We start from the raw sequence: 57,671 nt of genomic DNA, 5'->3' as shown, positions 1-57,671 counted from the left end.
CCGCCATCGTTATACCAAACAGCGATCAGTGCTGGTGGCAGCATAGTGATTGAAAATAAACCAATCAGCAGGCCTATGATTCTAATTATGGTTTTATATTGCATTACGCGAGTTCAATTATTCCATTGGCTGTAAAGGTATTTTCAGCATTTGGGCTATTTTGGCATAATTTACGCAGGCATCACAGCTCAAACTCGGGCCTCAAACTTCCTTGACTCAGTGTCGCCAGTGACTCACAAAGCCATGCCTGTTGCTCTCGCCCTATCTCAAACACAATATCGACCGCTGTGGCAAATTGCTTATCGATGATCACGGCATCCACTTGCTGTAATAGATGCTCGACATCGCGCAGCTGCGCATAATCACAATGCAACTTGGCGGGATACCGTAACTGTTTGAGTCGCGTCGGTAATTGAATCAAGCCTTGCCTTAAGCCCGACGTATAAGCCCGAACGAGTCCACCTACGCCTAGCTTAGTACCGCCATAGTAACGCACGACAACAGCGCCCACTTCTCCAATATGTGCCCCTTGCAACACAGCTAACATAGGGCGGCCTGCACTGCCAGCGGGCTCACCGTCATCACTCGAACCAATCAAGACGCTATCATCCGGTGCGCCAGCAACAAAAGCTGAGCAATAGTGGCTTGCGCTGGGATAGTCACGCTTTATGTCAGTAAGTACTAACTTTAATTTATCGACACTATCGCAATGAAAGAGAAAAGAGATAAAGCGACTATGCTTTATCTCTTCTTCAATGACGATTTCATCACAGGGAACGTTATAACTTTCGAGCACAAATTCGCCCTAATCTATTTTCAAACATCAATCGGCTAAGCCGAGCTCACGGGTCATGTTCTCGTTTCTGTCTTGATGCACTATGACGTTATCTTCGATACGAATACCGCCAAAAGGCCTTAACTCATCAACCGTTTGCCAGTTGATCTGTTGGCCACGACTATCTTGTTTAAGCTCATTGAGCAAAGTATCTATGATGTATAACCCAGGTTCCATAGTCAGCACTTGGTTTGGCGCTAAAATGCGGGTGCAGCGCAAAAATGGGTGGGCCTCGGAGGCCGCGATATGTGTACCGCGCTCATCGTGGGAGAAGCCACCCACATCATGCACTTGTAAACCTAACATGTGGCCTAAACCATGGGGGAAGAAAGCACTGGTAATGCCTTGATCAACCAAACCTTGGGCATCACCCGTGGCTAAATCAAAATCCAATAGCATTTGCGCTACTTTAGCGTGAGTCGCTAAGTGTAAATCAGGATAACGAACGCCGGGGCGCATCATGTCGATAAGCTCCAGCTGCGCCTTATTCATCGCAGCGATCAACTCATCGAAACGATTCTTCTCAAATGCATAGGTTCTAGTGATATCAGACGCATAGCCAAAGTAACTCGCGCCCGCATCAATAAGAAAAGACAAACGTTTCGCAGGGCTTTGATGCTCGAGCGCGGTGTAATGCAAAATCGCCGCATTTTGATTAAGAGCGATAATATTGCCGTAGGGCACTTCATTTTCGCTCTGGCCCACGGCAGATAAATAATGCTGTTGGATCTCGAACTCACTCGCACCGTTATAAAACGCATTTTTAGCCGCCAAATGTCCCTGCACCGCAATTTGGTTGGCGCGGCGCATACATTCCAGCTCATATTCAGTTTTAGTGGTTCTGTGGTAATGCAAATAGCTCATCACAGCATCAGGATTGCGACTGGTAAAACCCAGCACTTCGGCTACATCTAAATGCTCGCCCAAATAAGCCCAATTAACAGTGTCTTTGGGCAACAGTTCAGCGACCTTATCGGCCTTAGTTAACAGCTTAATATCAAAATGCTCGGTCCAGAACATATCCGGCACATCGGATACTTTGTGCCAAAAATCTACTGGACGATAAAAAATCAGCTGCGGTTTATCGCGACCATTGACGACTAACCAGCAATTAGGATTATCCAACACTGGCAACCATGCCTTGAAGTGCGGGTTTGCTTTAAAGGGATAATTGATATCATCCAAAAACATCCGATGCGGCTGACCCGAATGGATCACTAAACCAGACAAGGCTTCTCGAGACAAAATCTCTGCGACTCGGCGGTTTAACTCGGCAATATGGGCACGATAGTGATGAGCCAACTGATCCATTTGTCATCTCCTGCAATGAATAAAAGTTAATATTATGAGCCAAATTTGCCCACATAATCTTAATCTGATCATGAACAACAGATTCAATCAAAACGTTAAACTGTCACTCAATCTAAAATACATGGCTGCTGAATAAAGAACATTAAAGCGATAACATCATGATTATTTTTAATAATTCTATTCAACCCTAGCATGGCTACAGCGTTTAAACGTCTAAGAAAAACAGCCACAAAGACCTATTTATCCGCAAAGTGATTTAACGCATTCTAGGTGTTCTACACTCTGTGCAGTGTATCACAAAGGTGAAAAATCACTCTAGCCGACAAGAAATTAAACAGTCGTTTAAATTGGGTGTTGTAATTTATCGAATTTCGAAGCACACTGGCACACAACTGGTCAAATGATGGCCGAAGCTGCTGTGAGATAGAGAGTCGTACTAGCACCAACACATAATGGTGGGTATCACTTTTAAGCCAAAAGGAAGCAAGCAATGATCTACCAAAGTCCTACAATTCAAGTTGAGTTACTCGAGGATAATATTGCCAAGCTGTGCTTTAACGCACCCGGTTCGGTGAACAAATTCGACAGAGAAACCCTCGCTTCGCTCGATGCCGCATTAGACAGCATCAAGCAAAATTCCAATATCAAAGCGTTAGTGCTGACCTCCAGTAAAGATACCTTTATTGTGGGTGCCGACATTACCGAATTTTTAGGCCTATTTGCACAAGATGACGCCGTACTGCTCTCTTGGGTTGAACAAGCCAACGCTGTCTTCAACAAACTCGAAGACTTACCTTTCCCAACCGCATCTGCAATCAAAGGCTTTGCCTTAGGTGGCGGCTGTGAAACCATTCTGGCAACGGATTTTCGTATCGCAGATACCACAGCCAAAATCGGTTTACCTGAAACTAAACTAGGCATCATCCCAGGCTTTGGCGGCACAGTTCGTCTGCCACGTGTGATTGGTGCAGATAACGCACTTGAATGGATCACCACAGGTAACGACCAACGCGCTGAAGATGCACTGAAAGTCGGTGCTGTGGATGCTGTGGTTGCGCCAGAAGCATTAGAAGCGGCTGCGATTCAAATGCTCAAAGATGCTGTTGCTGAAAAGTTGGATTGGCAAGCGCGTCGTAACCGCAAGCTGTCTGCACTAACACTGCCAAAACTTGAAGCTATGATGTCATTCACCACAGCTAAAGGCATGGTGTTTGCTGTTGCGGGTAAACACTACCCTGCACCAATGGCCGCAGTAAGCGTGATTGAGCAAGCATCGACTAAAGGCCGCACCGAAGCACTCCAAATCGAGCATCAAGCCTTTATCAAACTGGCTAAAACTGACGTAGCTAAAGCGCTTATCGGTATCTTCCTTAATGATCAATTCGTTAAAGGCAAAGCGAAAAAAGCGGGTAAGTTAGCCAAAGAAGTGAAAAACGCTGCCGTATTAGGTGCTGGCATTATGGGCGGCGGTATCGCCTACCAAAGCGCCAGTAAAGGCACACCGATTGTCATGAAAGACATTGCCCAGCCAGCATTAGATTTAGGCCTCAATGAAGCCGCCAAACTGCTGTCTGCCCAAGTTGCTCGTGGCCGTTCAACGCCAGAAAAAATGGCCAAAGTGCTGAACAACATCACGCCTTCATTAGATTATGCCGCGCTCAAACACAGTGATGTCGTCGTTGAAGCCGTTGTTGAACATCCAAAAATTAAAGCACAGGTTTTAGCCGAAGTTGAAGGCTATGTGAGTGAAGATGCGATTATCGCCTCAAACACTTCAACCATTTCAATCAACCTACTCGCTAAGAGCATGAAAAAGCCAGAGCGTTTCTGCGGGATGCATTTCTTCAACCCAGTGCACAAAATGCCGTTGGTCGAAGTTATCCGTGGCGAGCACAGTTCTGAAGAAACCATCGCCTCTGTTGTGGCTTATGCCAGCAAAATGGGCAAGACCCCAATCGTGGTTAATGATTGCCCTGGCTTCTTCGTAAACCGCGTACTCTTCCCTTACTTTGCCGGCTTTAACGGCTTACTTGCCGAAGGTGGCGACTTTGCCGCAATCGACAAAGTGATGGAAAAACAATTCGGTTGGCCAATGGGTCCAGCTTACCTGCTCGACGTTGTCGGTTTAGACACAGGTCATCACGCCCAAGCCGTTATGGCTGATGGTTTCCCTGATCGCATGGGTAAATCAGGTACCGACGCGATTGATGTGATGTTTGAGAACAAACGTCTTGGCCAGAAAAATGGCAAAGGTTTCTATGCCTATTCAGTCGATAACCGTGGCAAACCGAAGAAAGATATCGATCCAACCAGCTACGGCCTGTTGAAAGATGCCTTTGGCGAGTTAAAAGCCTTTGAAGCCGATGACATTATTGCCCGTACTATGATCCCTATGATCATCGAAACCGTGCGCTGTTTAGAAGAAGGTATTGTCGCATCTCCTGCCGAAGCGGATATGGGCCTGGTTTATGGCTTAGGTTTCCCACCATTCAGAGGCGGCGTGTTCCGTTACTTGGATACTATGGGTGTCGCGAACTTTGTCGCCTTAGCAGACAAGTACGCTCACTTGGGCGGTCTGTATCAAGTGACCGATGCGATGCGAGCACTCGCAGCCAATAACGGTAGCTACTACCAAGCCTAATTAGCGGGAAAGGAATTTAATCATGAAACAAGCTGTTATCGTAGACTGCATCCGTACTCCGATGGGCCGCTCAAAGGCTGGCGTATTTCGTTATGTGCGTGCAGAAACTCTGTCTGCCGAATTAATGAAAGGTCTGTTGCTGCGTAACCCGCAACTCGACCCAAACCTAATTGAAGACGTGATTTGGGGTTGTGTGCAACAAACCCTAGAGCAAGGCTTCAATATTGCCCGTAACGCTTCGCTATTAGCGGGCATTCCAAAGACCGCTGGCGCTGTGACGGTTAACCGCCTATGTGGTTCATCAATGGATGCTATCCATCAAGCGGCGCGTGCAATCATGACTGGCATGGGCGACACCTTTATTATTGGTGGCGTAGAACACATGGGCCATGTGCCTATGAGCCATGGTGTCGACTTCCACCCAGGTCTTGCTAATAACGTGGCAAAAGCCTCTGGCATGATGGGATTAACGGCTGAAATGCTAGGTAAACTGCACGGCATTACCCGTGAACAGCAAGATGCTTTTGCGGTACGTTCACACCAACGTGCTTATGCTGCGACGATTGAAGGCCGTTTTGCCAAGGAAATCTATGGCATTGAAGGTCACGATGCTAACGGTGCCTTAATTAAAGTACTGCAAGACGAAGTCATTCGCCCAGAAACAACAATGGAATCTCTAGCAGCACTGCGTCCGGTATTTGATCCAGTCAACGGTACTGTCACTGCGGGTACTTCTTCTGCACTGTCTGATGGCGCTTCAGCCATGTTGATCATGGAAGAATCTAAAGCGCGCGCACTTGGCTTACCAATTCGTGCACGTATTCGCTCTATGGCGGTTGCGGGTTGTGATGCGGCTATCATGGGTTACGGCCCAGTGCCAGCCACGCAAAAAGCGCTGGCTCGTGCCGGTATCACAGTTGCCGATTTAGATGTGATTGAACTGAACGAAGCGTTTGCAGCTCAGTCTTTACCTTGTGTGAAAGATTTAGGCTTAGCGGATGTGGTTGACGACAAAATCAACCTCAACGGTGGCGCAATTGCATTAGGTCACCCACTGGGTTGTTCAGGTGCGCGTATCTCTACGACGCTGATCAACTTGATGGAAGACAAAGACGCGACCTTAGGTTTAGCGACCATGTGTATTGGTTTAGGCCAAGGTATCGCAACCGTGTTCGAACGCGTTTAATTCGTTAATCAAATAATCATCAAAGCCGGAACTTGTTCCGGCTTTTTTATGCCAAAATCTTCTGCCATCGTAAATATTAATATTTCTCATTTCTTCTGCTGTTCATTTGAAAATCAGTCCGTTATCGACTTAACTACAAGGGCATTACTGGCTATTGTGGACGACAACAGGCAAGCAATCATCAGCCAAATCTAGGCAGTGTAGTGCAAGGATGCAATTCGTTGTTTTACCAGAGGAATGCCAGATGCTACAAACGGAACAGACCCTTTTCGAACAAATGCGGATCACTGAGCTGGAGATCGAGTCTCGTAAGGCACTCTTCTCTTTTACTGGGGCGGACGTAAAGGCCCTGCAATCCTTTAAGCCCATCATTGAAGAAAACATAGATAAAATCGTCGACGACTTTTACGGCTTACAAACCAGTGTGTCAGAAATTGCGCTCCTGATTGGAGACTCAGACACCCTTGCCCGCCTACGTACCGCACAGAGAAGATATGTGCTTGATTTATTTAATGGTGTTTATGATCTTGAGTACGTAAACAATCGCCTGCGGATTGGGTTAGTCCATAAACGCATTGGTGTTGAGCCCAAACTTTACCTGTCTGCGGTGCACACACTCAAGGAGTTGATCTATGCCGTGATCAACAGCTCAGTACAAGATGTACGTCAAGCCGAACGTATTCGAGCCGCAATTGATAAACTGGTGCTGTTTGATGTCACACTAGTATTTGATACATATATTCGCAGCTTAGTCTCCGAGATTGAGAACGCTAAGGATAAAGCCGAGAAATATGCCCAAAGCATGGAAAGCAAAGTCAAAGAGCGGACCCAGCAGTTAGAAGAACTCTCGCAGACCGATCCCTTAACAGGTTTACTCAATGTAAGGCACTTGCAAGAAACAGCAACTCGCATACTCAGAGCTGCCCAAAGACGCGCCGAGCCCGTATGTGTCATCTACTTAGATGTAGATGATTTTAAATTATTTAATGACACTCAAGGCCATAGATCAGGTGATGAAGTACTTTGTGCTGTCGCAAAAGCGATTAAAGAAACCACTCGTGCTGAAGATCATTGTTTTCGATATGGTGGAGATGAGTTCTGTATCATCATGCCTAACTGTCGTGAGGAACAAGCTCGAGAGAATTTCATAACTCGGTTTAATCAAAAAATAAAACTCAGTCTAAACAATATTTCCTTAAGCTTTGGCATTACAGATACTGGCCCCTATGAATATGAAGAAGCCAATAGCTTAATTCATAAAGCCGATCAAAAAATGTATAGCTACAAACGGGCGTCCAAATTGCAGCAACAAACTATGGCGGCAGCAAATGATTTAGCACCAGAGAATAGTACAGCTGTCATCCATCCAATCTCTCAATCTCAAAGCGCTGCTGATAAAGCCGTTGAGTAATGTTAATTACTATCAGCCATAAGTTTGTTCCACGTGGAACATTTTATCCCTAGCTTTGGTAACGACAAAAAGCACACCAATCAAACCACATCACAAATTGAGACCACCAACTTGGTTTATCATGGGGGCTGGAGTAACATTAGCTAATTCTGCTTAACCGTTCAGTAGAGGTAATATGAACGACGCTTTCTCAACCGCACAGCATAGGCTCGATGCACTTGGCTTACGTTGCCCAGAACCTGTAATGATGGTGCGTAAAACGGTAAGACAAATGGCTGCTGGCGAGACACTGCTGATCATTGCCGATGACCCTGCAACGACACGCGATATTCCAAGCTTCTGTGAGTTTATGGATCACACGCTTATCGCCAGCGAAACGGCTCAGACGCCATACCAATATTTGATCAAAAAAGGACTTTAAGTCGTATCGTTTTAGCGACTTAATCATTAAAAAAAGGATGTGAGGAACTATGCCAAAACTGCTGGCAATTGCCTATAAAACTGTAAAGCGCGGCCCAATGAATGAGGTTCTCTGTGCCAATGTCACCCAGTTAAATGGTGTAGAGAAAGATGTATTTGGTCGTCCTGGCAAACGCCAAGTCACTGTGCTTTCCAAACTACAATGGCAACAAGCCTGTCGTGCTATTGAGGCAGAATTGCCTTGGACGACTCGCAGAGCAAATCTGCTCGTTGATGGTCTGGTATTTAGCAGTGCAGATGTTGGTAAACATTTACAAATTGGTGAGTTACTACTTGAAATTACAGGTGAGACCGATCCCTGTAAAAAAATGGAAATTGCACATGTCGGTTTAGAAGCCGCACTCACCCCAGATTGGCGAGGAGGTGTTACATGCAGGGTATTAAATGATGCCATGATCCACCTAGGTGATGAGATAGCAATTTTCTTTCCTAGCTAATCCAATCAGCCTATCTCAGCTAGTTCTCCATACTCCTCTATAAATAGAACCAAATAACTTGGTTCTATTTCTGTTGTCCCAATCCTTAATATAAATATCAGCTTTCTAGCTCGAACATCAATTGAAACAGTATTTACGTTTTCCTTCCTATCTATTTATGCGATAACTACACCAAGTATTAACAAAACTTTATCTTGTGATTAATACCGCTCATGTAGCCCATAAGAACGATAACAGGAAGTGACATGTTGAACTCTAAACTGACCCCGCTTTATATTGCCCTCACTCTTGGGATGAATACCCTCGCAGTTAACGCCACAGAAACGAAAGAATCGACTTGGAATGTTAACGCTCCAGCGAATGATCCCTTAGTGCAAGTCAAAGTTGATGTTAATGAAGGCACTTGGATGAACTTGAGCGTCAGTCCAGATGGTAAGCATATCGTCTTCGACTTACTCGGTGATATCTATCAAATTCCAGTAACAGGCGGTGAAGCTAAGCCATTGGCCCAAGGCATAGCTTGGCAGATGCAGCCCGTCTATAGCCCAGATGGCAAGCACATCGCTTTTACGTCCGATGGCGACGGTGGTGATAACATTTGGATTATGGATGCCGATGGTAAAAACCCAAGAACCGTCACCCAAGAAAACTTCAGACTGCTAAACAGTCCAGCTTGGAGCCCAGACTCCCAGTATCTGGTTGCCCGTAAGCATTTTACCGCCAGCCGCAGTTTAGGTGCGGGCGAAGTGTGGCTATACCACGTTGCGGGTGGTGAAGGCGTCAAACTAACCGAACGTCCTAATGATGAGAAAGATTTAGGTGAACCCGCGTATTCTCCCGATGGTCGCTATATCTACTTTAGTCAGGATGACACGCCGGGTAAAACCTTCCATTACTCAAAGGATTCGGTCAACGGTATCTATAAAATCAAACGCTACGATACTCAAACTGGTGAGATTGAAGTTTTAATCGAAGGCACTGGTGGTGCGATTCGGCCAACGCCGAGCCCAGACGGCACTAAGCTCGCCTATATTAAGCGCGATGATTTTCAGTCATCACTCTACCTACTCGACCTTAAGTCGGGCGAGACGACTAAGCTGTTTGGCGAACTTGACCGTGATATGCAAGAGACTTGGGCCATTCATGGTGTCTACCCAACAATGGCATGGACTCAAGATAACAAGGATATTTTCTTCTGGGCCAAAGGAAAGATTAACCGCCTGAATGTTGCCAATAAAATGCTCACCGACATTCCTTTTAGTGTAAAAACCGAGTTAGCAGTACAACCCTCAGTGCACTTTAAGCAAGATATCGATAAAGATGTTTTCGATGTCAAAATGCTACGTATGGCGCAAGTCTCACCGGATGGTAGCAAAGTCGCCTTCGAAGCACTGGGGAAAATTTGGTTAAAATCCTTACCCGATGGCAGAATGTCACGCTTGACTGAGCTAGACAAAAATATTGCAGAACTTTATCCCCAATGGTCGCGCGATGGTAAAAATATTGTTTTCACCACTTGGAATGACCAAGACCAAGGCACAGTGCAAGTAATTAGCGCCAAAGGTGGCAAACCTAAGCAGCTAACATCTGAGCCAGGAAAGTATGTCGAACCCACCTTTTCACCCAATGGTGAACTCGTAGTGTATCGTAAAACTCAAGGCGGTAACCTCACACCAAGAACTTGGTCGCAGGAACCTGGGCTATATAAAGTCGATATAAAAGGTAAACAAAATAGCAAGATCAGTGCCGATGGCTATCAAGCTCAATTCGGTGCTAATGCCGATCGCGTCTTTTTTATGAATAGCAGCGAAGATGAAACGCCGCAGTTATCATCCATCAACTTAGACGGCTTCGATAAACGGGTTCATTACAGCAGCAAACATGCAACTGAATTTAGGGTTTCACCCGATGGTGAGCAACTCGCCTTTGCTGAACGCTTTAAAGTTTGGGTAACACCTTTTGCAAAACACGGTGAGACAGTTGAGATTGGCCCCAATGCCAGCAATCTACCCGTAAGCCAATTGAGTGCACGTGCGGGCGAAAGTATCAGTTGGAACAGTAAAAGCGACCAACTATATTGGACTCTTGGCCCCGAGTTGTACCAAGCCAAGGTTGACACTCAATATCGCGACAAAAAAGATGAAAAGGCACAACCAAGCATTATCGATTTAGGCTTTACCGAAAAGGCCGATGTTCCACGTGGAACAATCGCCTTCGTCGGTGGCAAAGTGATTACGATGGAAAATGACCAAGTGATTTATAATGGTGTGGTCATAGTAAAAGACAATCATATTGTCGCCGTAGGCGATGCCAATGTTGCGATTCCTAAGGATGCGCAGATCATCGACATCAAAGGCAAATCCATTATGCCAGGACTATTCGATGCCCACGCCCATGGACCGCAAGCAGATGATGAAATTGTGCCACAACAGAACTGGGCGCTGTATTCAGGCTTATCCTTGGGTGTCACCACGATTCACGATCCCTCGAATGACACCACAGAAATCTTTGCCGCATCTGAGCAACAAAAAGCAGGCAATATTGTTGGCCCACGAATATTCTCCACCGGCACCATACTTTATGGTGCCAATGCGCCTGGCTACACATCGCACATAGACTCACTGGATGATGCTAAATTCCATCTTGAACGCCTGAAAAAAGTTGGAGCCTTTAGCGTAAAAAGCTATAACCAACCTCGCCGCAATCAGAGACAGCAAGTCATAGCCGCAGCGCGTGAACTTGAAATGATGGTCGTGCCTGAAGGTGGCAGTTTGCTGCAACATAATTTAAGCATGGTCGCCGATGGACATACTACGATTGAGCACTCGCTCCCCGTTAGTTCAATCTATAACGATATCAAACAGTTTTGGAGCCAGACTCAAGTTGGTTACACCCCAACCTTAGTAGTCGCCTATGGTGGTATTTCTGGTGAAAACTACTGGTATGATAAAACCGATGTGTGGGTCCATCCACGCCTATCCATGTATGTGCCAGCCGATATTTTGCAAGCAAGATCAATGCGACGCCCCCATGCTCCAGAGAGCCACTACAATCATTTCAATGTTGCTAAGGTTGCTAACGAGCTCAATAAGTTAGGGGTTCACCCAAATATTGGCGCCCACGGTCAGCGTGAAGGTTTGGCGGCACATTGGGAAATGTGGATGTTTGCCCAAGGCGGCATGAGCAATATGGAAGTGTTGAAAACGGCCACCATTAATCCAGCGATGACCTTTGGCATGGAACAGCAACTTGGTTCTATCAAAGAAGGTAAGCTCGCAGACTTGATCGTTATTGATGGTGATCCATTAGCCGACATTCGAGTCACCGACAAAGTCACTCATACTATGGTCAATGGTAAGTTATTTGATGCAGAGACTATGAATGAACTTAATGGAGATAAAGAACAGCGTAAGCCGTTTTTCTTTGAGAAACTCTAAGGGCTACTTTTAAGTCTAAGGAGAATAGCTTTCCTGTTGAGACCGTTTAAGTTTAACAAGATGAGTTCCAGCGAAGCTCAAAAAGCATGTTCCACGTGGAACATGCTTTTTTGTATTTGGATACTCTACAAGAGTTTTCTTTAATATCAGTCAGCTCTGCGATTAATGTTACTCGTGGTTATGCAGTCCGGCACAAGAATCGACACAGGCCTGATAAGCAATACACTCGACAAGATGATCGTTCACCATACCCACCGCCTGCATAAAGGCATAACAAATGGTTGGACCGACAAAATTGAATCCGAGTTTCTTCAACGCTTTTGACATGGCTTCAGATTCTGGTGTTTGTGCAGGAACCTGCGACATTGCCGTAATCTGATTAACTATGGGTTTACCGCCCACAAAACTCCATAAAAATGCAGAGAAATCCTTCCCATCGGCAGTATAGGCTAAATAACCTTTGGCATTCTTGATGATAGAGTTCACCTTCAAGCGGTTGCGCACTATACCTGGATTCAACATGAGCTCCTCAACTTTCGCCTCATCAAAAGTCGCAATAATCTCAGGTTCAAAATTAGCAAAGGCCTGTTCATAGTTTTGTTGCTTCTTCAGGATAGTTATCCAAGATAATCCGGCCTGTTGACCATCTAAACACAACTTAGCAAACAGCTCCTTTGGATCATAAACAGGTCGCCCCCACACTTTGTCGTGATACTCACGATACAAGGGATCATCACTTACCCAGCCACAGCGGATCTCTTCCATGGTATATAACCTTATTGTTTTAATTAAGAAGGTAAAAAATAACCTACATAAGCAGATATCTACAAGGTATAATCGAACCCATTTTCTATTCAGGCTGACGGCAGTAGACAAGTAGACATGACGACAAAACACGACGTAAAAACATTTCAGGGTTTCATTCTCACCCTGCAGGAATATTGGGCACAGCAAGGCTGTGCAATTGTTCAACCTCTAGATATGGAAGTCGGCGCTGGTACATTCCACCCACAAACTTTCCTACGTTCTTTAGGACCTGAACCTATGAGCAGTGCCTATGTGCAGCCATCGCGCCGCCCTACGGATGGTCGTTACGGTGAAAACCCTAACCGCCTGCAGCACTACTACCAGTTCCAAGTCGTGTTAAAACCTTCGCCTGACAATATTCAGGAGCTGTATTTAGGCTCACTGCAAGCACTGGGTATTGATACTCAAATCCACGACATCCGCTTTGTGGAAGATAACTGGGAATCACCAACACTAGGTGCTTGGGGCTTAGGCTGGGAAGTTTGGCTTAATGGTATGGAAGTGACTCAGTTTACTTACTTCCAACAGGTCGGCGGCATCGAATGCAGCCCTGTCACAGGTGAAATCACCTATGGCCTAGAGCGTCTGGCCATGTATATCCAAGGCGTAGATAGTGTTTATGATCTCGTATGGACCGATGGTCCACTAGGCCTAATCACCTATGGCGATGTGTTCCATCAAAACGAAGTCGAGCAATCGACCTATAACTTCGAACACGCCGATGTGGACTTTATGTTCACCCTGTTCGATCAATGCGAAAAAATGTGTCAGCATTTATTGTCGCTAGAAAAACCTTTACCTCTGCCCGCATACGAGCAAGTGATGAAAGCCTCACACGCCTTCAACCTGCTCGATGCCCGCCATGCCATTTCAGTTACCGAGCGCCAGCGCTACATCTTACGTGTTCGTACTATGGCGAAAGCGGTCGCTGAATCTTATTATCAGGCACGCGAAGCGCTTGGCTTCCCAATGTGTAAGTAGAGGTAAAAACATGAATTTTGAAAACTTACTCATAGAGTTAGGCACGGAAGAATTACCACCTAAGTCACTGCGTAAACTGGCTGAATCCTTTTTAGCTAACTTTACTGAAGAACTCACCAAAGCCGATTTAGCGTTCAGCTCAGCCGTTTGGTACGCAGCGCCACGTCGTCTGGCAATTAACGTCACTGAACTTGCCCTTGCGCAAGCTGACAAAGTGGTTGAGAAACGTGGCCCCGCCGTGAGTTCAGCATTCGATGCTGAAGGCAAACCGACTAAAGCCGCTGAAGGTTGGGCACGTGGTAATGGCATTACCGTTGAGCAAGCCGAACGTTTAGTCACAGATAAAGGCGAATGGTTAGTCCATAACGCCAAAGTTGAGGGCGTCGAAACCAAAAGTTTGATCGCCGCTATGGCTCAACGTGCACTCGATAAATTGCCCATTCCTAAGCCAATGCGTTGGGGCAATAATAAAACCCAATTTATTCGCCCCGTTCATACAGCCACTATCTTGTTAGGCAGTGAGTTGATTGAAGGTGAATTGCTGGGTATCAAATCGGCACGCACTGTTCGCGGTCACCGCTTTATGGGGCTCAAGCAGTTTGAATTAGCACACGCTGATCACTACCTTGCCGACCTAAAAGAAAAAGGTAAAGTCATCGCCGATTACGAAAGCCGTAAAGCATTAATCAAAGCCGATGCCGAAAAAGCCGCAGCTAAGATTGGTGGCACAGCGGATATCGAAGATAGCCTGCTTGAAGAGGTCACCTCTTTGGTTGAATGGCCTGTGGTATTGACCGCTAGCTTCGAAGAAAAATTCTTAAGTGTACCGTCTGAAGCTTTGGTCTATACCATGAAGGGCGATCAAAAATACTTCCCTGTCTTTGATGATGCAGGCAAGTTACTGCCAAACTTTATCTTTGTGGCCAATATCGAATCTAAAGATCCCGCGCAAATTATCTCAGGTAACGAGAAAGTCGTTCGCCCACGTCTTGCCGACGCCGAGTTCTTTTTTAATACCGATAAAAAACACACGCTGGAATCGCGGTTACCTAGCCTAGAAACCGTCCTGTTCCAACAGCAGCTCGGTACCTTAAAAGACAAAGTGAATCGTATTTCTGCCCTAGCCGCCTTTATTGCCGGACAAACTGGCGCGAATGCGGTTGATGCAGCCCGTGCAGGTTTGTTATCTAAAACCGATTTGATGACCAATATGGTGATGGAGTTTACCGACACTCAAGGCACTATGGGCATGCACTACGCCCGCCTCGATGGTGAAACCGAAGCCGTTGCGGTTGCAATGGAAGAGCAATACAAGCCTAAGTTCTCTGGCGATACAGTGCCTAGTGCCGGTGTATCTTGCGCTGTCGCATTAGCAGACAAGCTCGATACTTTAGTCGGCATCTTTGGTATTGGCCAAGCACCAAAAGGCGCAGCCGATCCCTTTGCCCTACGCCGTGCCGCCATCGGTGTGCTGCGTATTATCGTTGAGAACAAACTGCCACTGGACTTAGTAACACTGATTGCTAAAGCTCAGGAGCTCCACGGCACTCACTTAAGCAACGCCAATGCAAGCGATGAAGTGTTAGAGTTCTTAATGGCTCGCTTCCGCGCTTGGTATCAAGATAAAGGCATTGGTGTTGATGTGATCTTAGCCGTGCTAGCACGTCGCCCAACACGCCCAGCTGATTTTGATAGTCGTATCAATGCGGTATCACACTTTAGAAGCCTAGAAGCTTCTGGCGCACTTGCAGCAGCGAATAAACGTGTATCTAACATTCTGGCTAAGGTTGAAGGCGCTTTACCGACAACGATCAATGCAAGTTTGTTGACCGAAGCGGCAGAGCAAGCATTGGCGGCCAAATTGAACGAACTACAACCACAGTTGGCACCTTTGTTTGCCAATGCTGATTACCAACAGGCCTTAACTTTGTTAGCTGGCCTGCGTGAAAGCGTGGATCAGTTCTTCGAAGATGTAATGGTTATGGCGGATGATGAAGCCTTGAAAAACAATCGTTTAGCATTGTTGAATAATCTACGCGAGCAGTTCCTGCACGTCGCGGATATATCACTACTGCAATAACGATACTAACGTTTTTTAAATTATCGCTTTATAAAAAACGCGCTCAATAGCGCGTTTTTTATTGTCCTGATTTCTCATACCAAACGTATTAAATTGCCCAATCAGAACTGCAGCAGTTTTTGATGTAAGCCATCAAATTGAGTTTGATCTAAGTTAACTTGCTGCAGTAAATTCGTCAGTATCTCAGGGGATAATTGCCCTGCTTGATGCAGCATAGAAATCTCGCTAATCACATTCGCCCGCCATACCACTGCGGCGAGCCCCGCTTGCGGGCGCGAGTTCACACTGGCAAGCTTGTCTAATTCTGTTTCAAAGGTATTGGGTAACTGCCAATGCTTAGCAAGCAATGAACTCAAGGTTAACGATTTCGTCGTCATCACTTGTCTAAATAATCCAGAATTAGGCTGTTCTCCCGGCTCTGCCTGTACAAATGCATCGAGGAGCATTTTAAAAATGGCCAACTTGCCGACATCGTGTAATAGGCCCAATAAAAAAGCCGTATCTTGATCTTCATCGCTTAACTCACTGGCGAGAAAAGCAACCTGCATCGAATGGCGCCAAATTTCTGCCCCAAAACGACGGAAATAGATTGGTTTGATATCCAACATTTCACGCACTAAACAAGTGGTGACAAATTTTCTCAACTGTTCGCGGCCAAGCTGTACCAAAGCCTGCTGTAAACTGGTGATATCCCTATCGCTACGTTTAAACGCGGGAGAATTACACAGCTTAAGCACCTCAATACTCAATAAAGGATCTCGCTCGATAAGCGCTAATAGATCCTTAATATCAAATTGTGGGTCGGCCAATTTACGATCTAACTCCAATACCTTTGACGGCAGCTTTAACACTTTTTCGGCGATGACTTGTGGCGATGCCAAGGCTTGCTCTATCTCAGCCATTACCCGACGTTCAAGATTATTCGCTACACCGCCAGTGTCCTTAACCCGTGTCGGAAATAACAAACTATAAAAGAGTGCAGATAAATCCACAGATACCACGCTAATGTCTTCGAGAGGTTTAGCTAGCTTTCGCGCAGGTTCAAGCGACTTACCTAAGTCTGTCGTTGAAAAACTTTTGGGTCTCTCAACGGTCGCCGTATCACGAATATTAAAGAGTTTGTTAAAAAGTGATTTAATCAAGAAGCATCAACCTGTCATTATAAATAATTGTTAAAAAGTCAGTTAAATATTGCCCATCATAAATCCATTTTGATCAGCTCAAGCCATGTATTAAGGCATTGTAGAGAGGCTAATACTTAGCTTAAGTGTAACATATTCAATTCATTTCGGACTTCTTCTATCCCACCATTACTGCTTTTACAAAGACAATCTTGGTTACAAGTTGAAACCTCAAAAAACTTACATTTCAGCATCATTTAACTGACAATATGCCTACCATTCATAAAGGGATACGTATTTTGTCTCCCTTTAAGTGATTAACAATCTACTCGCGAGCTAACAACGGACAATTTGATGATCGAGGTAATAAAAGCGGGTGCACTAACCACAGTTCAAGATATCGGACGCATGGGATATCGACATTTAGGCGTAACCCAAGCTGGTGCCTTAGATAGACCTGCACTCTGTTTAGCAAACCGCCTACTCTCAAACCCAGACAATACACCCGTACTGGAATTGACCTTCGGACAATCGATTTTTTTGTTTAAACGTGATGCTTGGATTGCCTTAACGGGTGCCGATTTTGATGCCCGCATAGACAATAAACCCATAGTTTGCGGCTGGCGTTACTCCATTAAGACAGGACAAAAACTCAGTCTTAGAGGGGGAAATAAAGGCATGCGTGCCTATGTTGCGATTGATGGCGGCGTTAAAGTGCCGTTAGTGATGGATTCTGCTGCAACTGATTTAACCTCAGGTATCGGTGGATTTCATGGTCGCGCATTAGAAGCTGGCGATAGCCTGACCTTAGGTTCAGCTCATCCACTAAGAAGGCAAGTTGGCGCAATTCAAAAAAGTTGGAATGGGCATATTCGCGCACTCGCAACAAAACACACCCAAGCCTTCTCGTTGAAGTCTCAGCAAACATTCTGGCAAACACAGTGGCAACTTTCGGCAGAAAGCAATCGGGCAAGTGCAATACTCAACGGGGAAATATTGACCTTAGCAAAACCATTTCCCGTTCAATCCCATACAGTCAAGCCCGGAGTCATTCAAGTGTCAGCTTCGGGGCAACCTTTAGTGTTACTTGCCGATGCTAAGACCACCAGCAATCATCCTCAAATAGCCGTGATTATTGAAGCCGATCTGTGGAAACTCGCGCAAACTCGCCCAGGGCAGACAGTTAAATTCGAATTGGTTGACGATGAACAAGCGGCAACGGCGCAAGCGGAATGGCATGATTACTTCTACCGACTACAACGTAGCCTAGGTTAACGAACCACTGCATAATCAAATCTACAAAATATCACCCCGTATCCCAACTAAAGCCCATATCGGTTTAATTCAAATAACACACTATATACTCGCGCTAATTCGCACTTAGCTTCGGTGTAACTTGCTGGCTATAAAACAGCGCCACATCTTGTAATTGCTCAGAACTTAACGCGCTGACTTGTGATTGCATCAAAGGATCGAGTCGTAAACCGGTTTTAAAATCGACGAGCTGTTTATTAAGATAAGCTAATTTTTGTCCCTTTAAGTTTGGGAATTGCTTGGCCATAGCGATCACCGCATTGCCATGGCATGACTCACACTGTGCTGTAGCCAATGCCTGACCTCGCTCTATATCTGCTTGATAAACCTCTCCATTAACCTCTGTGGATAAGCCACATAGCGCAATCAAACTTATGATAATCGCTTTCATTTTGGTTCCTTAGGGAAAGGGTTAACTAGCACAGGCTGCAGGTTCGATTCTAAAGGTAGACGTCTGAAGATCGTCATATCCATTTCAGCCTGCCCATAATGAGTGCTTAGATAACTCAAGGTGGGCTCCCAAGTATCCGACAAGTCCCATAAACCCTGAGTGTCTATCATCCACTGCAAAGTCTCTTTCCAAAAGGCTTTATCGCCGTGGTTTTGCACGACTATCATACTGGTATGGCAGGCATTACATTGATAATTCACTAACTCCCAACCAGGAGCCATGATCAAACCCGATTTAGGGTCCACTGGATACTCAGCGGCTAGCGAAATACTGGATGCTACTAGCCCAAGCAATATCAGTTTATTGATATGCGACTTCATCACACCACCCTAACGGCAATACGGTGGCAGCCGTTAAACATATATCCCTTAGGATTCCATTGCGGTTGTACGACAGGCTGACTATCACCTTCACTATCGGTCGCTTTGGCCCAGATTTCATAATAGCCCTGCGACGGTAATTGCAATTCAATCTTCCATTGCTGCCATGCTGTTATGTTTTTAGGTTTTTCTAATTCAGCGGCAAACCAACGGGTGCCATAATCGTAACTGACTTCCACCTTAACCACTTCCCGCAATCCCGCCCAAGCATGACCTGCGATAGCCATCTTTTGACCTACAGCTAATTCGGTTCCAGATTGGGGGTGAGTGATCAATGACTTCACTATCATTTCTTCAATGATTTTATAGTCTTTATCATCAACAGACTCACCTGGCGCTATGGGATATTTAGGGAGTTGATACGCTGGCGCTTCCATTTTATGCCCATCATGGACTTTATTACGCACACTGATCCCCGTCGCCGCTTTTTGCGAAACGGATCCTGGCCGTCCACCAAACACAATACGTAAGGGATATCCATGTAGATAAGGAATGTCCTCACCGTTCATCGACCATGCAATAAGCCCAAGCTCTTCGAGCGCCGCCTTTATTGGTACGCCGCGTGAAATAGCCTCACCTTTGCCGCTCAAATGCCGATCAACACCGTGATGGCCTGTGTAAACAGCATCAGCTTTAATACCGCAATCCTTAAGCACATCACTCACTAAGACACCTGTCCACTCGGAGCAAAATACGCCGGCATTATTCCACTGATTGCCTTTAGTACTAGGAAAAAAGCCAGAGCGACTATTACCGCCACATTCAATCAGCAACTGCAATGTGTAATGCTTAAAGCGACGCTTAAGTTCATTAATTGTGTAGGTTTTTGGGGTGATAACAGACTCACCATCCACTTGAAAAGTCCAAGTTTTAGCATCTAACGCCTTAAAGTCAGGCACTATGCCATTCCAACGGATAAACGAGGCATCGGCAGGCGTCACAGCAGGAGCGAGCTTATGCTCCGGCGGAAACGCATTCAGTGGATGAGTGTTTAACACTTTGAAATAATTCGGCAAGTCCTCAGCCTTAGCCCAAGTTAATGCTGATATATCCAGAGGAATAACCTCTGCGGGAAGCTGATTGGCAAATACCCACTTAACGGGTAAGGCAGATAAAACAGAAGTCGCTACCGCACCTTTAATAAAAACCCGACGATTAAGATCCATGTTATTTATCCTTTCCGAGGTAAAAGTAATCCGCCATCAGCTGCATATCAGCCTCAGTCAAGAGTTGGGCGACTTTAGTCATAGTGGGATCTTGGCGATCCCCCGCCTTAAAGGCTCGCAGTTGCTTCAATAGGTATTCTGAGTTTTGCCATTCAATGTTAGGAATATGCTCAAAACGACTCACTCCGGACTCGCCATGACAGGCCTTACACATATTCAATAACTTATTTGCCTCATCGGCGTTTGCCACCGCCGATAGCATAAAAATCAGTGCACTTACGGGGTAAATCACTCGCTGCCACATCCATTTATCTCGCCAATTAGCCTTCATCTCGACAGAATCCATCGAACAAAGTAATTAAGATATGGTTAAATTATCTCAATGCTGTGAGTCGTTTAAATTCAATAAAAGTGACTCGTAAGCTCAAGAGAAATGACGCGTATTAGCGGATGTAGAAAGGGTAAAATATTCATTAGTCATAGGTGAAATGAGTCCATATAGTAGCTTTGCAGAAACACTCGGCATTTCACTCAAGGACAAACAATGGATCTTTATATTGGCAATAAGAACTACTCTAGCTGGTCACTGCGGGCTTGGTTTATGGCCGCAAAATCTGGCGTGCAGTTCAACGAAATATTACTGCAACTCGATACCGACAGCTTCTATCAGCAACTCAAAGCCATTTCGCCGACTTTAAAAGTACCGACATTAGTCGATGGTAACATTAGGGTATGGGATTCACTATCAATTTGTGAATACCTCAACGACACCTATCTTGCAGGTAGCGCATGGCCGCAAGATCCTAAACAAAAAGCCAAGGCCAGATCGATTGCCAGTGAAATGCATTCAGGCTTTAATGCCGTGCGTAACGCTCTACCAATGAACATACGCGCGAGGCGCTATGTTGAACTCACAGATGCGGTCCGCAAAGACATTGAGCGCATCGATGCGATTTGGTCTGCACAGATGGCCGAGTTTGCCCCATCAAATTCCGAAGGTACTTGGTTATTTGGCCAATGGTCGATTGCCGACATGATGTTTGCCCCTGTGGTTATGCGTTTTCTTACCTACGATATTGAAGTCTCGCAGGCAAGCCGTGCCTATATGCAGCATGTGATCAGCTGTCCGGAAATGCAGGCGTGGATTAATGCGGCTAAAGCAGAGACTGAAATTGTTGCGGCGGATGAAGCGGGTATTGATCGATAAAGAGATAAATCATAGAGATAAAAAAGGGAAAGCCTTGGCTTTCCCTTAATCATTCAAGTACTAACGCGTGTCACTTAACACGCATTACACGTCTAATATTATACATCTAGCATTAAACGTCTAAGTTAGCCACGTTCAATGCGTTCGCTTCGATGAACTCACGACGAGGTTCAACTTGATCACCCATCAAACAAGTGAACAACTGATCGGCACCCACAGCATCATCAATCGTGACTTGCAACATACGGCGTGATTCAGGATCCATTGTAGTTTCCCACAATTGCTCAGGGTTCATCTCACCCAATCCTTTATAACGTTGAATGTATAAGCCGCGTTTGGCTTCAGAAATCGTCCAATCTAGCGCTTCGAGGAAGCTGCCGACTTCTTTAACACGATCGCCGCGTTGTACATAGCCGCCTTCTTCAATCATGCCATCTAACGCCGCACCTAACTTACCGATACGTTGATAATCGCTTGATTGGAAGAAGTCATAAGTAAACAGATAGTTAGTATCGATACCGTGTTTACGAATGGTGATCTTAGGCAGATACACTTTACGCTCAGGATCGAGAATCGGCTCAGCAGAATACAGTACACCGCTGTTTTCCATTTCCACCAGCTCATGGATAAAGGCATCGATCCACTCTTTCATCTTGCCTTCATCGGCCAACATCTCGTTGGTGATCATTGGGTGGTAAAGCATACGGTTAGTAATGTGCGTTGGATAGCGCTGCTCTAAACGAGCCACAATGGCTTCCACTTCACGATACTGAGTCACTAAACGCTCTAACGGCTCACCTGACATACCAATCGCACCTTGCGTTGGATACACAACAGTGCCATCCAATGCTTGAGTCGTGAGGTATTGAGTCAATGCTGGCTCATCTTTCAAATACTGTTCTTGCTTGCCCTTTTTCACTTTAAATAAAGGCGGTTGAGCAATATACACATAACCACGCTCAATCAATTCAGGCATTTGACGGAAGAAGAAGGTCAACAGCAAAGTACGAATGTGCGAGCCGTCGACGTCAGCATCCGTCATGATGATGATGTTGTGATAACGGGTTTTATCTGGGTTATATTCGTCGCGACCAATACCACAGCCAAGTGCCGTGATCAGTGTGGCCACTTCTTGAGAAGACAACATCTTATCGAAGCGGGCCTTCTCAACGTTTAGAATTTTACCTTTCAGTGGCAAAATCGCTTGGTTCTTACGGTTACGTCCCTGCTTAGCACTACCGCCAGCAGAGTCACCTTCCACTATGTAAATTTCTGAAAGACCAGGATCTTTTTCTTGGCAATCGGCCAGCTTACCTGGCAAACCACCTAAATCGAGTGCGCCTTTACGACGGGTCATTTCACGAGCTTTACGCGCCGCTTCACGGGCACGGGCAGCATCGACAATCTTACCGACGATCAACTTCGCATCAGCTGGGTTTTCCAGCAGATAATCGTTCAGCTTCTCACCCATGGTTTGTTCAACCGCGGTTTTCACTTCACTAGAAACCAGTTTGTCTTTGGTTTGCGAGCTGAACTTAGGATCTGGCACTTTAACAGAGATAACAGCTGTCAAACCTTCACGGGCATCGTCGCCAGTCGCGCTGGTTTTGCCTTTCTTGTTATAGCCTTCGTTTTCCATGTAGCTGTTGAGGTTACGTGTCAACGCACTACGGAAACCGACTAAGTGAGTACCACCATCACGCTGTGGGATGTTGTTGGTAAAACAGAAAATATTTTCCTGATAACCGTCATTCCACTGCATAGCCACTTCAACGGTAATGCCATCTTCACGCTCTTGCATAAAGTGGAATACGTCTTTGTTGACGGGTGTTTTATTACGGTTCAGGTAATCGACGAATGCGCTAATACCGCCTTCGTATTTGAAAAATTCATTTTTATTGTCGCGTTCATCAACCAGACGAATACCCACGCCTGAGTTAAGGAAAGACAGTTCACGCACACGCTTTGCCAGAATTTCAAAGTGAAACTCAACATCGCTGAAGGTATCTTCACTTGGCCAAAAACGGATTTCGGTACCGGTTTTGGTTGCATCACCAATCTCTTTGATCGGCGCATCAGGCACACCGTGAGTATAAAACTGCTCATATACTTTGCCAGCACGACGAATGGTCATTTGCAGCTTTTTAGATAAAGCGTTTACAACCGATACACCCACGCCGTGGAGACCGCCAGACACTTTATAGGAGTTATCGTCGAACTTACCGCCGGCATGCAATACCGTCATAATAACTTCTGCCGCCGATACGCCTTCTTCCTCATGGATAGAGACCGGAATACCACGGCCGTCATCCTTAACAGAAACCGAACCATCTACATGGATAGTAATCGTAATATCGCTACAGTGGCCGGCTAAGGCTTCATCGATAGAGTTATCGACTACTTCGAACACCATATGATGTAGACCCGTACCGTCGTCGGTGTCACCAATATACATCCCAGGTCTCTTACGTACTGCATCAAGGCCCTTAAGGACCTTAATACTCGAAGAATCGTAACTATTCTCTGACATATTATTCTCTCAATGGTTATTCAATTACCGTTACACGTCCCTGTTCCACATGAAACATCCTACTGGGAGGCGTGTGTAACGAATCGACTATTGCAGCAGGATCAATGGCGGTCACAAAAACTTGTGCTCCGGTATCCGTTAACTGCTTAAGCAATAGCTGCCTATGCTGTGCATCCAACTCGGACGGAAGATCATCCACAAGATAAATACTGTTTTTATCTATTTGTTGTTTGAGCAACTTTCCCTGTGCAATACGCAGTGCACAGACTAATAATTTCAATTGACCACGGGACAGGGCATCCTGCGCCGGCAAAGTGCCTACACGAAGTCTAAGGTCAGCTTTATGGGGACCGCTGACGGTATGACCTGTGGCCAAATCTCTGGAATATTGGTTTTCGAGTAGTTCTGCAAAATCCGTTTTACTATCCCAGCCGCGCGTAAATGAAACCTTCACATCTACACTCGGTAAAAACTCCCCGATTATACCCTTAAGTAGCTCATTTAACGAGTCTACATAATGGTTTCGTATTTCGGTGACCTGCTCGGCATAGCGCACAAACTCTTGGTCCCAAAATTGAATATGACTGTAAGCCGAACCGTTTCTAAGCAATTGATTTCTTTGTTTAAGAACGCGACGAACATTCGTCCAAGCGCCATAAAACTGTGGGTCAGCATGAAATGCGCCCCAATCGATAAATTGTCGACGGGATTTTGGGCCTTCAAACAGTAAAGAAAAGCTTTCAGGTGTGATCACTTGAATAGGTAAAGCTTCGGCTAATGTCGACAGACGTTTAACTTTTTCGCCGTCGATTTTCACTTCCGTCTCACCATTGCGAAATCGGCGTAAACCAATTTTACTGTCACCGCGCGCTAAATTTAAAGTCGCAAATAGCGTTAATTTATCGTCATCGTGATTAATCACTCGTTGGGATAAATGGCTGCGAAATGAGCGTCCCATACCGAGGAAATAAATGGCTTCTAAAATACTGGTTTTTCCGCTGCCATTTTGACCATAAATCACGTTAATCCCAGGTGCGGGGATTAACTGTGCGGACTGAATGTTGCGAAACGCTTCGATATTGAGACGGGTCAGGCTCATGCATTACTCATTAAGCCGCGTAAACGGCGTAGGTAAGGATTCATAGCACTTAACGAGCAACTCAATCGCTGCCACAGGCTAAGACTATCGGTAAATGAGTGAAGGAATGGCCAATGCTGTGCATTAAACACTGTGCCGCCGTTAAGCGGCATAGACATCAAAGACAGAGGTACAGACACGGGTAACGTAAAAATCGATGGTTTATAAGCGCATCGGCATAACCACATACATGGAATCTTCTTCCAAATGGTTTTCGATTAGGGCGCTGGAGTTACCATCAATGAGCGTGATACGCACATCATCGGACTTAAGGTTGTTGAGCACATCCAGTAAGTAACTGACGTTAAAACCAATTTCTAGGGCCTGATTGTTGTATTCCACATCGATGATTTCTTCCGCTTCTTCCTGTTCAGGGTTATTAGCGGTGATCTTGAGCAGACCATTTTCGAGTTGAATACGCACACCACGGAATTTTTCATTGGATAAAATAGAAGCCCGCGTCAGCGCTTGCTTCAGGTGATTACGACTCGCAATCACAATTTTATCACCGCCCTTTGGCAATACACGGCGATAATCAGGGAAGCGACCATCGACTAATTTACTGGTAAATACTGTGTTAGCCGTAGTAGCACGAATAGCATTATCACCAATAGCAATGGTGATATCGAGATCGTCAGACTCCAATAAGCGCGCCATTTCAATTACGCCTTTACGGGGCACAATGACTTGTTTTTCCGGTAATTGTGCTTCAATCGTACGATGACTTAAGGCTAAACGATGACCGTCGGTCGCTATCGCACGCAAAACATTACCTTCTGTTTCAAACAATAATCCGTTGAGGTAATAGCGTACATCTTGGTTAGCCATCGAAAACTGCGTCGAGTCGATAATTGACTTCAACACGCCCTGCTTCAAGCTAAATTCAATCTCAGCTTGGAAGGCTTCAACATTGGGGTATTCTTCTGCGGGCAACGTCGCTAAGGAAAAACGGCTACGGCCTGAACGCAGCAACCATTTATTATCTTGTTGTTCGACTTTCAGTTCGCTTTGTTCTGGCAAAGACTTAACAATATCGAGCAGTTTCTTCGCCGGAACCGTAGTACGACCTTCTTCGATATCACCGTGAACCACAGCTTGGCCCACGAGTTCGACCTCTAAATCTGTACCAGTCAGCTTAAGTGAGTGACCACTTACTTCTACAAGGAGGTTAGACAAAATGGGCAAGTTATGGCGTCTTTCTACCGCACCACACACCAATTGCAACGGCTTTAATAGGGCATCCCTATCAATTGAGAATTTCATCGTGTCCAAATTCCTTGTTTTAAGAAGATAAGGTTCTAATCAAATTAGCATAATCTTCTTTAATGTCGTGGCTCTCTTCCCGTAGCTGAGCAATCTTACGACAGGCATGCAACACTGTGGTGTGATCTCGACCACCAAAAGCATCACCAATTTCCGGCAAGCTTTGGTTAGTTAATTCTTTGGATAACGCCATTGCCACTTGCCTTGGGCGCGCGACACTGCGTGAACGACGCTTAGACAACATATCAGCCATCTTGATCTTGTAGTATTCAGCTACGGTTTTCTGAATATTGTCTATAGTGACTAATTTTTCTTGAAGTGCCAAGAGGTCACGTAAGGCTTCACGAACAAAATCAATAGTAATTGGCCGACCCGTGAAGTTAGCGTTGGCGATAACGCGGTTTAATGCCCCTTCTAGCTCGCGTACGTTTGAACGTAAACGCTTAGCAATAAAGAAAGCCACTTCATCGGGTAAATTAATGCCGCTCTCTTGAGCTTTACGCATCAAGATCGCTACGCGGGTTTCTAACTCTGGTGGCTCAATAGCCACAGTTAAACCCCAACCGAAACGCGATTTCAATCTGTCTTCAACACCGTCGATCTCTTTTGGATAACGATCTGAAGTCAAAATAATTTGGTGATTCCCTTCAAGCAGCGCATTGAAGGTATGGAAGAATTCTTCTTGGGATCTGTCTTTATTGGCAAAGAATTGAATGTCATCGATAAACAAGGCATCAACACTACGGTAGTAACGTTTAAATTCTTCGATCGCATTGTTTTGTAGCGCTTTAACCATGTCCTGAACAAAACGCTCGGAATGCATGTAAACCACTTTGGCATTCGGATTATTTTTAATGATCCCGTTACCGACAGCGTGCAACAAGTGAGTCTTACCTAGACCTGTTCCGCCATATAAAAATAGTGGGTTATAAGCACCACCCGGATTTTCAGCCACTTGTAACGCCGCAGCCTTACCTAATTGGTTCGACTTACCTTCTACGAAGTTATCAAACTGGTAGCTCGGATTAATGTTACTGCGGTGATTCGCGTTCGCCATAGGCTCGGCTTGGACATTAAACGTCGTGCCCACAGTCGCTTTCGTTTGAGTATTGGGTGCTCGAGTTGGCGCAATCGGTGCCGGTACACTTGGCTTTTTCGCCGAAGGACGACTACCTATATCGAAACGCAATTTAGGCGCGTCACTACCCATTTGCTCAGTAAAGAACTGATTAATGATATTGATGTACTTATCTCTGACCCAATCAAGCACGAAGCGGTTGGGCGCATAAAGCACCAGAGTATCTCCATCCATTTCGGCTTGTAACGGTCTGATCCACATACTGAACTGCTGAGCAGAAAGCTCATCTTGCAGTCGTCCGATACATTGTTGCCAAAGTGAAACAGCCACTTAGTTATCCCCAAAAGATCATCAAAAAAGAGGTGTATTCTATAGCGAGATCTCAAGGATCGCTATCCTTAAAAAATATTTATCCCCAGCGAGATCATTCTATGTGGATATCCTCGATCATCAAAGATCCAAAACGATCCTTTTATTCAGCACTAACCGCAAATCCTGCTTTATTAAGCGATCCACATTGATCTATAATGGCGCCCCTTCGATCGGCTCGAAGATCCCCTGCACTACTACATGTAGTGTCCGTACACAGAGTTATCCACATCTTATGGTGTATTCTGGGGGTTGATCTAAGGATACGCTGGCAGAAATAAAGCACTTACTTACTTTCGTTGTTGACGTGACTAAGTATTGTGATTACAATTCGGCCTCTTTTTTGCCCTTACCTCTATCCTAGAGATAAGGATATGTTCACTAATAACAAAGACGGATTGCCATCATGAGTAAACGTACTTTTCAACCTAGCAACCTGAAGCGCAAGCGTTCTCACGGCTTCCGCGCTCGTATGGCTACTGTAGGCGGCCGTAAGGTGCTTGCACGTCGTCGTGCGAAAGGTCGCGCTCGTTTATCTGCTTAATAAGTGGGTAACTAGTTGACTAGCTATACCTTTTCGCGGGAGTTACGTTTGTTAACTCCCGCGCAATTTAAATCTGTATTTTCCAATCCCATCAAAGCATCTTCTGCTGAAATTACCTTGCTCGCTATTCCTAACACGGAACAACATCCGCGTATGGGCCTTACTGTTGCTAAACGCTATGTAAAACGCGCCAATCAACGTAACCGTATTAAGCGCGTGATCAGAGATAGTTTTCGCTTAAATCAACACGACATTCCTCATCTTGATATTGTTGTGCTTGTCAGAAATGGCGTGATGGAAATGGAAAACGCTGAAATCAACAAATTGATAGAAAAGCTATGGCGCAAACTCAGTCGCCGCTACAATGGCTAGCGACCACGTTAATTCGTGGCTATCAAGTATTCATAAGCCCTATACTGGGCCCTCGATGCCGTTTCAATCCCACCTGCTCTCACTACGCTATTGAAGCAATAAAAGTGCATGGAACCGCGAAAGGTTGTTGGTTTGCATTGAAACGCATATTAAAATGTCACCCTTTACATCCCGGCGGTAGTGATCCCGTCCCCCCTAAAAATGATAGGTGTAATAAATAGGCTATGGAATCTCAACGCAATATATTGCTCATAGGACTACTGTTTGTCAGCTTTTTGCTGTGGCAACAGTGGCAAGCAGACAAAGCTCCTAAACCCGTTGCAACCGAATCGTCCTTAGTGGCGAACGCGGCAAGCTCGCACAGTGCCGATGTTCCAGAAGCTGATACAGGTGTTCCTGCTGCAGCAGTTACTGCAAACAGCAAACTGATTACGGTAAAAACAGATCAGTTAGACATTCAGATCAATCCAGTGGGTGGTGACATCGTTTTTGCTGCGTTAGTTTCGCACAAAAAAGAACTAGAGAAAGATCAACCATTCGTATTGCTTGAGCAAACGAATGATTTCACTTATATCGCTCAAAGTGGCCTAATTGGTCGCGATGGTATCGATAGCAGCGCAAAAGGCCGTGCCGCATTTAGCACAACGGCAACTGAATATACCTTAGCCGAAGGCCAAGATACCTTAGAAGTACCGTTAACTTATATCGCTGACAATGGTGTGACTTACACTAAAGTGTTCGTATTCCATCGCGGTAAGTTCAACATAGATGTTGACTATAAAATCAACAACACTTCAGCAGCACCGCTGCAAGTTCAGATGTACGGTCAGATTAAACAAACGATCAAGCCATCTGAAAGCAGCATGATGATGCCTACCTATCGTGGTGGTGCGTTCTCAACGAATGATGTGCGCTATGAAAAATACAACTTTGACGACATGGCCAAAAGTAACCTGAACCAAGCCACTTTAGGCGGTTGGGCAGCCATGTTACAACACTATTTCGTTTCAGCTTGGGTACCACCCGCAACTGACAGCAACACCATTTTTTCTAGTGTCAGTGCTGGCGGTTTAGCTAATATTGGTTTCCGCGGCGCGGTATACGATATTGCACCTGGTGCCAGCCAAGAAATTAGCTCACAGTTCTATGTTGGTCCTAAGGATCAAGCGGCACTGTCAGCGATTTCTGAAACCTTAAACCTAGTGGTCGATTACGGTTTCTTATGGTGGTTAGCGGTTCCTATTCACTGGCTATTGATGTTCTATCAATCATTCGTCGGTAACTGGGGTGTGGCAATTATTCTAATCACGTTAACCGTTCGTGGTTTACTGTTCCCGCTGACAAAAGCACAGTACACCTCAATGGCGAAGATGCGTAATCTGCAACCTAAGCTGACAGATTTAAAAGAACGCTTTGGTGATGACCGTCAAAAGATGGGTCAAGCCATGATGGAACTGTATAAGAAAGAAAAAGTTAACCCTATGGGTGGCTGTTTACCTATTATTTTACAGATGCCAATCTTCATTGCTTTATACTGGGTATTGCTAGAAAGCTTCGAATTACGTCATGCACCATTTATGCTGTGGATCCACGATTTATCGGTACAAGATCCTTACTACATACTGCCGCTGCTGATGGGCGTCTCTATGTTTGTAATGCAGAAGATGCAACCAATTGCGCCGACAATGGATCCAATGCAAGTGAAAATGATGCAATGGATGCCAGTAATCTTTACCGTATTCTTCCTGTGGTTCCCATCAGGTCTAGTACTGTACTGGTTAGTAGGTAACATAGTTGCCATCACGCAGCAGAAGATTATTTATGCAGGTCTTGAGAAAAAAGGCTTAAAATAAGCCCTACCTTTAGCAAAGCATAAAGTGAAAATAATACTAAAGGCGGCTTAATTAGCCGCCTTTTCCTTTACATGATTTGGTAGATATTAGTTTGGTGGGTATTTCCGTGACAACTGACACTATCGTGGCTCAAGCCACCGCGCCCGGACGTGGCGGCGTTGGCATCATCCGAATTTCAGGCAACAAGGCCTGTGATGTCGCTATGGCCGTATTGGGTCATCTTCCTAAAACAAGATATGCCGATTATTGCGACTTTAAAAGTGCAACAGGCCAAGTAATCGACCAGGGCATAGCGCTGTTTTTTAAAGGCCCCAATTCCTTTACTGGCGAAGATGTATTGGAACTTCAAGGCCACGGCGGCCAAATCGTTCTAGACATGCTGATCAAACGTGTAATGGAAGTCGGTGGTATTCGAATAGCCAAACCCGGTGAGTTCAGCGAACAAGCCTTTATGAACGACAAGCTAGACTTGACCCAAGCCGAAGCGATTGCCGATCTTATCGATGCCACCAGTGAGCAAGCGGCTAAAAGCGCGCTGCAATCACTCCAAGGTGAATTTTCTAAGGAAGTCCATGAGCTGGTGGATCAAGTCACTAACCTACGTTTATATGTAGAAGCTGCGATTGATTTCCCCGATGAAGAAGTCGACTTTTTAAGTGATGGTAAAATTGCCAATGCACTCTACAAAATCATCGACAAACTTGACCTAGTGCAAGCCAGTGCTAAACAAGGTTCTATCATCCGCGAAGGCATGAAAGTCGTGATCGCGGGTCGTCCTAACGCCGGAAAATCCAGCTTATTAAACGCTTTAGCCGGTAAAGAATCGGCTATCGTTACCGAAATTGCCGGTACAACAAGGGATGTATTACGCGAGCACATCCACTTAGATGGCATGCCACTGCACATTATCGATACCGCAGGTCTACGTGATACGACAGATACCGTTGAACAAATTGGTATAGAACGCGCTTGGAATGAAATAAACAGTGCCGATCGGGTGTTATTTATGGTTGATGGCACCACCACAGCCGCCGTTAATCCCCATGATATTTGGCCTGACTTTGTCGATCGCCTGCCCTCAAATTTAGGTGTGACAGTGATCCGCAATAAAGCCGATCTCACTGGCGAAGACTTAATGATGACAGAGGAACAAGGTTATAGTGTTTACCGGATCTCGGCGAAAACAGGCTTAGGTGTTGAACAGTTAAAGCAGCATTTAAAATCACTCATGGGCTACCAGAGTAACCTCGAAGGTGGCTTTATCGCCCGGCGTCGTCACTTAGAAGCCCTTGAACTCGCCGCAAACCATCTGCAATTGGGTAAAGAACAATTAGAAGTATATCTAGCAGGAGAACTGCTGGCAGAAGAGTTACGCATGTGCCAATTAGCACTATCAGAAATCACTGGCCGCTTCACCTCAGATGATCTCTTAGGCAAAATTTTTAGCTCTTTCTGTATTGGAAAATAACTAACCTTAATATTATTTTCATATAAATCAGCCCATACGATATGGGCTGATTTTTTATCTACAACCGAATATTTCCACCCATCCTCATGATTCGACGTGGCGGTAATGATCTTGCATTTGATAGGATCTTGCATAAAGCGCAAACATCAATGCCGCCAAGATGGCAAAACCTGCGAAGAAAAACATCTGAAATGCGGTAATGCTGATCCCCGTCTGGGCAATTTGTTCGGTCACAGCCGGACTTTTCACACTGACGTTCGCCAGTAACACCCATAAGTTACCGACGGTCACTGATAAGGTCCAAAAACTCATGATAGTGCCTTTCATGGCTTTAGGCGCTTGGCTGTAGGCAAACTCTAGCCCAGTGGCAGAGACTAATACTTCACCAAAGGTGAGCAAAGCATAGGGCACAATCTGCCAAAAGATTGATAATACCGAGCCGCCATCCATCACCAATTGAATGCTACCAACGACTATCCAACTCACGCCCGTGATGGCAATCCCTGCCCCCATTTTACGCAAAGCAGTTAACTTTATACCCATGCGCTCAATCGCCGGATATAACACAAAGTTATTAAATGGGATCAGTAACATAACTAATAATGGGTTTAAAGCTTGCATCATAGCGGGTTCAAACCATTCCGGTTTAGACATGTCATTGGCTTGCAATATCCAAGTGGACGCTTTCTGATCGAACAAAGACCAAAAAGGAGTCACTAACGCAAATAAGATTAAGATCCGTAGTACTGAACGCACCCCATCAACGGCGATATCCGGATGGATCCCCCTAGCGCGTTCGAGTTGCAATGAAGCCCCAGCGCCAACAAATCCCATCACTAGCACTAACGCACAACACAAACCAGCAACGATACCTAAGGTTGGAATATTCACTAAGGCATACGCTGCAGAAATTATCCCAACTAAAGCTAACACTAAACCTATGTTGGCTTGACCAGCGATTTTAGTGAGCAATGCGGTACGAATAACGGGTAAAAAACCATGGGGATTTTTCGGCTCGGGTGGCATATGCACATAACGTTTTCGACCTAACCAGAAGAACACAGTTGCAATAAACATTAAGACACCAGGGATCCCAAATGCGACCGCAGCACCATAATATTTCAATAGTAATGGCATAGATAACGAGGCAAAGAAGGAGCCAAAGTTAATCGTAAAATAAAACAGATCAAACGCTTTCTGCGCCAATGTTTTATTGGTTTGATCAAATTGATCTCCCATAAAGGAAGAAACCAAGGGCTTAATCCCACCCGATCCGAGCGCAATTAAAAATAATCCCGTATAAAACCCTTGAATACTGTGTTCAAAAATAGCGAGAAATGCATGGCCAACACAATAAATTAAACTTAACCATAAGATAGTATTGTATTTACCGAAAAAACGATCGGCAATCCAACCACCGAGTAACGGGAAAAAATACACTCCAATGACAAAGGAATGGAACACATCCTTAGCCATAGTTCCGCGCAGTTCTTCTGGAATAGACAACAAAAGTGCTGTCATCAAGAATGGGGTAAGAATATTCCGCATACCGTAAAAGCTAAAACGTTCACAAGCTTCACTGGCTATGATGTAAGGAATTTGCCGTGGCCACTGGGGCGCATTTACGGGTGTTGTCATGGACCATCCTATTATAATTATTTGATTTTAAATGAAATTAACTTTTTAAATATATTAATTATGTATCAAGAAGCTAAAGGTAACATGTAAGCGAAACCAACCTTATATAAAGGATGCAAAAACTGCAAAAATCACGTATTGCTTCTGTGGTCCTATCCACATTTCCTTTATGATGAACATAATAATAGCCATTCAGCTATCTATTTAATTGAAATTAGTTTTAAAAACAACAACACACTGAGAAATCATAATGGCAAAGATTGAAGTAATCGTTGGTACAACATTGGGCAGTGCAGAGTATGTTGCCGACGAAATGATGGCCCAATTAACGGAGCAAGGACACCAAGTTCAAGTTCATTTAACCCCAACATTGTGCGAAATAGACACCCATGCACTGTGGATTATCGTGTCATCAACTCATGGAGCTGGTGATCTTCCAGATAATATTCAGCCTTTTTTCAACGAAATTACCGAGCAAAAACCGGATCTCAGCCAAGTAAACTTTGCCTTATGTGCAATTGGTGACTCAAGTTACGATACCTTTTGCCAAGGCCCAGAAAAATTAATTTCGGCTATTCAAGACTGCGATGCAAAAGCCTTTGTGGATAAGATCCAGATCGATGTACAGCTTGATCCTGTGCCGGAAGACCCAGCCCTTGCATGGTTAGCACAATGGCAACAGGACATTTAAGATCGCTTATTGGATAAGGTCCCGATCTATGTACAGTTTAGATCCTATTTATCCACAATTTACTTATTTAAAGTATAAACATGTGGATAAGCTATTATTTAGATCTGATCAACCTCTGTACTATTCACAGTCCGATCTGCTTAATGATCCACCTTGTGGATAAGTAGGCGATCTATCCCCATGTTTAATGACATTAGATCGCGATCAGATCACAGGATCAAGATCGCGCTAATTAATGATTTATATAATGAATTTGGGTTATGCACAGAAAAACGCGATCCTAATAGTAAACATAATAAGAAGATCTATATAAAGATCTTAAGATCTATTAGTCCGGATCATCTCGATCGAACAGCGTAAAATGATCATTCACCTAAGACGAAGCAAATGCTAAAATGCTCGGCTCGTACTGAGTCTCTTAGCAATTGAAGGTAGTGGCATGCATTTTCATGAACGGTTTGATGTTATTGTTGTTGGTGGTGGTCATGCCGGAACTGAAGCCGCGTTGGCAGCAGCAAGAATGGGATCAAAAACATTATTACTAACGCACAATATCGATACGTTAGGACAAATGTCTTGTAATCCAGCGATCGGTGGCATAGGCAAAGGCCATTTAGTGAAAGAAATTGACGCCTTAGGTGGTGCAATGGCAATCGCAACCGATTATGCAGGGATCCAATTTAGAACCTTAAATTCAAGTAAAGGCCCAGCAGTACGAGCAACACGAGCACAGGCTGACCGTGCACTGTATCGTCAAAAAATCCAAAATATATTACAAAACCAACCTAACTTACGTATTTTCCAACAAGCCGTAGATGACTTAATTGTTGAAAATCATCAAGTAGTTGGCGTGGTTACCCAAATGGGTTTAGCTTTTGAATCTCCAGCTGTTGTATTAACAACAGGTACATTCTTAAGCGGCAAAATTCATATAGGCTTAGAAAACTACAGCGGTGGCCGTGCAGGCGATCCACCAGCGATTGCTTTAGCAAATCGATTACGTGAATTACCGATCCGAGTCGGCCGTTTAAAAACAGGTACACCGCCACGTATCGATGCAAACACGATCGATTTTTCTCAAATGGCTGAACAGAGAGGCGATTCTCCGTTACCTGTCATGTCATTTATGGGGGATGTCAGTCATCATCCAAAACAGATTTCTTGCTGGATCACTCACACCAATGAAAAAACACATGAAATTATTCGTGGTGGTTTAGACAGAAGCCCTATGTATTCAGGGGTCATCGAAGGTATTGGTCCACGTTATTGCCCATCGATTGAAGACAAGATCCACCGCTTTGCGGATAAATCTTCGCATCAGATCTTCATCGAACCAGAAGGTTTAAATACCAATGAGATCTATCCTAACGGGATCTCAACTAGCTTACCTTTCGATGTACAGTTGAACTTAGTACGTTCGATCAAAGGCATGGAAAACGCAGAAATCATGCGTCCAGGTTATGCGATCGAATACGATTATTTCGATCCAAGAGATCTGAAAAACTCATTAGAAACCAAAGCGATCAACGGTTTATTCTTCGCTGGCCAAATAAACGGCACTACAGGTTATGAAGAAGCCGGTGCTCAAGGTTTATTAGCAGGCATGAATGCCTCACTGCAAGTGCAAGGCAAAGAAGCCTGGTGTCCACGCCGTGACGAAGCGTATCTTGGTGTGTTAGTTGACGATTTATCGACTCTGGGTACCAAAGAACCGTACCGTATGTTTACTAGCCGTGCCGAATACCGTTTGCTACTCCGTGAAGATAACGCTGATATTCGCTTAACGGCAAAAGGTCGCGAATTAGGTTTAGTTGACGACACTCGCTGGGCGGCATTTAGTGAGAAGTTAGAATCGATCGAACTTGAGTTACAACGTTTGCGCGCTCAATGGGTGCATCCAAATTCACCTTTGATCCATGCGTTAAACCCACACTTGAATACGCCGATCTCTCGCGAAGCATCATTTGAAGAATTACTGCGTCGTCCAGAAATGGATTACAGCAAGTTGATGCAGATCGAAGGTTTTGGTCCAGGGCTTGAAGATCCACAGGCGGCTGAGCAAGTTCAGATCCAAGTTAAGTATTCTGGTTATATTCAACGTCAGCAGGAAGAGATCAACAAAGCTGTGCGTAATGAGAACACTGGTTTACCTTTGACGCTCGATTACAAAGAAGTACCGGGCTTGTCGAACGAGGTGATTGCTAAGTTAAATAACCATAAACCAGAAACTATAGGCCAAGCCTCACGGATCTCTGGTATTACGCCTGCGGCTATTTCAATTTTGTTGGTTCATCTCAAAAAGCGTGGCTTATTACGTAAGAGTGCGTAAAAGCTAGCTTAATCGCTGCTTAGGTCATAGAAGGGAAGCATTCAGGCTTCCCTTCATCGTTTTCGGGCTTCATAATAGCCTTCGCGTTCATAATCGTATCTTTGTTGAGGTTGCTCAGTGTTATCTGCCCAGTTAGAGGCTTATTTAGCCGAAATTAATTTGCCCGCCACCGCCGAGCAGAAAAAACAACTAATTGATTTTGTTGGCATGCTCAACAAATGGAATAAAGCCTATAACCTGACATCGGTGAGAGATCCCGAAGCTATGCTGATCCGTCATATCATGGACAGTTTAGTGGTTTCAAAACACCTGCAAGGTGAACGTTTTATCGATGTAGGCACTGGACCGGGTTTACCTGGGATCCCGTTAGCCATTATGAATCCCGATAAACAATTTGTGTTATTGGACAGCTTAGGTAAACGTATTCGTTTTCAAAAACAAGTGTCCTTTGAATTAGGCATACATAACATCAGCTCAGTTGAAAGCCGCGTAGAAGCTTATCAACCGGAGGATAAATTCGACGGCGTATTAAGTCGTGCATTTGCCTCAATCCAAGATATGCTGACTTGGTGCCATCATCTCCCCGCCGAACATGGACAGTTTTATGCACTTAAAGGCCAGTTGAATGATGAAGAGATGCAACATATTCCAAGTGGATTTGTGGTGAAAGAAGTTATCGAGCTTAAGGTGCCTAAACTCGATGAAAAAAGACATTTATTGAAGATAATCAAAGAATAACAGGCTTAAAAGTGATAAATAAATCATTTATAAGCAAGGGCAATAAACCAGCATTTACATACAGGGTGATATTGTGGGTAAAGTGATTGCCGTGGCTAACCAGAAAGGTGGCGTAGGAAAAACAACTACTTGCGTTAACCTCGCCGCTTCGTTAGCAGCAACAAAACGTAAAGTATTATTGATCGATCTCGATCCTCAAGGTAATGCCACCATGGGGAGCGGTGTCGATAAGTATGACGTAGCTAATACAGCTTATGAATTATTGGTTGAAGAAAAATCCTTCGACGAGATCGTCATTAAAAACACTGCGGGTAAGTATGATCTGATCGCCAGTAATGGCGATGTCACTGCGGCAGAAATCAAATTGATGGAGTTTTTTGCCCGTGAGATTCGTTTGCGTAACGCACTCGCACCGATCAAAGATCAATATGATTATATCTTTATCGACTGCCCTCCTTCATTGAACATGTTGACCGTAAACGCTATGTCTGCGGCCGACTCTGTACTCGTGCCTATGCAGTGTGAATATTATGCCCTCGAAGGCTTAACTGCGCTGATTGATACCATCACTAAGCTTGCTGCTATGGTTAATCCTGGACTTGGTATCGAAGGCATTTTACGTACTATGTATGATCCGCGTAATCGTTTGTCTAATGATGTGTCCGATCAGCTAAAACAGCATTTTGGTGACAAAGTCTACCGTACTGTTATCCCACGTAATGTGAGGCTAGCAGAAGCACCAAGTTTTGGAGCGCCTGCTATGTATTACGATAAATCGAGTGCTGGCGCTAAGGCGTATCTAGCGCTTGCGGGTGAAATGATCCGTCGTTCAGAACAACAAACTCAGGCTAAGCAAGCGTAAAGGATCACCATGACGTTAAAGAAAAGAGGATTAGGCAAAGGGTTAGATGCCCTACTGAGTAACAGCCATGCCGCCAGTAAAAAGCACACTGACGAAGCTGATGTTGTCGATAAAAAAGAAGAGCTTATCCATCTCGATTTAGACTTATTACAGCCAGGTAAATATCAACCTCGTAAAGACATGTCCCCTGAAGCGTTGGAAGAACTGGCACACTCTATCCGCAACCAAGGCATTATTCAGCCTATCGTTGTGAGACAAGTAACGAATAACATGTATGAGATCATTGCGGGTGAACGTCGTTGGCGTGCTGCGCAACTTGCTGGCTTGAATAAAATCCCCTGCATTGTAAAGCAAGTAGCTGATGAAGCCGCTGTTGCTATTGCTTTGATTGAAAACATCCAGCGTGAAGACTTAAATGCCATGGAAGAAGCCATTGCATTGCAACGTTTAATGCAAGAGTTTGAACTGACTCACCAACAGGTTGCCGATGTTGTGGGAAAATCCAGAGCGAGTGTATCTAACTTGTTACGTTTAAACGGCCTAAATGAGCCTGTTAAGCGTCTACTCGAGTATGGCGACATTGATATGGGTCATGCTCGCGCTTTGTTGGCAATTGAGGGAGAAGAACAAACAAATCTTGCGAGATTAGTGGCCGCTAAGGAATTAACCGTTCGCGAAACTGAACGATTAATTAATCAAACCTTAAATCCGCCTAAACAAGCCGAAACTACGACTAAAGATCAAGATGTTTGTCGTTTAGAGCAGCAGTTAATTGAAAGATTAGGTGCCAAGGTTTCGATCGCTCATAGCAGTAAGGGCACGGGTAAAATTGTAATTAACTATCAGAATCTGGCTGAATTAGACGGAATTCTTAGTAAAATTCATTAATGTCTGTAGATTAACAGTTTTTAATGTAAATTTGTGACAGATGCTAATCTTACATTTTAACTCGTTTGGCGCGAGATCACGTTAAAAGTGTTGTTTTTCCTTATCTCAAAGTTGCAATGAAGGCGTGAAAAGGTATACTTTCGCAAGCTTTTTGTGCATCGACATAAATACGGGTATTTGTCATCCGGTCATCGAAACAAAAAGTATGAATGCGGAGAGGATGAATTGAGTAAGGTTTTAGCGCGTCGTGGCCGGTGGTCAGCCTATAAATTGGTGATGATGCAGGCGGCGGTCGCTGGGGGTGCTTCAATTCTCTTTTTCGCCGTGTGGGGAGTTCAGTTTGGCTATTCTGCATTAGCAGGTGGTTCAATCGCTGTGCTCCCTAATTTTGTATTCGCAACCCTCGCTTTCTCCCACACGGGAGCAAGTTCAGCTGCAAAAGTCATAAAGACTTTTTACTGGGGGGAAGCGGTAAAGTTGCTGTTAACCATCGCAATGTTTTCGTTTGTGTTTATCAATCTTAAGGTCGCTTTTATGCCGCTTTTTGTTTGTTATGTGCTGACGCTAATCGTGCATTGGACAGCTCCTTTATACTTCAAGCAAAGTTAAGTGGGATGAATCATGGCTGCAACTGGTGAAGCGTTAACACCGCAGGGCTATATCCAACATCACCTTACCAACTTAAGTGTTGGTGAAGGCTTTTGGACATGGCACATTGATTCGTTGTTCTTTTCGGTTGGTCTTGGTGTTCTGTTCCTGTGGATTTTCCGCAGCGTTGGTAAAAAAGCGACTTCCGGTGTTCCTGGCAAACTGCAATGTTTTGTTGAGATTATCGTCGAGTTCGTAAATAACAGCGTGAAAGAAAGTTTTCATGGTCGCAATGCTCTGATCGCGCCTTTAGCTCTGACCATTTTTGTATGGGTATTCATGATGAACTTCATGGATATGATCCCTGTAGATTGGCTGCCTCACGCAGCAAGTTTAATGGGTATTCCCTATCTAAAAGCGGTTCCGACGACTGATGTTAACATTACCTTTAGCTTAGCTATCGGTGTGTTCGTGCTGATTATTTTTTACAGCATTAAGGTCAAAGGTGTGTCTGGGTTTGTTAAAGAATTGACACTACAGCCCTTTAACCATAAGGCAATGATACCCGTCAACCTCCTATTAGAGACTGTTACTTTGATTGCTAAGCCAATTTCATTGGCATTGCGACTCTTTGGTAACTTGTACGCAGGTGAGTTGATCTTCATCCTTATTGCGCTGATGTATGGTACCAACTTGTTATTATCTACCCTAGGTGTGACTCTGCAACTGGGCTGGTTAATATTCCACATTTTGGTTATCACGCTGCAGGCGTTTATCTTCATGATGTTGACCATTGTTTATTTAAGCATGGCGCATGAAGATCATTAAGGATTGCTGAAGAAATTTTAAACTAAATCATCAACTAATATAGATTTAGATACTGGAGATACAGATGGAAACGATTTTAGGCATGACAGCTATCGCTGTTGCTCTGCTGATTGGTATGGGTGCTCTTGGTACTGCAATCGGTTTCGGCTTATTAGGCGGTAAGTTCTTGGAAGGCGCTGCGCGTCAACCAGAAATGGCTCCTATGCTACAAGTTAAAATGTTCATCGTAGCGGGTCTTCTTGACGCCGTAACTATGATCGGTGTTGGTATCGCATTATTTATGCTATTTACCAACCCACTGGGTGCAATGCTGTAAAAAACGCTTCTGTCTTAACTCTAAATAGGAGGCTGTTGTGAATTTCAACGCTACCCTAATCGGTCAGACGGTCGCCTTTATCATCTTCGTGTGGTTTTGCATGAAGTTTGTATGGCCCCCTTTGATGAATGCCATCGAAGAGCGCCAAAAAAGGATTGCTGACGGTCTAGCTGATGCTGATCGTGCGGTAAAAGACCTGGAGTTGGCACAAGCGAAAGCGACTGACCAACTAAAAGAAGCCAAGGTAACGGCTAATGAAATTATTGAGCAAGCTAACAAGCGTAAAGCTCAAATAGTTGAAGAAGCCAAAACCGAAGCAGACGCTGAGCGTGCTAAAATCATCGCTCAGGGTAAAGCAGAAATTGAAGCTGAACGTAATCGCGTCAAAGAGGATCTGCGTAAGCAGGTTGCTACTCTTGCCATCATGGGTGCTGAGAAGATCCTTGAGCGTTCTATTGATCCAGCCGCCCACAGTGACATAGTTAATAAACTAGTCGCTGAAATTTGATAAGGGAGTTGAGTTATGGCTGAATTAACCACCATCGCTCGCCCTTACGCAAAGGCAGCTTTTGACTTTGCTATTGAACAAGATGCAGTGGATTCTTGGGCTGAAATGCTCACGTTTGCCGCATTGGTGAGTGAAAACGAAACCATGCAACCACTGTTAGCTGGCTCTTTAGCCAGCACTAAGCTCGCAGCACTCTTTATTAGTGTGTGTGGTGAGCAAGTCAATGTGCAAGGTCAGAACCTGATAAAGGTAATGGCTGAAAACGGTCGCTTAAAGGTGCTACCTGCTGTATCTCAGTTATTTACTGAATACCGTAATGAGTGGGCAAAAGAAGTAGAAGCTGATGTGGTTTCTGCAACTGAGCTGAGCTCTGAACAACAACAGCAGATTAGTATTTCTTTAGAGAAACGTCTCGCACGCAAAGTTAAGCTGAATTGTAGCACTGACGCCGCGCTCATCGCCGGTGTAATAATTAAGACAGGAGACCTAGTCATCGATGGCTCGGTCCGCGGTAAGTTATCGCGTCTGTCTGATAAGCTGCAGTCGTAATTGGGAGTTTGAGCATGCAACTGAATTCCACTGAAATCAGCGATCTGATTAAGCAGCGGATCGAGCAGTTCGAAGTCGTTAGCGAATCTCGTAACGAAGGTACTATCGTTGCGGTAAGTGACGGCATCATCCGCATCCACGGCCTAGCCGACGTGATGCAAGGTGAGATGATCGAACTGCCTGGTAACCGTTTTGCAATCGCGTTGAACCTTGAACGTGATTCTGTCGGTGCCGTAGTAATGGGTCCTTATGCTGATTTAGCAGAAGGCGTAAAAGTGAAAACGACTGGCCGTATTCTGGAAGTTCCAGTTGGCCGCGGTCTTCTTGGCCGCGTTGTTAACACTCTAGGTGAGCCAATTGACGGTAAAGGACCTATCGATAACGATGGTTTCTCGCCAATTGAAGTTATCGCACCAGGTGTTATTGAACGTCAGTCTGTTGATCAACCAGTTCAAACTGGTTATAAAGCCGTTGATGCCATGATCCCAATCGGTCGTGGTCAACGTGAATTGATCATTGGCGACCGTCAAACTGGTAAAACAGCAATGGCGATCGACGCAATCATCAACCAGAAAAATTCTGGCATTAAATGTGTGTACGTCGCGATTGGCCAAAAGGCTTCTACTATCGCTAACGTAGTACGCAAGCTAGAAGAACACGGTGCTTTAGCTAACACTATCGTTGTTGTTGCAACTGCTTCTGAAGCCGCTGCTCTACAATACTTAGCGCCATATTCTGGTTGTTCTATGGGTGAATACTTCCGTGACCGCGGTGAAGATTCTTTGATCGTATACGATGATTTGTCTAAGCAAGCAGTTGCTTATCGTCAAATTTCGTTACTGCTCAAGCGTCCACCTGGCCGTGAAGCTTACCCAGGTGACGTATTCTATCTACACTCACGTTTATTAGAGCGTGCATCACGCGTTAACGCGATTTATGTAGAGAAGTTCACTAAAGGTGCAGTAACTGGCAAAACTGGTTCTTTAACCGCGCTGCCGATTATTGAAACGCAAGCGGGTGACGTTTCTGCATTCGTACCGACCAACGTAATTTCTATTACCGATGGTCAGATCTTCCTTGAGACCGATCTGTTTAACTCTGGCCTACGTCCAGCGGTTAACCCAGGTATTTCTGTTTCTCGTGTTGGTGGTGCGGCTCAGACTAAGATCATCAAGAAACTGTCTGGTGGTATTCGTACCGCACTAGCACAGTATCGTGAGCTTGCTGCGTTCTCGCAATTTGCATCTGATCTTGACGATGCAACACGTGCTCAGCTTGAGCATGGTGTGCGTGTTACCGAACTGATGAAGCAAAAGCAATATGCTCCTATGAGCGTAGCCGCTCAAGCTGTGTCTATTTTCTCAGCTGAAAAAGGTTACCTGAAGAGTGTTGAGCTGAATAAGGTCGGTAATTTCGAAGCCGCTCTGCTCTCGTTCATGAACAGCGAGCATGCTCCTTTAATGAAGCTTATCAATGATACTGGCGATTATAGCGCTGATATCGAAGCTGAATTAAAAGCTGGCCTCGACAAGTTCGTAGCAACCCAAACCTGGTAACAATGATAGAGGTGTCTTAAGACACCTCAGGTCCAGATTGGAGAGTAGAGATGGCCGGCGCTAAAGAGATTAAAACCAAGATCGCGAGTGTGAAAAACACTCAGAAGATCACGTCCGCCATGGAAATGGTGGCAGCCAGCAAAATGCGCAGAGCGCAGGAACGCATGGCTGCGAGCCGTCCATATGCGGAAAGCATGCGTAAGGTGATCGGTCACGTCGCGCAAGGTTCTCTCGAGTATAAACACCCCTATTTGGAGGTGAGAGAGGCTAAGCGGGTTGGTTACATTGTTGTAGCAACCGACCGTGGCCTTTGTGGTGGTCTGAACGTTAACCTTTTCAAAAAGGTTATTGCAGACGTGAAAAGCTGGAAAGCCCAAGGTGCAGAATTTGAATTTTGCCCTATCGGTGCACGTAGTGTGCAGTTTTTCAAAAACTTCGGTGGACAAGTGTCTGCTCACGCTTCAGGTTTAGGCGATGCTCCAAAGCTCGCTGACTTGATCGGGACAGTCGGTGTCATGCTAGAAGCTTACAACGAAGGCAAGCTGGATCGTCTGTACGTGGTATTTAACAAATTTGTGAATACTATGACGCAGACTCCTGTGATCGAGCAGCTGCTACCTTTGCCTAAATCAGAAGATGATGAAACTGCTCATCGTTGGGATTATATCTACGAGCCAGATCCAAAAGCACTTTTGGATACTTTATTGGTCCGTTATGTAGAATCTCAGGTTTACCAAGGTGTTGTTGAAAACATTGCCTCTGAACAAGCTGCCCGTATGGTAGCAATGAAGTCGGCAACAGACAACGCGGGTGAGCTTATCAACGACTTGCAACTGGTCTATAACAAGGCCCGTCAGGCTGCGATTACGCAGGAACTGTCGGAAATTGTTTCTGGTGCCTCTGCGGTTTAGGTTAGGTAACGAATACAAGTTTTAGAGGATTAATCATGAGCACAGGTACTGTTGTCCAAGTGATTGGCGCGGTTGTGGACGTAGAGTTCCCACAAGATGCCGTACCTCAAGTATATGACGCTCTGAAAATCGTAGGTGAAGGCCCGTGTAATGGTTTGGTGCTGGAAGTTCAGCAACAGCTAGGTGGTGGTGTAGTTCGTACCATCGCTATGGGTTCTTCTGACGGTCTGCGTCGTGGTCTTGAAGTAGTAAACTCAGGTTCACCTATTACTGTTCCAGTTGGTACCGCCACTCTTGGCCGTATCATGAACGTATTAGGCGAGCCTATTGATGAAGCGGGTCCAATCGGTGAAGAAGAGCGTTATGTCATTCACCGTACAGCTCCTTCATACGAAGATCAATCAAGCTCTACTGAACTGTTAGAGACTGGCATCAAGGTTATCGACCTTGTTTGTCCATTCGCTAAGGGCGGTAAAGTCGGTTTGTTCGGTGGTGCGGGTGTTGGTAAGACAGTTAACATGATGGAACTGATTAACAACATCGCTAAAGCCCACTCGGGTCTTTCTGTATTCGCCGGTGTAGGTGAACGTACTCGTGAAGGTAACGACTTCTACTACGAGATGAAAGATTCTGGCGTTCTCGACAAAGTGGCCATGGTTTATGGTCAGATGAACGAGCCTCCAGGTAACCGTTTGCGTGTTGCACTGTCTGGTCTGACTATGGCAGAGAAGTTCCGTGACGAAGGTCGTGACGTACTGTTGTTCGTTGACAACATCTATCGTTATACCTTAGCCGGTACTGAAGTATCTGCACTGTTAGGTCGTATGCCTTCTGCGGTAGGTTATCAACCAACATTGGCTGAAGAGATGGGTGTTCTGCAAGAGCGTATCACTTCAACTAAGACGGGTTCTATTACTTCTGTACAAGCGGTATACGTACCTGCGGATGACTTGACCGATCCGTCACCAGCAACAACCTTCGCTCACTTAGATGCGACTGTTGTACTGTCACGTCAAATTGCTTCTCTGGGTATTTACCCAGCGGTTGACCCATTGGATTCGACTTCACGTCAATTAGATCCATTGGTTGTTGGCCAAGAGCATTATGACGTTGCTAACGGCGTGCAAACTGTACTGCAACGTTACAAAGAGCTGAAAGACATTATTGCGATTCTGGGTATGGATGAATTGTCTGATGAAGACAAGACTGTCGTATTCCGTGCTCGTAAGATTGAGCGTTTCTTATCTCAGCCTTTCTTCGTAGCAGAAGTCTTTACTGGATCTCCTGGTAAGTACGTTTCTCTGAAAGACACTATCCGTGGCTTTAAGGGTATTTTGAACGGTGAGTTTGATCACCTGCCAGAACAAGCGTTCTACATGGTTGGCTCAATCGATGAAGTCATCGAGAAAGCGAACAAAAAGAAATAACTAAGTATTCATACTTAGTTTTTTAAGGAGAACGGGATGGCAGCCATGACAGTACATCTTGATATTGTAAGCGCAGAGAGCAAAATCTTCTCTGGTCGTGTAGCTTCGCTGCAAGTGACTGGTTCTGAAGGTGAGTTGGGCATAATGCATGGCCACGCTCCTTTGCTTAGTTATATAAAACCTGGCATGGCGCGCATCGTCAAGCAAGACGGCAGTGAAGAAGTGTTTTACCTTTCAGGTGGTATTCTGGAAGTGCAGCCTTCTTCTGTCTCCGTATTGGCTGATGTGGTTATGCGTGCCAAAGATATTGATGAGCAAGCGGCATTAGAAGCTAAGCGTCGTGCAGAAGCCCATATGGCAACTGCTGGCGCTGACTTCAATTATGACGCGGCTATGGTTGAGTTAGCTAAGGCTATGGCTCAATTACGTGTTGTTGAAACCATCAAGAAAAACATTGCCAGATAAGGTTATTGTTTGTGAAAAAAGGCGACCCTATGGTCGCCTTTTTTGTGTCTAAAAATGGGATAGATTGGCATTCTTGCATGTCTTTGATTGACTAGCATTGCTATCTACTTCGCTTTTCGATGTGCTTTCCGTTAAAATTGCGCCACTAATACCAATCGTATTAAATATCTGTTCATTCAGCGGGAGTTCAACGCGCTTTAGACAAGGCGAAGGCTTGAAGGCATAGTGGTGCTCTGTCGAAAGCCTTGAACGCAGTATGAAGCGCGTTGAAACCCGCCCTTTGGGAGCCTCACAGGCATCCCACTCACGTGTTGCATTGACTTAAAAGGGAATAACCATTTCTGCGTCAATGCGCCTTGGATTGAGATGCCTGTGAGGCTCTGAACTGATTAGATATTTAATGTGATTGGTATACGACCGTAATTTTTCACCCTCTTGGGTATTTGTTCAAGGATATGGTAATGGCATTAAATGTAGTGATCTTAGCGGCTGGCAAGGGAACACGGATGCGCTCTGATCTTCCTAAGGTATTACATCCCATCGCCCATAAGAGCATGGTGCAACATGTCATCGATACCGCTAATAAAGTTGGCAGTGACTCTATTCAGTTAGTCTATGGTTATGGTGCCGACAAGCTACAAGCCTGTTTGGGTGAGCAACAACTTAACTGGGTATTGCAAGCCGAGCAATTAGGCACAGGTCATGCGGTTGCACAGGCTAGCCCACATATCGCCGACAGCGATACAGTACTTATTCTTTATGGCGATGTGCCGTTGATCCAGACATCAACTCTCGAAGCCTTACTCGACGCCCGTCCTGAAAATGGCGTTGCTATTTTAACAGTGAATTTAGCGAATCCTATGGGTTATGGCCGTATTGTCCGTGAGCAAGGAAAAGTCATTGGAATTATTGAGCAAAAAGATGCGACTGCAGAACAGTTGCTGATCAACGAAATTAACACCGGCATCATGGCGGTTCCGGGTAAACAACTTAAAACTTGGTTGAGCCGTTTATCGAACAATAATGCTCAAGGTGAATATTATCTAACGGATATTATTGCTATGGCGCACGCTGATGGCGTTGCTATTGATACTGCTCAGCCACAATCGGCCATTGAAGTGGAAGGCGCCAATAATCGCATGCAATTAGCGCTACTTGAACGTGCTTACCAAGCTCGTGAAGCCGAAAAGCTCATGTTGGCGGGGGCGAACCTTCGCGACCCAAGCCGTATCGATATCCGTGGTGAAGTCACTGTTGGTATGGATGTGATGATCGATATTAATGTGATATTCGAAGGCAAAGTGACCTTGGGTAATAATGTCACTATTGGCGCAGGCGCGATTTTAATTGATTGCGAGATTGCCGATGATGCTGAGATCAAGCCTTACTCTATTATAGAAGGTGCTACGCTTGGCGTTGCTGCCAGTGCCGGCCCATTTGCCCGTTTACGTCCCGGCGCAGAGCTTAAGCAAGATGCACATATAGGCAACTTTGTTGAAGTGAAAAAAGCGGTGATTGGCGTGGGATCAAAAGCAGGGCACTTAGCCTATTTAGGCGATGCCATCATTGGTGATGGCGTCAACATTGGTGCTGGTACTATTACCTGCAACTATGATGGCGCGAATAAGCATCTTACTGTTATCGAAGATAACGTCTTTGTCGGCTCTGACACTCAGTTGGTGGCTCCAGTGACCATAGGTAAAGGGGCAACTTTAGGGGCCGGTTCAACGATTACCCGTGATGTAGGTGAGAATGAGTTAGTGATCACTCGTGTTAAACAAAAACACCTCACTGGTTGGCAACGTCCAGTGAAAATTAAAAAGTAAGTTTTAAAACTCAACTTAATGTCAAAAAAGCGGCCATGTGCCGCTTTTATCTTTATTGTGTTCAATGTGTTGCACTAAAAAGCCTTTTTATTAAGTAATGCTTAATAATTAAGATTTTCTTCATGTTTTTGTGGTATGGGCAAATTGTTGGTTTTTAAGTTAATTTGATCACTGTCACACTCAATTGTAAATTTTGGTAAAGAAGAAAGAATAAAAACACTTCTCATTTATATTGCCTGCAATTCTAAGACGAAAGGTCTATTTGAGGTGTTGGCAATGGTATTTAAATATTCAGTTATAGGTTTAGCTGTAGGCTCGGCATTAATGGCTATGCCGGTTATTGCAGAAGTGGCGAGCGATAAAAATATTGAGCGCATCAATGTGACTGGCCGTACTTTTAACGACTATAAAGTCGGTAGTGCATCGGGTGCCATGCGTGGCGATATCGACTTAATGGATACCCCACAGTCAGTTAATGTGATCCCTGATTTTGTGACTGATGAACAGTTGGCCACTAACCTTGCCGAGGTTTTAGTTAACGACTCCAGTGTGACGGCGGGAACCACGCGCTGGAACCGTCAAGTCTTCAGTATCCGCGGCTTCGAGCTCGATTCGGGTAACGGTTATCTTATCAATGGCCATCAACAATGGTCTCACTACGTACAACCAATTGAAACTTTACAGCAAGTCGAAGTATTGAAAGGTCCTTCGAGCATGTTGTACGGCCAATCTGGCCCTGGTGGTTTAGTGAATATGGTCACTAAGAAACCGACCTATGATTCAATGCTCGATTTAGGTTTTGATACGGATGGTTTTGGTTCGACCCGTGCTCAGCTAGATGCGGGCGGCAGTTTAAATGATGCTCAGAGTCTTCGTTACCGCGGCGTGTTAGTGAAGCAAGACACAAAATACTGGCGTGAGTATTCCGCTAACGATGAGAATCAAGAGCGTGACCGTTGGTTGGGCTACTTAAACCTAGAATTTGATGTCAGTGATGATGTTCTGTTATCGGTTAAGTACGATCATACCCAAGATAAAGCAGGCATTGATGCGGGTGGTTAGATAAACAAGGTAATGTTATCGGCGAACGTAAAACAGTTTGGGATGCACCTTGGGCCTTTACCGATAACACAGTCTCTAACTTAGGTGCCGATCTAACTTGGCAGATGAGTGATGATTGGAAAGTCAAAGTTGGTTATAACGATCAGCAGTTTAATCGCCAACGTTTAGACTCTGCGCCAAGTTTGATTGAAGGCTCTGAAGATCCATTCAAAGATGGTTATAACATCAAACCATTCGACCGTTACGACGATTGGCAGCATAAAACGGCCTATGTCGATTTCACGGGTGAATTTTCTTTGGCAGGAATGGAGCATCAATTCCTTATTGGAGCTAACTATTTAGACTATTTCTATCAGCAGCAAATTCAAAAAGGCAAAAGTCAGCCCGTAATTCCTGGGCAACCAATTATTCAGCAAGATCTTGATTATCACCAAGGTAAGCTAAGCAACCCAAGCGAATACAAGTATTACGGTTTCTATTTACAGGATTTGATGACGCTTAATGAGCAATGGAAATTGCTTGCTGGTGTGCGTTACGACGAACAGAAGAAAGACGGAGAAGGTGAAAACAGCTATGCCGTGTCACCTAAGTTTGGGGTAATTTACTCGCCAATGGCTAATGGTAGCATTTACGTTAATTATTCAAAAAGCTTTACACCACAGGGTTCAGTAACCAGTTCTGAAGATGTCAATCATGGAGATAATCTGAAACCTGAGTACGGTACTCAATATGAACTAGGGACTAAATGGGAGTTATTTAATGACAGCCTACTGCTAACAGCAGCCCTTTTTGATATTACGGTTTCTAATGTCACCACAGTACAAGATATTCCTGTAACGAATGAAGGAGATAAAACGATCACTACCCAAGGTGGTGAGCAGCATCATCGAGGTTTTGAAGTTGGCGCCCAAGGCCAGTTAGGTGATAGCTGGTTTGTGACTTCTTCTATGATGTATTTAGATGCTGAATATAATACCGGTGCAGGCAAAATCGGTGGCAAGAACTTAGATGGTAAAACTCCTATTGATGCACCTGAATGGTCGGCCAATATCTGGACCCGTTATGAAGTAACTGACAACTTTGCGATGAACTTTGGTGCTATTTATGTGGGTGAACGTTTTGCTGATGCTGATAACACCATCACCAAAGATGGTTATGTGCGTTTTGATATAGGTGCTGCCTACACTATGGATATCATGGGTAAAGATGTCAGTATTCGTGCCAACGTCAGAAACCTCTTTGATACTGAATATTTAGATGGTGGCAGTGATAAGATGGTGACGATTGGCCAAGATCGTAACTTCAGTGTTGCTGTTGAAGCTAAGTTCTAAAATTCATAACGTTTTAAATCCATTAAAAGCAGTTCATCCCTAAAGGATAAACTGCTTTTTTATTGGTTAGTTTTTAAGTTCACAATTTTAAATTAATTAAAATGACTCGCGATCATGCGAAAGAGTGCTTCGTATGACTAGCAAAAAAGTTTCGTTTCACTATAATGCACCTTTCGAATCGAAACTTAACTGAAAGGTTTTATGAATAAACGAAACACACAGCAGCGTCGCCACAGCATAATCACCATATTGAACGAACAGGGTGAAGTGAGCGTTGATGAATTGTCGTTACGTTTTGAAACCTCAGAAGTGACGATTCGTAAGGATCTCGCCGCGCTTGAGAAAACGGGTTTATTATTGCGCCGTTACGGTGGCGCCGTGGCGATTCCAGACGAAGTCACTCAACAGTTCTCTGCCAAGATCGCGCCTAATAAACTTTCTATTGCGAAAACCGCCGCGCAGCTGATTAAAGATCACAATCGCATCATTATCGATAGTGGCACTACGACGTCAGGCTTGATTGAACAGCTGAACGATAAGCGTGGGCTGGTGGTCATGACGAATGCGCTACACCTTGCAAATGCCATCCATGAACTCGAAAACGAGCCCACCTTATTGATGACCGGTGGCACTTGGGACCCGCATTCTGAATCCTTTCAAGGCCAAGTCGCCGAGCAAGTGTTGCGTTCATATAATTTCGACCAACTGTTTATCGGTGCCGATGGTATCGATCTTGAACGCGGGACCACCACCTTTAACGAGTTAACAGGTCTAAGCAAAGTGATGGCCGAAGTTTCCCGCGAAGTGATCGTTATGGTCGATTCAGACAAAATCGGCAAGCGGATCCCTAACTTAGAGTTACCGTGGTCCAAGGTCAGTGTGTTGGTCACCGACTCACGTATCGACGAGAGTGCGCTCAAACAAATTTCAGATCAGGGCGTGCGAGTTATGTTAGCGCCCTACGCTCAATAGACAAAATAGCTTAACAACTTCATTTTAATTTATAGGTAAAGACTATGTGTGGAATCGTAGGCGCCGTGGCGCAAAGGGATGTGGCTGAAATTCTGGTAGAAGGCTTACGCCGTTTAGAATATCGCGGATATGACTCTGCAGGCGTTGCCGTTATTCACAATGGTGAACTCAACCGTACGCGCCGCGTTGGCAAAGTACAAGAGTTGTCGGCTGCGCTTGAAACTGACCCATTAGCGGGCGGAACTGGTATCGCGCACACTCGTTGGGCGACCCACGGTGAGCCGAGTGAGCGTAATGCTCATCCGCATTTATCGGAAGGTGATATTGCCGTGGTGCACAACGGTATTATCGAAAACCACAATAAACTGCGCGAAATGCTTAAAGGTTTAGGTTACAACTTTAGTTCAGATACCGATACCGAAGTGATTTGTCATTTAGTGCACCATGAGCTGAAAACCCATAGCACTCTGCTTGGTGCCGTACAAGCCACGGTTAAACAACTCGAAGGCGCCTATGGCACAGTCGTTATCGACCGTCGTGATAGTGAACGTATGGTTATTGCTCGCTCTGGTAGTCCATTGGTGATTGGTTTTGGTCTAGGTGAAAACTTTGTCGCTTCAGATCAACTTGCCTTATTACCCGTCACTCGCTCATTTGCTTTCCTCGAAGAAGGTGATGTGGCCGAAGTGACACGTCGCAGCGTGAGTATTTTCGACTTAAACGGTAATGCCGTTGAGCGTGAAGTCAAAGAATCTGAAATTACCCACGATGCCGGTGACAAAGGCGAATATCGCCACTATATGCTTAAAGAAATTTACGAGCAGCCATTGGCACTGACGCGCACAATTGAAGGTCGTATTGCTAATAAGCAAGTGCTAGACACGGCTTTTGGTGACAACGCTGCTGAGTTTTTAAAAGATATCAAACATGTGCAAATCATCGCCTGTGGTACTAGTTACCATGCGGGCATGGCGGCACGTTACTGGTTAGAAGATTGGGCTGGCGTGTCTTGTAACGTCGAAATTGCCTCTGAATTCCGTTATCGCAAGTCGCACTTATTCCCAAATAGCCTGTTGGTGACGATTTCACAATCGGGTGAAACCGCCGATACCTTAGCGGCCATGCGCTTAGCGAAAGAAATGGGTTACAAAGCCACATTGACGATTTGTAATGCGCCAGGTTCATCGCTAGTTCGCGAATCTGACATGGCTTACATGATGAAAGCAGGCGCAGAGATTGGCGTGGCATCGACTAAAGCTTTCACAGTTCAGCTTGCTGGCTTATTAATGTTGACTGCGGTGATCGGTCGCCACAATGGTATGTCTGATCAAATGCAGGCTCAAATCACTCAAAGCCTACAATCTATGCCAGCAAAAGTGGAACAAGCTTTAGGTTTAGATGCTGCGATTGCAGAATTGGCTGAAGATTTTGCCGATAAACACCATGCATTATTCCTTGGCCGTGGCGATCAATATCCAATTGCGATGGAAGGCGCGTTAAAGCTGAAAGAGATTTCTTATATTCATGCTGAAGCCTATGCCTCTGGCGAATTAAAACACGGCCCACTGGCGCTTATCGATGCCGACATGCCAGTGATTGTCGTTGCGCCAAACAATGAATTGCTCGAAAAACTGAAATCGAATGTTGAAGAAGTGCGTGCCCGTGGCGGCTTAATGTATGTGTTTGCCGATGTGGATGCCGAGTTTGAGTCGGATGACACGATGAAAGTGATCCCTGTGCCACACTGTGACATCTTTATGGCGCCACTGATCTACACTATTCCTTTACAGCTATTGTCGTACCATGTTGCATTAATCAAAGGTACTGACGTGGATCAACCACGTAACTTGGCAAAGTCTGTAACAGTAGAATAAATAGAGATATTTAAATGAAAACCGCCTTTATTGGCGGTTTTTTCATTTAGATTCACGACAAAATGACAATTAACTTACAGCAATAGCAAATGCTGGTGGCTTAGCTTTCTATGCTGGAATGGCATCTAGTTCGTGCTGCTTTTTTGCCTCAATGCGTTTCCACACTTTGTCATGGAAGTAAAACACTACAGTGTTAATCGCGGGTTCTACTAAGGCTACTGCGCCACCGACGACCACACTGCCAGTTAATAAATAGGTTACGGTAAAAGCGACGCTAAAATGTAGTACAGCAAAAGTGAGTGTCTTAGTCATGATCTTGTCCTCTAAATAGGCTCCCAGCGGGAATATTTAGATGATAACAATTCTCATTAAAATTAAAAGCCGTGTTTTCAGATTAGTTTAAACGGTTTTATCTATTTATCCGTTGTAAAAAACATAAAGCCCTCACGATGGAGGGCTTTGAGCATTTAAACGTAAATTAATACGATTCTAAAATTAGTAGTGCCAAGGGAAGGCTGAAAAATCTTGATCGCGTTTTTCGAGGAAGGCATCGCGTCCTTCCTGTGCTTCGGCGCTCGCATAGGCTAAACGCGTCGCTTCACCGGCAAATAATTGCTGACCGACCATACCATCATCAGTCATGTTGAAACCGTATTTAAGCATACGCATAGCCGTAGGTGATTTAGAGTTAATCTCTTTCGCCCACATTAATGCTTCGGTTTCTAGCTCTGCATGGGGAACAGATTTATTAACCATACCCATGTCGAAGGCTTCATCAGCACTGTAGTTAAATCCGCAGAAGAAGATTTCGCGGGCACGTTTTTGACCTATCATTTTGGCGAGATAAGCACTGCCATAACCTGAGTCGAAGCTCGCAACATCGGGATCGGTTTGTTTAAATATTGCGTGTTCTTTCGAGGCTAAGGTTAAGTCGCACACTACGTGTAAACTATGGCCGCCACCCACCGCCCAGCCCGGCACAACGGCGATGACCACTTTAGGCATAAAGCGGATAAGGCGTTGTACTTCTAATATATGTAAGCGGCCCATTCTGGCTTGATCGGCCTTACCTTCTTCGGCGCCTTCATATTTATAGCCATCTTTGCCGCGAATACGTTGATCGCCACCCGAACAGAACGCCCAGCCACCATCTTTTGCCGAAGGACCGTTACCCGTAAGCAGTACGCAACCCACATCAGACCATTGGCGTGCATGGTCGAGTGCGATAAATAATTCATCAACGGTTTTAGGTCGGAAGGCGTTACGGCACTCTGGGCGATTAATGGCAATGCGTACTGTGCCGTGCGCTTTGGCTCTGTGGTAAGTAATATCGTCGAAATGAAATCCACTGACTTCATCCCATAGGGTGGGATCAAAAATGTCTGATACTTGTTGGGTCATGATTCATAGGCCTTTATGCTGTAATGCCTCAAAGGCTAGGCGGAATCATATATAAGGTCAATCACCTAAGTCTAAACCTTAGCGCTATATAGCAAAATCCCGTTTGCCTATGAGTCTGTAATGATTAAAGGTGATCACATAGATAAAGCTGATTATCTTTGCTAAACACTGGATGTTGAGGTGCCATAGTACCGCAATAGTTAGCCTTAAAGTCGGCAATAGACTCGGGTGTCATTGGAATTTGATTGAAGGCTTCGAGTTCTAATGTGGATAAACGTTCTATGATGTCGGTTCTTACCTTAGTCAGTTTATGGTCGATTTTAATAATTTTTGTTCCTGTCATAGAGTCAACTTTATTCTCTATTTCTTTGATCATCGCCTCAGTCTTTGCAATAGGAACATCTAATTTATCTGTTTCTGTGTATAAGTAATATAAAGCACCCGCGAGTAGCGCCAATATGATCCAACCTTTCATCTTTTAGTCCAACATAAGTGAATAACCATTAAGAATATGGGTATAATAAGCTAGTTTTCGTCCAATATTAAAGCAGTAAAAGGCTGTAACGATGAACTCAGAATCTAACAACAAGGACTATTCGAAAACCAATCGAATTAAGATTCACCAGCCAGATGCGAGTAAAGCCGATCGCTTTAATCCTCGTAATCGGATTTATGTCCGAGCCATAGACGGTTTGTGGAGTAGCGTACGTCGCCGCATGGGCTGGATCGCCATGTTATTTTTCCTGCTTTTACCTTGGATCCCTTGGGGCGACCGTCAAGCCGTATGGTTTAACTTGGGCGAACAAAAGTTTCACGTCTTCGGTTTAACGATTTGGCCGCAGGATCTCACCTTGCTTGCAGCGTTGTTTATGATCGCTGCCTTCGCTCTGTTTTTTGTGACCACCTATCTTGGCCGTGTTTGGTGTGGATACACTTGCCCCCAAACAGTATGGACCTTTATGTTCATCTGGTTCGAGGAAAAACTTGAAGGCGCACGCAATAAACGCATTAAGTTAGATCAAATGCCATGGAGCTTTGACAAACTCTGGCGTAAAACGGCAAAGCATACGGCCTGGCTATTGCTCTCACTGATGACGGCGATGACCTTTGTGTCCTATTTTGTGCCAAGTCGTGAAGTCTATGTCGACGTATTTACATTTAATGCTTCTGGCGGTATCTACTTCTGGGTCGTGTTTTTTACACTTGCCACATACGGCAATGCGGGTTGGATGCGTGAAATCATGTGTATCCACATGTGCCCTTATGCTCGTTTCCAAGCGGCTATGTTCGATAAGAATACTTTTATCGTGGGTTACGATACTAAACGTGGTGAGACCCGTGGTCCGCGCTCACGCAAAGATGACCCTAAAGAGCTAGGGCTTGGCGACTGTATCGACTGTGACTTGTGTGTGCAGGTATGTCCTACGGGAATCGACATTCGTAATGGTCTGCAATATGAGTGTATTAACTGCGGCGCTTGTATCGATGCCTGCGATCAAACCATGGATCGTATGGGATATGAAAAAGGGCTTATCAGTTATACCACCGAGAACAAGTTAGAAGGAATTAAGCAAAAAGTGCTGCGACCTAAACTTGTCGGTTATGGCGTGGTATTGATAGCGATGATATTAGTCTTTATATACTCCAGTGCGACCATAGCACCTGTGCGTATGGACATCATTCGTGACCGCAACCAACTCTATAGAGAGAACAATCAAGGTTTGATTGAAAACACCTTCACCTTGAAGATTCTTAATAAGACAGAGCAATCCCACGAATACACTATGAGTGTCGAAGGATTAGACAACTATAAATGGTACGGTCCAACTTCGGTCACTATTGCGGGTGGTGAAGTGCTAACTCTCCCTATTAGTGTCGGTATCGATCCGGTTGAGCTGTCTCGTTCAGTTACTAATATCGAGATAAAAGTGAAAACTCATATCGACGGTGAAGAAGTCGAAGTTGAGCAAGAATCTCGCTTCTTTAGTCCATAGATAACAGTATTTATGATGATCTAGCTGAGCGTGACTCATATAGATTGTCAGACTTAATCGAGATAAAGGGGCTTTTTAGCCCCTTTTTTATACGTATCGTTTGATAAGTAAACGTCTAAACCATTAATCGTTATTTTCCTACAAAAAGCCCTTGCGGACTTTCTCAATCTCCCTATAATGCGCATCCACTGACACGGTAGACAGCGAAAGTCAGCTGACGAGTTAGGTTGAATTGAGTCGCTTTTAAGCATTTAATTCAAGCGCAGCAAGAAGTTGAAAAATACTCCTTGACGCGAAACGGGAAATGCGTAGAATACGCAGCCCTAGCCAACTGGAAGCGTTCGGCGCTCAGTGTGGTACTCAAGTTCTCTTACGAATATTGAGTTGCTCTTTAACAAGATAAAACAAGAAATCTGTGTGGACACTCACAGGTGTTGAGTTAATCGAAACTGCTTAACCTTCGGGTTGGCAGTCAAAAATTTAAATCAATGTAACAATGAGTGTTCATAGTAATATGTACAGTTTGTTTCTGCTTTTAAGTGGGAACAAAAAATCAGAATTCATTGAGCCGCTGAAGTCGCAAGACGGAAGCAACAAAACTTTAATTGAAGAGTTTGATCATGGCTCAGATTGAACGCTGGCGGCAGGCCTAACACATGCAAGTCGAGCGGCAGCACAAGGGAGTTTACTTCTGAGGTGGCGAGCGGCGGACGGGTGAGTAATGCCTAGGGATCTGCCCAGTCGAGGGGGATAACAGTTGGAAACGACTGCTAATACCGCATACGCCCTACGGGGGAAAGGAGGGGACCTTCGGGCCTTCCGCGATTGGATGAACCTAGGTGGGATTAGCTAGTTGGTGAGGTAATGGCTCACCAAGGCGACGATCCCTAGCTGTTCTGAGAGGATGATCAGCCACACTGGGACTGAGACACGGCCCAGACTCCTACGGGAGGCAGCAGTGGGGAATATTGCACAATGGGGGAAACCCTGATGCAGCCATGCCGCGTGTGTGAAGAAGGCCTTCGGGTTGTAAAGCACTTTCAGTAGGGAGGAAAGG

General features: G+C 44.9%; 52 protein-coding genes, 1 rRNA gene and 1 pseudogene (1 of these 54 running past the window's edge). 35 read left to right on the top strand and 19 right to left on the bottom strand.

Features of this window, described 5'->3' with window-relative positions; all coding sequences use genetic code 11:
* The 3 genes from KFE26_RS17230 to pepQ form a co-directional block, all read right to left on the bottom strand.
* Nucleotides 1–104: the start of a TrkH family potassium uptake protein gene (locus KFE26_RS17230; protein ID WP_105250821.1), read on the bottom strand. It extends 1,354 nt beyond the left edge of the window; only the first 104 of its 1,458 coding nucleotides appear in the window; it begins with the start codon at nucleotides 102–104; its stop codon lies beyond the left edge, outside the window.
* Nucleotides 105–181: 77 nt separating this feature from the next.
* On the bottom strand, nucleotides 182–796 hold the full coding sequence (locus tag KFE26_RS17225; protein ID WP_173248508.1) for a YigZ family protein: 615 nt from the start codon (nucleotides 794–796) through the stop codon (nucleotides 182–184).
* A 27-nt stretch (nucleotides 797–823) separates the two neighbouring features.
* The gene (pepQ, locus tag KFE26_RS17220) at nucleotides 824–2,146 is read right to left on the bottom strand and encodes a Xaa-Pro dipeptidase (RefSeq protein WP_212601137.1); all 1,323 of its coding nucleotides are present in this window, start codon (nucleotides 2,144–2,146) and stop codon (nucleotides 824–826) included.
* 490 nt (nucleotides 2,147–2,636) lie between these two features.
* Here pepQ and fadB point away from each other — a divergent pair, with 490 nt between their 5' ends.
* The 6 genes from fadB (at nucleotide 2,637) to KFE26_RS17190 (ending at nucleotide 11,738) form a co-directional block, all read left to right on the top strand.
* Nucleotides 2,637–4,787: a fatty acid oxidation complex subunit alpha FadB gene (fadB, locus tag KFE26_RS17215; RefSeq protein WP_212601136.1), complete on the top strand. Its 2,151-nt coding sequence runs from the start codon at nucleotides 2,637–2,639 to the stop codon at nucleotides 4,785–4,787.
* A gap of 22 nt (nucleotides 4,788–4,809) precedes the next feature.
* A complete protein-coding gene (fadA, locus tag KFE26_RS17210; RefSeq protein ID WP_212601135.1) occupies nucleotides 4,810–5,973 on the top strand; it encodes an acetyl-CoA C-acyltransferase FadA in 1,164 nt (387 codons plus the stop codon).
* A gap of 244 nt (nucleotides 5,974–6,217) precedes the next feature.
* A complete protein-coding gene (locus KFE26_RS17205) occupies nucleotides 6,218–7,384 on the top strand; it encodes a diguanylate cyclase domain-containing protein (protein WP_131524506.1) in 1,167 nt (388 codons plus the stop codon).
* A 175-nt stretch (nucleotides 7,385–7,559) separates the two neighbouring features.
* Entirely contained in the window at nucleotides 7,560–7,805 is a 246-nt protein-coding gene (gene tusA / locus KFE26_RS17200; protein WP_105250817.1) for a sulfurtransferase TusA, read from the top strand.
* Nucleotides 7,806–7,854: 49 nt separating this feature from the next.
* The gene (locus tag KFE26_RS17195) at nucleotides 7,855–8,301 is read left to right on the top strand and encodes an MOSC domain-containing protein (RefSeq protein WP_168827597.1); all 447 of its coding nucleotides are present in this window, start codon (nucleotides 7,855–7,857) and stop codon (nucleotides 8,299–8,301) included.
* A 245-nt stretch (nucleotides 8,302–8,546) separates the two neighbouring features.
* Nucleotides 8,547–11,738: an amidohydrolase family protein gene (locus tag KFE26_RS17190; RefSeq protein WP_212601134.1), complete on the top strand. Its 3,192-nt coding sequence runs from the start codon at nucleotides 8,547–8,549 to the stop codon at nucleotides 11,736–11,738.
* A gap of 168 nt (nucleotides 11,739–11,906) precedes the next feature.
* Here the strand turns inward: KFE26_RS17190 and KFE26_RS17185 are convergent, their stop codons facing one another.
* Complete coding sequence (locus KFE26_RS17185) at nucleotides 11,907–12,503, bottom strand: DNA-3-methyladenine glycosylase I (protein ID WP_011918265.1); 597 nt, start codon at nucleotides 12,501–12,503, stop codon at nucleotides 11,907–11,909.
* Nucleotides 12,504–12,620: 117 nt separating this feature from the next.
* Between KFE26_RS17185 and glyQ the strand changes: the two genes are divergently transcribed.
* Both glyQ and glyS read left to right on the top strand, forming a co-directional pair.
* A complete protein-coding gene (gene glyQ / locus KFE26_RS17180; RefSeq protein ID WP_006084781.1) occupies nucleotides 12,621–13,526 on the top strand; it encodes a glycine--tRNA ligase subunit alpha in 906 nt (301 codons plus the stop codon).
* Between the two features lie 10 nt (nucleotides 13,527–13,536).
* Complete coding sequence (gene glyS / locus KFE26_RS17175; RefSeq protein ID WP_212601133.1) at nucleotides 13,537–15,606, top strand: glycine--tRNA ligase subunit beta; 2,070 nt, start codon at nucleotides 13,537–13,539, stop codon at nucleotides 15,604–15,606.
* Nucleotides 15,607–15,707: 101 nt separating this feature from the next.
* Here glyS and KFE26_RS17170 read toward each other — a convergent pair whose 3' ends face one another.
* Nucleotides 15,708–16,748, bottom strand: a complete 1,041-nt coding sequence (locus tag KFE26_RS17170) for an HDOD domain-containing protein (protein ID WP_212601132.1) — start codon at nucleotides 16,746–16,748, stop codon at nucleotides 15,708–15,710.
* A 333-nt stretch (nucleotides 16,749–17,081) separates the two neighbouring features.
* Here KFE26_RS17170 and KFE26_RS17165 point away from each other — a divergent pair, with 333 nt between their 5' ends.
* Complete coding sequence (locus tag KFE26_RS17165; protein ID WP_212601131.1) at nucleotides 17,082–18,002, top strand: biotin-dependent carboxyltransferase family protein; 921 nt, start codon at nucleotides 17,082–17,084, stop codon at nucleotides 18,000–18,002.
* Nucleotides 18,003–18,096: 94 nt separating this feature from the next.
* Here the strand turns inward: KFE26_RS17165 and KFE26_RS17160 are convergent, their stop codons facing one another.
* From KFE26_RS17160 to KFE26_RS17145, 4 genes are read right to left on the bottom strand one after another with little or no spacing between them, the layout of a single operon-like run.
* Entirely contained in the window at nucleotides 18,097–18,432 is a 336-nt protein-coding gene (locus KFE26_RS17160) for a c-type cytochrome (protein ID WP_006083818.1), read from the bottom strand.
* Entirely contained in the window at nucleotides 18,429–18,812 is a 384-nt protein-coding gene (locus tag KFE26_RS17155; protein WP_212601130.1) for a cytochrome C, read from the bottom strand. The genes KFE26_RS17160 and KFE26_RS17155 overlap by 4 nt, the downstream gene beginning before the upstream one ends.
* Entirely contained in the window at nucleotides 18,812–20,038 is a 1,227-nt protein-coding gene (locus tag KFE26_RS17150; RefSeq protein ID WP_212601129.1) for a sulfite oxidase, read from the bottom strand. Before KFE26_RS17150 ends, KFE26_RS17155 begins: the two co-directional genes overlap by 1 nt.
* A 1-nt stretch (nucleotide 20,039) precedes the next feature.
* A complete protein-coding gene (locus tag KFE26_RS17145) occupies nucleotides 20,040–20,342 on the bottom strand; it encodes a cytochrome C (RefSeq protein WP_212601140.1) in 303 nt (100 codons plus the stop codon).
* A 240-nt stretch (nucleotides 20,343–20,582) separates the two neighbouring features.
* Here KFE26_RS17145 and KFE26_RS17140 point away from each other — a divergent pair, with 240 nt between their 5' ends.
* Nucleotides 20,583–21,245, top strand: coding sequence for a glutathione S-transferase family protein (locus KFE26_RS17140; RefSeq protein WP_212601128.1), 663 nt, complete (start codon nucleotides 20,583–20,585; stop codon nucleotides 21,243–21,245).
* A gap of 112 nt (nucleotides 21,246–21,357) precedes the next feature.
* Here KFE26_RS17140 and gyrB read toward each other — a convergent pair whose 3' ends face one another.
* Genes gyrB through dnaA form a run of 5 tightly spaced genes read right to left on the bottom strand, consistent with a single transcriptional unit; the run spans nucleotide 21,358 to nucleotide 27,584 of the window.
* Complete coding sequence (gyrB, locus tag KFE26_RS17135; RefSeq protein WP_113941413.1) at nucleotides 21,358–23,775, bottom strand: DNA topoisomerase (ATP-hydrolyzing) subunit B; 2,418 nt, start codon at nucleotides 23,773–23,775, stop codon at nucleotides 21,358–21,360.
* A 16-nt stretch (nucleotides 23,776–23,791) separates the two neighbouring features.
* Nucleotides 23,792–24,874: a DNA replication/repair protein RecF gene (gene recF / locus KFE26_RS17130; RefSeq protein WP_105250804.1), complete on the bottom strand. Its 1,083-nt coding sequence runs from the start codon at nucleotides 24,872–24,874 to the stop codon at nucleotides 23,792–23,794.
* A complete protein-coding gene (locus KFE26_RS17125) occupies nucleotides 24,871–25,101 on the bottom strand; it encodes a hypothetical protein (protein WP_212601127.1) in 231 nt (76 codons plus the stop codon). The genes recF and KFE26_RS17125 overlap by 4 nt, the downstream gene beginning before the upstream one ends.
* Nucleotides 25,076–26,176 carry a DNA polymerase III subunit beta gene (dnaN, locus tag KFE26_RS17120; RefSeq protein ID WP_105250803.1) on the bottom strand — a complete coding sequence of 367 codons (1,101 nt, stop codon included), beginning with the start codon at nucleotides 26,174–26,176 and terminating at the stop codon, nucleotides 25,076–25,078. Before dnaN ends, KFE26_RS17125 begins: the two co-directional genes overlap by 26 nt.
* Nucleotides 26,177–26,195: 19 nt before the next feature.
* Complete coding sequence (gene dnaA, locus KFE26_RS17115; protein WP_113941415.1) at nucleotides 26,196–27,584, bottom strand: chromosomal replication initiator protein DnaA; 1,389 nt, start codon at nucleotides 27,582–27,584, stop codon at nucleotides 26,196–26,198.
* A 445-nt stretch (nucleotides 27,585–28,029) separates the two neighbouring features.
* Here dnaA and rpmH point away from each other — a divergent pair, with 445 nt between their 5' ends.
* The 5 genes from rpmH (at nucleotide 28,030) to mnmE (ending at nucleotide 31,860) form a co-directional block, all read left to right on the top strand.
* Nucleotides 28,030–28,167 (top strand): 50S ribosomal protein L34, encoded by a 138-nt coding sequence (gene rpmH / locus KFE26_RS17110; RefSeq protein WP_006083827.1) that lies wholly within the window; start codon nucleotides 28,030–28,032, stop codon nucleotides 28,165–28,167.
* 15 nt (nucleotides 28,168–28,182) lie between these two features.
* Nucleotides 28,183–28,539 (top strand): ribonuclease P protein component, encoded by a 357-nt coding sequence (gene rnpA, locus KFE26_RS17105; protein ID WP_105250802.1) that lies wholly within the window; start codon nucleotides 28,183–28,185, stop codon nucleotides 28,537–28,539.
* Nucleotides 28,506–28,760: a membrane protein insertion efficiency factor YidD gene (yidD, locus tag KFE26_RS17100; protein WP_006083829.1), complete on the top strand. Its 255-nt coding sequence runs from the start codon at nucleotides 28,506–28,508 to the stop codon at nucleotides 28,758–28,760. Before rnpA ends, yidD begins: the two co-directional genes overlap by 34 nt.
* 3 nt (nucleotides 28,761–28,763) lie before the next feature.
* On the top strand, nucleotides 28,764–30,392 hold the full coding sequence (gene yidC, locus KFE26_RS17095; protein ID WP_105250801.1) for a membrane protein insertase YidC: 1,629 nt from the start codon (nucleotides 28,764–28,766) through the stop codon (nucleotides 30,390–30,392).
* Between the two features lie 106 nt (nucleotides 30,393–30,498).
* Nucleotides 30,499–31,860 (top strand): tRNA uridine-5-carboxymethylaminomethyl(34) synthesis GTPase MnmE, encoded by a 1,362-nt coding sequence (gene mnmE / locus KFE26_RS17090; protein WP_212601126.1) that lies wholly within the window; start codon nucleotides 30,499–30,501, stop codon nucleotides 31,858–31,860.
* A gap of 84 nt (nucleotides 31,861–31,944) precedes the next feature.
* Here mnmE and KFE26_RS17085 read toward each other — a convergent pair whose 3' ends face one another.
* Nucleotides 31,945–33,498 (bottom strand): oligopeptide:H+ symporter, encoded by a 1,554-nt coding sequence (locus tag KFE26_RS17085; RefSeq protein WP_131524519.1) that lies wholly within the window; start codon nucleotides 33,496–33,498, stop codon nucleotides 31,945–31,947.
* A 250-nt stretch (nucleotides 33,499–33,748) separates the two neighbouring features.
* On the opposite strand from KFE26_RS17085, the gene mioC reads away from it, so the two are divergent.
* The 14 genes from mioC to KFE26_RS17015 all read left to right on the top strand — a co-directional run bounded on the left by mioC (nucleotide 33,749) and on the right by KFE26_RS17015 (nucleotide 46,154).
* Entirely contained in the window at nucleotides 33,749–34,189 is a 441-nt protein-coding gene (gene mioC / locus KFE26_RS17080) for an FMN-binding protein MioC (RefSeq protein WP_105250799.1), read from the top strand.
* A 439-nt stretch (nucleotides 34,190–34,628) separates the two neighbouring features.
* Nucleotides 34,629–36,518: a tRNA uridine-5-carboxymethylaminomethyl(34) synthesis enzyme MnmG gene (gene mnmG / locus KFE26_RS17075; protein ID WP_212601125.1), complete on the top strand. Its 1,890-nt coding sequence runs from the start codon at nucleotides 34,629–34,631 to the stop codon at nucleotides 36,516–36,518.
* A 117-nt stretch (nucleotides 36,519–36,635) separates the two neighbouring features.
* Nucleotides 36,636–37,256: a 16S rRNA (guanine(527)-N(7))-methyltransferase RsmG gene (gene rsmG, locus KFE26_RS17070; protein ID WP_173248472.1), complete on the top strand. Its 621-nt coding sequence runs from the start codon at nucleotides 36,636–36,638 to the stop codon at nucleotides 37,254–37,256.
* 73 nt (nucleotides 37,257–37,329) lie between these two features.
* Complete coding sequence (locus tag KFE26_RS17065; RefSeq protein WP_105250796.1) at nucleotides 37,330–38,118, top strand: ParA family protein; 789 nt, start codon at nucleotides 37,330–37,332, stop codon at nucleotides 38,116–38,118.
* A 9-nt stretch (nucleotides 38,119–38,127) separates the two neighbouring features.
* Nucleotides 38,128–39,006 carry a ParB/RepB/Spo0J family partition protein gene (locus tag KFE26_RS17060; protein ID WP_105250795.1) on the top strand — a complete coding sequence of 293 codons (879 nt, stop codon included), beginning with the start codon at nucleotides 38,128–38,130 and terminating at the stop codon, nucleotides 39,004–39,006.
* A 225-nt stretch (nucleotides 39,007–39,231) separates the two neighbouring features.
* Complete coding sequence (locus tag KFE26_RS17055; protein ID WP_105250794.1) at nucleotides 39,232–39,615, top strand: ATP synthase subunit I; 384 nt, start codon at nucleotides 39,232–39,234, stop codon at nucleotides 39,613–39,615.
* A gap of 12 nt (nucleotides 39,616–39,627) precedes the next feature.
* Nucleotides 39,628–40,422, top strand: coding sequence for a F0F1 ATP synthase subunit A (gene atpB / locus KFE26_RS17050; protein ID WP_105250793.1), 795 nt, complete (start codon nucleotides 39,628–39,630; stop codon nucleotides 40,420–40,422).
* A 64-nt stretch (nucleotides 40,423–40,486) separates the two neighbouring features.
* The gene (gene atpE, locus KFE26_RS17045) at nucleotides 40,487–40,738 is read left to right on the top strand and encodes a F0F1 ATP synthase subunit C (protein ID WP_006083840.1); all 252 of its coding nucleotides are present in this window, start codon (nucleotides 40,487–40,489) and stop codon (nucleotides 40,736–40,738) included.
* A 37-nt stretch (nucleotides 40,739–40,775) separates the two neighbouring features.
* Nucleotides 40,776–41,246, top strand: a complete 471-nt coding sequence (gene atpF, locus KFE26_RS17040; protein ID WP_006083841.1) for a F0F1 ATP synthase subunit B — start codon at nucleotides 40,776–40,778, stop codon at nucleotides 41,244–41,246.
* A 15-nt stretch (nucleotides 41,247–41,261) separates the two neighbouring features.
* Nucleotides 41,262–41,795, top strand: coding sequence for a F0F1 ATP synthase subunit delta (atpH, locus tag KFE26_RS17035; RefSeq protein ID WP_006083842.1), 534 nt, complete (start codon nucleotides 41,262–41,264; stop codon nucleotides 41,793–41,795).
* A gap of 14 nt (nucleotides 41,796–41,809) precedes the next feature.
* Nucleotides 41,810–43,351 (top strand): F0F1 ATP synthase subunit alpha, encoded by a 1,542-nt coding sequence (gene atpA, locus KFE26_RS17030; RefSeq protein WP_168827626.1) that lies wholly within the window; start codon nucleotides 41,810–41,812, stop codon nucleotides 43,349–43,351.
* Between the two features lie 50 nt (nucleotides 43,352–43,401).
* Nucleotides 43,402–44,262: a F0F1 ATP synthase subunit gamma gene (atpG, locus tag KFE26_RS17025; protein WP_006084762.1), complete on the top strand. Its 861-nt coding sequence runs from the start codon at nucleotides 43,402–43,404 to the stop codon at nucleotides 44,260–44,262.
* 35 nt (nucleotides 44,263–44,297) lie between these two features.
* Entirely contained in the window at nucleotides 44,298–45,689 is a 1,392-nt protein-coding gene (gene atpD, locus KFE26_RS17020) for a F0F1 ATP synthase subunit beta (RefSeq protein ID WP_105250791.1), read from the top strand.
* Between the two features lie 36 nt (nucleotides 45,690–45,725).
* Nucleotides 45,726–46,154: a F0F1 ATP synthase subunit epsilon gene (locus KFE26_RS17015; protein ID WP_105250790.1), complete on the top strand. Its 429-nt coding sequence runs from the start codon at nucleotides 45,726–45,728 to the stop codon at nucleotides 46,152–46,154.
* Between the two features lie 48 nt (nucleotides 46,155–46,202).
* Here KFE26_RS17015 and KFE26_RS24055 read toward each other — a convergent pair whose 3' ends face one another.
* On the bottom strand, nucleotides 46,203–46,412 hold the full coding sequence (locus KFE26_RS24055; RefSeq protein WP_311981260.1) for a hypothetical protein: 210 nt from the start codon (nucleotides 46,410–46,412) through the stop codon (nucleotides 46,203–46,205).
* 203 nt (nucleotides 46,413–46,615) lie between these two features.
* On the opposite strand from KFE26_RS24055, the gene glmU reads away from it, so the two are divergent.
* The 4 genes and pseudogenes from glmU (at nucleotide 46,616) to glmS (ending at nucleotide 53,219) form a co-directional block, all read left to right on the top strand.
* Nucleotides 46,616–47,980 (top strand): bifunctional UDP-N-acetylglucosamine diphosphorylase/glucosamine-1-phosphate N-acetyltransferase GlmU, encoded by a 1,365-nt coding sequence (glmU, locus tag KFE26_RS17010; RefSeq protein ID WP_212601124.1) that lies wholly within the window; start codon nucleotides 46,616–46,618, stop codon nucleotides 47,978–47,980.
* A 276-nt stretch (nucleotides 47,981–48,256) separates the two neighbouring features.
* A pseudogene (locus KFE26_RS17005) lies at nucleotides 48,257–50,373 on the top strand (TonB-dependent receptor).
* A gap of 201 nt (nucleotides 50,374–50,574) precedes the next feature.
* Entirely contained in the window at nucleotides 50,575–51,345 is a 771-nt protein-coding gene (locus KFE26_RS17000; protein ID WP_131524526.1) for a DeoR/GlpR family DNA-binding transcription regulator, read from the top strand.
* 44 nt (nucleotides 51,346–51,389) lie between these two features.
* Nucleotides 51,390–53,219: a glutamine--fructose-6-phosphate transaminase (isomerizing) gene (glmS, locus tag KFE26_RS16995; protein WP_212601123.1), complete on the top strand. Its 1,830-nt coding sequence runs from the start codon at nucleotides 51,390–51,392 to the stop codon at nucleotides 53,217–53,219.
* 108 nt (nucleotides 53,220–53,327) lie between these two features.
* Here the strand turns inward: glmS and KFE26_RS16990 are convergent, their stop codons facing one another.
* From KFE26_RS16990 to KFE26_RS16980, 3 genes are all read right to left on the bottom strand, one after another.
* Nucleotides 53,328–53,531, bottom strand: a complete 204-nt coding sequence (locus tag KFE26_RS16990; protein WP_105250772.1) for a DUF2061 domain-containing protein — start codon at nucleotides 53,529–53,531, stop codon at nucleotides 53,328–53,330.
* A 183-nt stretch (nucleotides 53,532–53,714) separates the two neighbouring features.
* Complete coding sequence (locus KFE26_RS16985) at nucleotides 53,715–54,620, bottom strand: 1,4-dihydroxy-2-naphthoyl-CoA synthase (protein ID WP_113941423.1); 906 nt, start codon at nucleotides 54,618–54,620, stop codon at nucleotides 53,715–53,717.
* A 124-nt stretch (nucleotides 54,621–54,744) separates the two neighbouring features.
* The gene (locus tag KFE26_RS16980; RefSeq protein WP_105250770.1) at nucleotides 54,745–55,095 is read right to left on the bottom strand and encodes a hypothetical protein; all 351 of its coding nucleotides are present in this window, start codon (nucleotides 55,093–55,095) and stop codon (nucleotides 54,745–54,747) included.
* Between the two features lie 91 nt (nucleotides 55,096–55,186).
* Here KFE26_RS16980 and ccoG point away from each other — a divergent pair, with 91 nt between their 5' ends.
* Nucleotides 55,187–56,614, top strand: a complete 1,428-nt coding sequence (ccoG, locus tag KFE26_RS16975) for a cytochrome c oxidase accessory protein CcoG (RefSeq protein ID WP_212601122.1) — start codon at nucleotides 55,187–55,189, stop codon at nucleotides 56,612–56,614.
* Nucleotides 56,615–57,216: 602 nt separating this feature from the next.
* Nucleotides 57,217–57,671 (top strand): 16S ribosomal RNA (locus KFE26_RS16970); the annotation flags it as partial.

It is taken from the genome of Shewanella sp. M16 (genome assembly GCF_018224605.1).
In the GTDB taxonomy this organism is placed as follows: Bacteria; Pseudomonadota; Gammaproteobacteria; order Enterobacterales; family Shewanellaceae; genus Shewanella; species Shewanella oncorhynchi.
This window is presented reverse-complemented; position numbering and strand designations above follow the sequence as displayed.

Bases quoted from the DNA above. Each gene is read 5' to 3' on its own strand.
- KFE26_RS17185 (WP_011918265.1), bottom strand. From the start codon at position 12,503: ATGGAAGAGATCCGCTGTGGCTGGGTAAGTGATGATCCCTTGTATCGT.
- rpmH (WP_006083827.1), top strand. From the start codon at position 28,030: ATGAGTAAACGTACTTTTCAACCTAGCAACCTGAAGCGCAAGCGTTCT.
- KFE26_RS17060 (WP_105250795.1), top strand. From the start codon at position 38,128: ATGACGTTAAAGAAAAGAGGATTAGGCAAAGGGTTAGATGCCCTACTG.
- KFE26_RS16990 (WP_105250772.1), bottom strand. From the start codon at position 53,531: ATGACTAAGACACTCACTTTTGCTGTACTACATTTTAGCGTCGCTTTT.
- gyrB (WP_113941413.1), bottom strand. From the start codon at position 23,775: ATGTCAGAGAATAGTTACGATTCTTCGAGTATTAAGGTCCTTAAGGGC.
- KFE26_RS17190 (WP_212601134.1), top strand. From the start codon at position 8,547: ATGTTGAACTCTAAACTGACCCCGCTTTATATTGCCCTCACTCTTGGG.
- recF (WP_105250804.1), bottom strand. From the start codon at position 24,874: ATGAGCCTGACCCGTCTCAATATCGAAGCGTTTCGCAACATTCAGTCC.
- mioC (WP_105250799.1), top strand. From the start codon at position 33,749: ATGGCAAAGATTGAAGTAATCGTTGGTACAACATTGGGCAGTGCAGAG.
- dnaN (WP_105250803.1), bottom strand. From the start codon at position 26,176: ATGAAATTCTCAATTGATAGGGATGCCCTATTAAAGCCGTTGCAATTG.
- atpH (WP_006083842.1), top strand. From the start codon at position 41,262: ATGGCTGAATTAACCACCATCGCTCGCCCTTACGCAAAGGCAGCTTTT.
- KFE26_RS17155 (WP_212601130.1), bottom strand. From the start codon at position 18,812: ATGAAGTCGCATATCAATAAACTGATATTGCTTGGGCTAGTAGCATCC.
- glmU (WP_212601124.1), top strand. From the start codon at position 46,616: ATGGCATTAAATGTAGTGATCTTAGCGGCTGGCAAGGGAACACGGATG.
- atpB (WP_105250793.1), top strand. From the start codon at position 39,628: ATGGCTGCAACTGGTGAAGCGTTAACACCGCAGGGCTATATCCAACAT.
- KFE26_RS17205 (WP_131524506.1), top strand. From the start codon at position 6,218: ATGCTACAAACGGAACAGACCCTTTTCGAACAAATGCGGATCACTGAG.
- atpG (WP_006084762.1), top strand. From the start codon at position 43,402: ATGGCCGGCGCTAAAGAGATTAAAACCAAGATCGCGAGTGTGAAAAAC.
- KFE26_RS16985 (WP_113941423.1), bottom strand. From the start codon at position 54,620: ATGACCCAACAAGTATCAGACATTTTTGATCCCACCCTATGGGATGAA.
- pepQ (WP_212601137.1), bottom strand. From the start codon at position 2,146: ATGGATCAGTTGGCTCATCACTATCGTGCCCATATTGCCGAGTTAAAC.
- KFE26_RS17165 (WP_212601131.1), top strand. From the start codon at position 17,082: ATGATCGAGGTAATAAAAGCGGGTGCACTAACCACAGTTCAAGATATC.
- KFE26_RS17085 (WP_131524519.1), bottom strand. From the start codon at position 33,498: ATGACAACACCCGTAAATGCGCCCCAGTGGCCACGGCAAATTCCTTAC.
- KFE26_RS17000 (WP_131524526.1), top strand. From the start codon at position 50,575: ATGAATAAACGAAACACACAGCAGCGTCGCCACAGCATAATCACCATA.
- glyQ (WP_006084781.1), top strand. From the start codon at position 12,621: ATGACGACAAAACACGACGTAAAAACATTTCAGGGTTTCATTCTCACC.
- ccoG (WP_212601122.1), top strand. From the start codon at position 55,187: ATGAACTCAGAATCTAACAACAAGGACTATTCGAAAACCAATCGAATT.
- yidC (WP_105250801.1), top strand. From the start codon at position 28,764: ATGGAATCTCAACGCAATATATTGCTCATAGGACTACTGTTTGTCAGC.
- fadB (WP_212601136.1), top strand. From the start codon at position 2,637: ATGATCTACCAAAGTCCTACAATTCAAGTTGAGTTACTCGAGGATAAT.
- atpD (WP_105250791.1), top strand. From the start codon at position 44,298: ATGAGCACAGGTACTGTTGTCCAAGTGATTGGCGCGGTTGTGGACGTA.
- KFE26_RS16980 (WP_105250770.1), bottom strand. From the start codon at position 55,095: ATGAAAGGTTGGATCATATTGGCGCTACTCGCGGGTGCTTTATATTAC.
- tusA (WP_105250817.1), top strand. From the start codon at position 7,560: ATGAACGACGCTTTCTCAACCGCACAGCATAGGCTCGATGCACTTGGC.
- atpA (WP_168827626.1), top strand. From the start codon at position 41,810: ATGCAACTGAATTCCACTGAAATCAGCGATCTGATTAAGCAGCGGATC.
- yidD (WP_006083829.1), top strand. From the start codon at position 28,506: ATGGCGCAAACTCAGTCGCCGCTACAATGGCTAGCGACCACGTTAATT.
- glmS (WP_212601123.1), top strand. From the start codon at position 51,390: ATGTGTGGAATCGTAGGCGCCGTGGCGCAAAGGGATGTGGCTGAAATT.
- KFE26_RS17140 (WP_212601128.1), top strand. From the start codon at position 20,583: ATGGATCTTTATATTGGCAATAAGAACTACTCTAGCTGGTCACTGCGG.
- KFE26_RS17150 (WP_212601129.1), bottom strand. From the start codon at position 20,038: ATGGATCTTAATCGTCGGGTTTTTATTAAAGGTGCGGTAGCGACTTCT.
- mnmG (WP_212601125.1), top strand. From the start codon at position 34,629: ATGCATTTTCATGAACGGTTTGATGTTATTGTTGTTGGTGGTGGTCAT.
- KFE26_RS17125 (WP_212601127.1), bottom strand. From the start codon at position 25,101: ATGTGGTTATGCCGATGCGCTTATAAACCATCGATTTTTACGTTACCC.
- KFE26_RS17015 (WP_105250790.1), top strand. From the start codon at position 45,726: ATGGCAGCCATGACAGTACATCTTGATATTGTAAGCGCAGAGAGCAAA.
- KFE26_RS17145 (WP_212601140.1), bottom strand. From the start codon at position 20,342: ATGTGGCAGCGAGTGATTTACCCCGTAAGTGCACTGATTTTTATGCTA.
- KFE26_RS17160 (WP_006083818.1), bottom strand. From the start codon at position 18,432: ATGAAAGCGATTATCATAAGTTTGATTGCGCTATGTGGCTTATCCACA.
- KFE26_RS17195 (WP_168827597.1), top strand. From the start codon at position 7,855: ATGCCAAAACTGCTGGCAATTGCCTATAAAACTGTAAAGCGCGGCCCA.
- glyS (WP_212601133.1), top strand. From the start codon at position 13,537: ATGAATTTTGAAAACTTACTCATAGAGTTAGGCACGGAAGAATTACCA.
- atpE (WP_006083840.1), top strand. From the start codon at position 40,487: ATGGAAACGATTTTAGGCATGACAGCTATCGCTGTTGCTCTGCTGATT.
- fadA (WP_212601135.1), top strand. From the start codon at position 4,810: ATGAAACAAGCTGTTATCGTAGACTGCATCCGTACTCCGATGGGCCGC.